Below are 57,671 nucleotides of genomic sequence, written 5' to 3' on the forward strand. Positions count from 1 at the left end.
ACTGAAGGCGCCTGACACAAAACCAGAACGCATTCAGCCAGATTCTTAATGTCTGATGATCAGATTGCCATCAGGTCTTTTTCTTTGGCTGCCAGAGCCGCATCAACTTCAGCGATGAAGCGGTCGGTGATCTTCTGGACGTCATCCTGACCACGACGCTCGTCGTCTTCACTGATTTCTTTTTCTTTTTCCAGCTCTTTCAGGTCAGCCAGCGCATCACGACGAATGTTGCGAATCGCTACGCGGGCGCCTTCAGCTTCCTGCTTGGCCTGACGTGTGTAACCACGACGGGTTTCTTCAGTCAGTGCAGGCAGAGGTACACGAATAACCTCACCGGCAGTGGATGGGTTCAGACCCAGATCAGACTTGAGGATGGCGCGCTCAACATCAGGAACCAGGCTGCGCTCCCAAACACGGATAGCCAGGGTGCGGGCATCTTCAGCAGAGATGTTAGCCACCTGGGACAGAGGAGTGTCTGAACCGTAGTAGCTTACCTGGATGTTCTCCAGCAGGCTTGGGTGTGCACGGCCGGTACGGATTTTGGCAAAAGCGTGCTGCAGGGCATCGATACTCTTACCCATGCGGGTTTCAGCATCAGCTTTGATTTCGTTGATCATCATTCACTCCTGAAATTTCCGGCGGGATTTGCTATTCGCCATCCCACCTCAATCAATCATGTTCTATCCAGCACTCTCACTGAATGCTGCTGCAAAACAACTCTGCGGCTCTCCAGGGAGCATCCGCATCAAGGGGAAACGAGAGTCCCTTCATTCTGGCCCACTACCACATTCAGCAGCGCACCAGGCTTATTCATATTGAAGACCCGGATCGGCATATCATGGTCACGCACCAGACAGATGGCAGTAAGGTCCATAACACCCAGCTTGCGATCCAGCACATCATCGTAGGTCAGCTGGTCAAACTTGACGGCATCCGGATTTTTTACCGGATCACTGTCGTAAATACCATCAACCTTGGTCGCCTTGAGAACCACATCAACATCCACTTCGATACCACGCAGACAGGCGGCAGAATCAGTGGTGAAGAATGGGTTGCCGGTTCCGGCGGAGAAGATTACCACGTCTCCGGTATTCAGGTAACGCATTGCGCGACGACGGTCGTAACGTTCAGCCACACCGCTCATTGGAATTGCAGACATAACCCGGGTATTGATGTTGGAGCGCTCCAGCGCATCACGCATGGCCAGTGCATTCATTACGGTAGCCAGCATACCCATATGGTCACCGGTTACCCGATCCATACCGGCGGCACTCAGCGCAGCGCCACGGAACAGGTTGCCGCCACCGATCACCAGACCGACCTGCACACCAATGCCGACCAGCTGCCCGATCTCCAGAGCCATACGATCCAGAACCTTCGGATCAATACCAAATTCTTCATCCCCCATCAGGGCTTCACCACTGAGCTTAAGAAGGATGCGTTTGTATTTTGGCTGGCGATCTGTTGCGGGCATAGTTAAGTCCTGCAGCTAAATGGAGAGTAAAAACAGGCAGTGGGCTGAATACTGAAACAGTAAAAACCGATCAGAACCAATACCCAGTCAACTGCCTTCTGCACCAGAGTATCTGAAAAAGCACACTCCAGACACAGAACAGGGTGATGATAACCATCATCACCCTGTAAAACAAAACCAGCACGCATCCGCAAGGGATCCGGGCTGGTCTGTCAGTGCTTAGTTGTTGCCAGCAGCAGCGGCAGCAACTTCAGCAGCGAAGTCTACAACTTCTTTCTCGATGCCTTCGCCAACTTCGTAGCGAACCATGCTCACGATGGTAGCGCCACCGTTCTTGGCCAGCTGACCAACAGTCAGCTCAGGGTTCTTAACGAACGCCTGTTCAGTCAGGCTGTTTTCAGCCAGGAACTTCTTGATACGGCCTTCGATCATCTTTTCAACGATGTTTTCTGGCTTGCCAGCCATGTCTGGCTGAGCCTTGATGATCTCTTTTTCTTTCTCAACAACTTCGGCAGGCATGTCAGCAGGGTTGATAACCTGTGGGTTAACAGCTGCTACGTGCATGGCGATATCGCGAGCCAGCTCTTCGTTACCACCTTCCAGAGCAACCAGAACCGCGATGCGGCTGTTACCGTGAACGTAAGAACCAACAACGCCACCTTCCAGCTTGGTTACGCGACGAACGTCAACGTTCTCACCAATCTTCTGAACCAGAGCCTGACGGTCAGTTTCAACAGAAGCCTTCAGAGCTTCGATATCCAGCAGACCTTCAGTGGCAGCTTTCTCGATTACGGAGTCAGCGAACGCGATGAAGCCAGCGTCACGAGCAACGAAGTCAGTTTCAGAGTTAACTTCCAGTACCAGAGCAGCGCCGTCAACAGCCTTGGCTACTACGATACCTTCAGCAGCAGTACGACCAGCCTTCTTGGCCGCTTTGGCCTGACCGGACTTACGCATCTCTTCGATTGCTACATCAATATCACCACCAGCTTCAGCCAGAGCGCGCTTGCACTCCATCATGCCCAGGCCAGTACGATCACGCAGTTCTTTTACCAGAGCAGCGGAAATTGTCGCCATCACAGTATCCTCTTATCTGTCAGTAAACAGGTAGTGCGTCTGGATTATGAGCGCACTACCTGTATAAAGTCCCTTGCACCCAAAGCTGTAAACAACGTAAAGCTTTCGGTGGCTTTTATGGCAGAAAGGGGGCAAAGCCCCCTTTCTTCAGTGATAGTTATTCAGCACGTGCACACAACAAAAGGGCAGACGCTGAACACTTCACAAATCAGGCTTCTTCGCCAGACTCGTCAGCAGCTTCTTCTGCAGCAGCTTCTTCAGCTTCTACGAATTCGCCAGTCTGAGCAGCACGAGCTTCCAGAATGGTGTCAGCAGCGCTGGACAGGTACAGCTGGATAGCGCGGATTGCGTCATCGTTACCTGGGATGATCATGTCAACGCCGTCTGGGTTGCTGTTGGTATCAACGATACCGATAACAGGGATACCCAGTTTGTTGGCTTCCTGGATAGCGATCTTTTCGTGTTCTACGTCGATCACGAACAGTGCGTCAGGCAGACCGCCCATTTCCTTGATACCGCCCAGGGAACGCTCCAGCTTTTCCAGCTGACGGGAACGCATCAGAGCTTCTTTCTTGGTCAGCTTCTCGAAGGTACCGTCTTCACGCTGAACTTCCAGGTCACGCAGACGACGTACAGACTGACGAATAGTCTTGTAGTTGGTCAGCATGCCGCCCAGCCAGCGGTGATCAACGAAAGGCATACCACAACGAGCAGCCTGCTCGCGTACGTGCTTGCCAGCAGCGCGCTTGGTACCAACAAACAGGATCTTGTTCTTGCCTTCAGCCAGCTTCTGGATGAAATCCAGAGCGTTGTTGAACGCAGGAAGAGTGTATTCCAGGTTGATGATATGGATTTTGTTACGAGCGCCAAAGATGTACTTGCCCATCTTTGGGTTCCAGTAACGGGTCTGGTGGCCGAAGTGAACACCAGCCTTCAGCATGTCGCGCATGGTAACGTGTGCCATGACTTTAACTCCTGAGGGGTTATGCCTCCATATACCCCATAAACCCGACCCTCTATGCCTGTTCTCTTTGACAAGAACACAGCATGGGGCACCCCGGGATATGTGCCGGTATATGTGCGATTTATTTAAAAAGTAAATGTACTGCTGCACATGGACCGGTAAAGGTTCATAAGCAGCAGCGCGGCTTTATACCATAAAGATACTTCATCCGCCACATTTTTGCGCTTACGGCATCCACCAGGAAGGGAGGAATTTTTACAAAGAACGACTAATCCTTGCTGTGCTTATGGTGCTCCCGGCTGGGCTTTTTATGGTCATGCTCCTTGGTGTGATGATGTCGATCACCGGATTTATGATCCTCATGATCCGGCACCGGATGTTTATGCCCTTCCGGGTTACCACCATGACGAGTATGGGGATGACTCTTCTCATGCTGCCGGTATTCATTTTGATGCTTGTCATGCTTATGGTGAACCGGAGCCTCCTCGCCATCAGCAATCACATCGTCCGCGAAATCATCATCTTTGGCAGCCATAACTCTACACCTCGAACAACTAAAGCTCCTCCAGTCTAGCAGCCGCCACAGCAAACACCCTGAAACAAAAAAGCCTCCGTACACCCTGTGCACGGAGGCTTTCGATCAAATCATTCAAACACTTAGAGAAAAGGCACAATGATATCCATTTCCGGGAAGACTTGGGCCAGATCATCCGTAGAATTCGCCTCAAACAACAGCTTAACGTTAGGACCGGCATCCATCGTGGCATAAACGGGCACACCCTCCTCACGCAGCTGCCACACCTTCTGCAAGGCAACAACCGATTCCGGCTGCCAGTAAAGCAATGGTGGCCAGGAGGCCAACATAGTGGCGTGCATCGCCATGGCATTTTGCTCTGCCGTCGCCCCCAGCAGGGTGAAATCCCGCTGAACAATGGCATGCTCTAAGCGAGCAATATCGCGCTCCGCCTGCTCCGGCCAGCTACCGTATAGCAGCGCACTATCGACCGTTCTCTGCATACCTTCCCGCGAGCCGGTTTTCTTCTCCTCACCAGTCAGCGTCAGAACCCCTACCCGCAACTCAGGCCAGGATTCCGGCAGGGGCTTGGCGAAGCTGTCCATACCATCCGCGCGTACACCTTTGTGCCAGCGCACAAAACCGTCATAGACCGAACGGCATGCGCTGCCGCTACCCAGTCGCGCCAGCACCGAAAGCTGCTCATCACCAAGACCCAGACCGTAGAGCCCCGACAAAGCCTTGGTCAGCGCGGCAAATCCAGAAGCAGAAGAAGCCAGCCCGGCACCAGTGGCCACATCATTGACCGTATCAACACGCAAACAGCCCGGCACCAACCCACGAAATAGATCGATATGGGCAACAACCTTTTTATAGAAACCCGAATCGCGATTAACCGCAGAGCCATTCAGATAGACTTCATCAGCCTGCGCATCAGAGAGAAATGCGACTCGCGTGGTCGAACCCTTATTCCCCAGCGAAACAGACAGGGAATCATTCACCGGCAGGTTCAGCGCCGCATTACGCTTACCCCAATATTTGCACAGGGCAATATTGACCGGCGCAAAAGCCTCAAAGGAAGCGACCGGCGCCGGGACACAATCCGCCAACAGCCGTGCTGCAACATCATTCCGGGTCAGATTCAACATACACACCACATTTGCTTACAGTCACGGGCAGGCGCTCAAAGCCTTCCAGCTCGGGGATGGCGTTTGAGCCCTCAAACTGCGCAGGATCAAACAAGGCCACCACGCAGTCACCCAGGCCGGAACCGGAAATTTTTACGCCGATAGCTCCCTTCGCGCGCAGATCATAGGTCATATCAGCTAGGGTTTTATCACAAACGCCCAGCGCATCCTGCAGACCATGATAAACATTCATGCAGCGACCCAGACGCTTCAGGTTATTTTCCCGCACAGCACCAGTGGCCTGCTGGGTACACTCATTCATCACCCGATACAGATGATCATACAGCGCCGGGATCATCATTCGCTCTTCCCGCACCCGGGCAACCACTTCTGGAGTCGGGGTTTTATAGCCACAGTAATACAGTGCAATCGGCAGATCCTCGCCGAGAGGTGTGATGGTGCGGGTATCCGGACGATAAAGAACAGTGCCACCATAAATACTCGCCACCAGATCAGTACCGGAACCGCTGCCCTGCACATTTCGCACAACTACAAGACACTCATCCAGCAGCGCCCGCGGCTTCGAGGGCAGACCACACAGATGACGGAAAGCCGCTGCCACAGCCACAGTAAGGGCAGCGGAAGAGCCCAGCCCTACCTTATGAGAAAAGTCGGAAGTGATCGTAATCTCAACACCTGCCATCAACCGGCTGCGCCAGCGATTCAGCAGCTCCAGCACAAAGCGATGGGTAGGATCATCAGGCAATCTGTCGAGGTGAGCATGCAAGTCACCCAACACAGAGCGGATGATCACCTCGCGATCATCACGCAGGGTCACCTCAACCCGAATTCTGGCCTCCATGGCACAGGCAATCGCCGCACCACCATACAGAACCGCATGCTCACCAAACAGCATGGTGCTGCCGGGAGCCGAAACAACAACTTTCTTCACTGTGTTATTCACAATTAAGTAATCGGGGCATTATAACGGAGGACACCCACAGATTCAGATCAGCACTCTGCAGCAAACCTTTTACACCACCACAGAGCCACTGAAACATCCGAAAGATGTCGGAGATTTAGCAGAGCCGAACACCAAGCGGATCGCACTGCAGACGGGTCACAGGAAATCCATATTCCTGGCACAACTCAGTCACCGGCTCATCACTCTGCACCAGCAGAAACCCGGCTTTTTCACCAAAGACAGCACCGGCGCCACTCACCTTACCGACAGCGTTATAGCGTGAACGCAAATCTTCCACGAAACGCTGCACGGTTCCCGGAACCACACCAATATCCACAAGCAATTGATGGTTACGGAACAAATACTCTTTTAGAGCACCGACATCCCGACACAGGAAAGCCTGCTCGAGACCGGTAATAATGCTGTGAAACTCATTCCAGATGGTGCTTTTGCCGAATTTGCGACGCACTTCCGCCACACACTGACCGGTACTCACCTCCGGCTCCCCAGAGTTCACCAAATACCAGTTCAGCTCCGGCAGCTCTTCACGGGTTTCTACCTGGGCATTTTCCATACGCACCAGACCACCGTGAACCGTCACCATCGGATCAATAGTACTGTTGCAGCCATGCTGCAGACGCTCGGTATGACTGGTAAAACGGAACAGCGCCATCTTATCCAGTTCAACACCATAGAAACCCGCCACCGCTGCAAGCACAGCAGCCACAGTTGCTGCAGAAGACCCCATACCGGAACGCATGGGAATATCGGACTTCAGATGAATTTCCAGACCGGAACCCACAGGCAGGTCATGGGCACTGAACAATCCGGCAATCGCGTAGAGATAAAGCTGCCCAGGCTTCGGCAACACTTCAACAATCTGCTTCTGACCCAGCAGATAGGCCTGGTAGCTTTCATCGATAGCCAGCCGAAGCTCTTCCAGCTCAGACAGACTGCACTCAGCCAGGCGCCCGTAATTATCCAGATAAAAGTGGACTGACGGCTCAAGCATGGGCCGCACTTCACAGTGGGCATGAATATTCACCGCCACCGCCAGTGCCGGCGAGCCATACACCACCGAGTGTTCGCCTGAGATGATAATTTTGCCGGGAGCAATTGCTCTCATCGCTTATCCGCCATATCCAAACAACTTGCCGCCCATTGTAAGGGCGGCAAGGTAATGACTAAACCCCGGTTAATGACTTTCTTTCACGTCAAACCGAAAACTGCCCGATTCAGGCAAATGCTCAGTCACCAATCTCCGTATAGATGCGCTTGTGATCATGCACACCCGCCAGTCGATAGTAACCTGCCGCCTCTTCGGCAAAATCATGGCGACCACCATCGGCAGGAACAGAACGACCAAAGTGCACAACATAGGAGGGGTAATCCAGCTCCTGCCGCTGCTCAAGCATATCCACATGGGCCTGCCGACGGGCGTGTTCCCGATAGCCCGGCTGCACAGTGGCCGAGAAGAACTCCCCAACGCAGCCCGAGCCGTAACTGAACAGACCAATATGCTTGCCGGACAGATCCTCAGCATCATTCTCCAGCAGAGACGCGATACCAATATAAAGCGCAGCACTGTAGCTGTTACCGATCTGGCGACTGTAATGCAGACTGGCTCCGATCTGCTGTTCCAGCAGCTCATCGGTCATGGAAACGCCATTGGTCACCGCCAGCTTACGATGAGCCTTTTCGGCCATCTTGCCAAAGGGCAGGTGATAGCAGAAGCGGGAGAACTGATCGAAAGCCAGACCACCGGCCTCTTCATAGTTTTTCCAGCTCTGCCGCAGCGCCTTCAGATAAATGATGGTGGAGTATTTACCATCCACCAGCGCAGTATCCCGATAATTGGGGCGCCAGAAGTCCATCACATCTTCGGAGTAACAGCCGCTCTCCGCATGAATACTCAGCAAACGGGGATTACTTTTCACGATGAAAGCCACCGCGCCGCATCCCTGAGTCGCCTCACCCGGCGTACCAAAGCCGTAACGGGCAATATCCGAGGCAATGACCATCACCTGCGCATCCGGCTTTCTGGCAACAATGCCACAAGCCATCTGCAAAGCGGCAGTTGCGCTGTAACAGGCCTGCTTCAATTCCACCACACGACAGTTAGAGCCCAACTGCAACAGACGGTGCACGTAGACACCTGCCGCCTTGGACTGATCAATACTCGACTCGGTAGCAAACAGAATTGTGCTGATACTGTTACGGTTGTCATCCGTTACCAGAGGTCTGCCGGCATTGGCAGCCAGGGTAACAATATCTTCGTCCTGAGAGGGAACACCCATGCGATCCTGGCCCAGGCCTATCCGGTATTTGTCCGGATCTTCTCCGTTGTGTTCCGCCAGCGTTGCCAGCGGCAGATACATACCGGAGGAGTAAAAACTGATGTCATCAATACCGATGGACATAATACTCTATCAGACCGTTGTCAGATCATTTCATCCAGAATTAGTCTTTCATTGCCGTATAAATGGGCAACATCCGGCACCCCCAGCAGGAACATGGCTGTGACAAACTCACGCCGCAGGGCTTCTATGGTTTCTACCACCCGGTCTACAGACTCCATGGCTGGCTTGAGTAGCGGGGCAGCCATCCCGCACAGACGGGCGCCGAGTATAACAGACTTGGCCATGTCAACACCGTTCCGCAGACCGCCACTGGCAATTATCTGCGTACGGTCCCGATAAGGGGCAGCATTCCTGAGCGCAATCGGTGTCGGGATACCCCAATCCTGGAACAGCATGCCCAGTTCATGGCGATCATCCGAGCGCAAATGCTCTATCCGGCTCCATGACGTTCCGCCCTGACCGGCCACATCTATATACTCGATACCCTGAGACACCAGACCGGCAATATCTTCACTGGAGAAGCCACAACCCACTTCTTTAACAAGCAGTGGACAATCAAGCTCACGACGAATGTCGCCAATCTTGTGCAGCAGACCGGAGAAATTGATATCTCCTTCCGGCTGAACAGCTTCCTGCAGGGCATTCAGATGTAGGTACAACCCATCAGCCCCCACCAGCTCAACCGCTGCCCGGCACTGTTCTATACCGAACCCATAGTTGAGCTGAACAGCACCGATATTGGCCAACAACAGAGCATCCGGAGCGTACTGACGCAGGGCAAAGCTGGCCCGTGCCGTCTCCCGCTCAAACATGACTCGCTGAGATCCCACACCCATAGCCACGCCAGCTTCCTGGGCAGCCAGTGCGAGATTACGGTTAATGGTTCTGACCAGCGCATGATCACCACCGGTCATGGAAGAGATCAGGAGAGGAAAGGAGAGCTTGCGCCCCATAAACTCGACCGACGGATCAACCTCTGAAAGATTGAGCTCCGGCAGCGCACGATGGGTCAAACGAAGGCGATCAAAATAGCGGGCATCACGATCGGTCCCGCTATCCTGTTCAATCATGCGGATATGTTCAACCTTACGGCTGTTGGTCAGTTCACCGACCCCATCCTGCACAGTGTCTGTCATTAATCAGCGCTCGAATTTCACGTGGGCTGCCATCAGCTCACCTGGGTTGGTCTGCGCCGCCAGCAGAGACAGCTCACCACACAGAACCGAAGCCGCACAGATCACCGCCAGACGGCGGGCATTTTCACCCGGCGCACGCTCTTCGCGGCAGCCGATCAGGCGCAGGTTCTCATCGACAAAGTCGAGACCTTCGGAACCACCTTTACCATTACCAACCGTACCCACAATCAAGTTAGGCAAGCTGACGGAGAAGTAGAGATCGCCGTTACGCACTTCTGCGTGCACGATACCCTGGGAACCTTCAACAATATTGGCCGCGTCCTGGCCGGTCGCCAGATAGAACGCCAGCAGCATATTGGCAAAGTGGGCATTGGCACTGCGAATACCACCTGCCAGCATGGTGCCGATCAGGTTCTTTTTGATATTCAGATCCACCACCGCTTCCGGCGTGGTTTTCAGGCGACGCTCGCACAGCTCACGAGGAATCAGCAGCTCACAAACAACGTTTTTGCCACGACCGAGAATACCGTTAACGGCTGTCGCTTTTTTATCAGTACAGAAGTTGGCGGAGATAGAGGTGTATTTCAGTTCCGGATATTCACCCAGAATCCAGTCCTGCAGTTTTTCTGCAGCCAGAGTCACCATATTGTGACCGGAGGCATCGCCGGTGGTGAACTCAAGACGGATATAGAGCATATTGCCGACAATCTGGTTGTGCAGATTGATCAGATTGGCAAAACGGCTGGACTCGCGCACCACCATATTCATTTCATCAATCCGGGATGAAATGCTCTGCCAGGCGGCCAGCGCCTTGCTGGCATCGGCCGCTTCCAGCAGGATGGAACGGGTCATACGCTCATCAATAAGAGTGGCCTTGATGCCACCAGCGAGAGTCGCTACCCGCGCGCCCCGACCAACAGAAGGCCAGAGAGGGGTTTCATAGGTAGCCAGAGGCAGCATCACGCTATCATCGACAACATCGCCGACAATCCGAACCGGCCCCACCAGCCGCATGGGAATCGGAGCCTGGGTAATTTTGTGTTGAGACATATCCCGGAAATCGTCCTGTCAGAATCGCTTTACAACGCCCTGGTTCTGGTTGCCCAGATGGCGCTCGTCACACTCGGGTGCGACATCATACCAGAACTCACAGAAATTCACGTAATAACATGACTGCGAACAGGGGCTTCCCGATTAAACACCGCTGTATTAACCGCTACAACAACCTTACCTGGAGAAATATTTTTCGCGAAGCGTCGCAGCATCCGGGCGTTTTGAGGGATGATAGGCAAGGGCCTGGTACATAACCTCGGCATGGCCATCCGGAATCGCCCGCCCGGTTTTAGCCTGTTTGAGACGAGCGGTTACACAGTCCCGCAATGCGGCCGGATTCTGATAGAGGTGTCCAAAAAAGCCGAAATCCTTACCGATAAATTTTCCCAAATGCAGGGGCTCGCCGGTATAAACATCCAGCAAGATACAACCAAACGAAAATATATCGAACTTACGACTCACAGACCCTGTCGGCCCTCCTCCCATCAGCGTCTGGATAAACCCATACTGAGGTAACCGAGCCGCCCGGTCATGGGATTCCGGCGGCGTAAACCCGGGAGTCCCGCCACTTGATTGAACCGCCAGCTGTAACCAACCCAACTTAACCGCCAGACCAAAATCCGCAATTTTAGCAACGCCACCACTGATAAGAATATTCTCCGGCTTGACATCACAATGGACGATGCGGTTTTGATGCAGGTAAGCCAGCCCCATCAGAATCTGGCGGCAATAATCAGGGAAAGTCACCTCGTTTAGAACTTCACGCCCCAGACAGAAAGAGAGTGGGCACTCCCATTTTGCAGTGATTTCCATTAACGCAAACAGATCCGTGTTCATACACTCCATCACTACACCCTGGCATTTATCCTCCTGATCACAAACTTCAATAACCTGAACAATATTGGGATGAGAGAGCTTCTGAACCATCCTGGCCTGACAGAGTTCATTCTTGCGATTAGCTCTGGAAGCCGAGTCAGTAAATACTTTAAAGACCCGCTCGCTTCGTTTGCAGCGCCGGCCAAAAGAATACTTATGAACCACACCAAATTCGCCCTCACCGACCTGTTTCTTGTAGACCCAGTTGGTCAGACTACTTGGCAATAGGTTTTTGAGGGTTTTACGTCCCTTATAGTGTTTGGTTACTGACATCCCTGAAGTCTCCGAACCGCTGTTCATCGCGTAACTAATGACAACAGAGAGTGATCAGAGTTTACTTTTTGTAGCGCTTTGAAAGGGCGATGCCCCCTGTCGTCATCCCAACAAACTGTCCTGTCAGCAGAGGTAACAGAGAAATCAGGTGTTAACTCCGCCCCCCGTGGTTTGCTAGAATCCACGCAATACCAAGTTTTTGCGGGATCTCAACAGCCTACATGTCTGTCATCATCAAAACTCCGGAACAGATTGAAAAAATGCGTATCGCTGGCCGTCTGGCCGGTGAGGTGCTTACCATGATCACGCCTTATGTTAAGGAAGGCGTCAGCACCGGTGAGCTGGACCGGATCTGTCACGATTATATTGTTAACACCCAGAAGGCCATCCCGGCTCCACTGAACTACGGTGCTGCACCAGGTCGTCCGGGCTTCCCGAAATCTATCTGTACATCCCTGAACGATGTCGTATGCCACGGCATCCCTTCTGAAAAGAAGAAGCTGAAAAAAGGCGACATGCTCAATATTGATATCACCGTCATCAAAGATGGCTACCACGGTGATACCAGCATGATGTTTATTATCGGTGAGCCGCTGGAGTTCGCTCAGCGTCTGGTCGACGTGACCCGTGAGTGCATGTACAAGGGTATCGAACTGGTTCGCCCTGGTGCCCGCCTGGGTGATATTGGTGCGGCCATTGCCGAGCACGCCCACAAAAACCACTACTCCGTCGTTGAAGACTACTGCGGCCACGGTATTGGTGAAGGCTTCCATGAAGAACCACAGGTGATGCATAACGCCATGGCCGGAACCGGTGTTGAGCTGCAGGAAGGCATGATCTTCACTATCGAGCCGATGATTAACGCCGGCCGTAAAGAGACCAAGCTAAAAGGCGATGGCTGGACAGCAATCACCCGTGACCGTCGTCCATCGGCCCAGTGGGAACACACCATTCTGGTGACCAGCGATGGTTATGAGATCCTGACCCTGCGCGAAGGCGAGACTTCTCCGCTTAAGTAATGATTCAAGGCCGACTTTTTAGTCGGCCTTTTTTATACCAGAAGAAAAACAACCATGACTGCTGTTCTCTCCGCCGACCAGAAAAAAAGCCTGTTTGATCGCAGCCAGTTCCGTGCTGAACTGACGGTCACCCCTCAGCCCAGCCAGGCTTATCGTAAGTGCCTGGAACAGGCCAATACCCTGATGAACGCCTGGTTTAACGAAGGCGAAGAGATTCAGAAGCTGGTCACTGGTCGTGCCTGGCTCATTGATCAGGTGCTGATATTGGCCTGGGAACATCTGGCGGGAAAAGACGCAGCGGATATCGCGCTGGTCGCGGTGGGCGGTTATGGTCGCGGGGAACTGCATCCGCAGTCAGATATCGACATTCTTATTCTGCTGAAGAACGAAGATGCCGAACCCCACCGGGACACGATTGAACAGTTCCTGACCTTATTGTGGGATATCAATCTCAAGGTCGGCTCCAGTGTTCGCTCGGTGAAAGAGTGCGCCAAGCAAGGCCGGGATGATCTGACCATTATCACCAATATGATTGAGTCACGCCTGCTGTCTGGTAAATCCGAGCTGTTTGATGCCATGCATGAGGCCATCAGTCCGGCCCGCATGTGGAACAGCTCAGACTACCTGCAGGCCAAATACAATGAGCAGCGTGCCCGCCATCAGAAATTCAACCAGACCATGTACAACCTCGAGCCGAACCTGAAGAGTTCCCCCGGTGGCCTGCGGGATCTGCATATGATTGGCTGGGTCGCACGTCGACACTTTGGTACCAACGATCCGCGGGAACTGGTCAATATCGGTTTTCTGATTGAGCGGGAGTATCAGGTGCTGGTGCGGGCACGGGACTTTCTCTGGCAGGTTCGCTGGGCATTGCACCGTCTGGCCAAACGTCCCGAAGACCGGCTGCTATTCGATCATCAGCGCACTCTGGCCAAAGAGTTTGGCTATGAAGATATTGAAGGTGGTGCACTGGCCGTCGAGCAATTTATGCAGAAGTATTTCCGGGCGGTTATGAGCCTGGGCGTGCTAAACGATCTACTACTGCAACACTTTGATGTCACCATTCTGGATAACGGCACCCAGCACACGCCTGTGATGCTGAATGAGCGTTTTCAGGTGCGTAATGAATATTTGGACGCCATAGACCCCAAGATTTTCTTCAACCACCCTCCGGCCATTATGGAAGCCTTTGTGCTGATGTCCGGTAATCCGTTTATTGAAGGGATGACGGCGGAAACCATTCGCGCCCTGCGCGATGCCCGCCATCTGATTGATGATGACTTCCGCAAGAACCCGGAAGTACACAAGCTGTTTCTTGATCTGATGCGTGCCCCTTACGCGCTGACAGCCAGCCTGCGTCGTATGACCCGTTATGGCATTCTGGGGCGCTACCTGCCGGAGTTTGGTCATATTATCGGCCAGATGCAGCACGACCTGTTCCATAACTACACGGTCGATGCCCACACGTTGCTGCTGATCAAATACCTTCGCCGCTTTAACTACAAGGAAAGCCAGGAACAGTTCCCGGTGGCCTGCAGTGCCAAGAAGCGCCTGCCAAAGCCTGAACTGCTCTATATTGCCGGTCTCTACCATGATATTGGCAAGGGTCGAGGTGGAGACCATTCGGTTTTGGGGGCAGAAGATGCCCAGAAGTTCGCCCTGCTCCACGGCCTGCCGGCTGCCGACCGCTCCTTGATTGAGTGGCTGGTACGACACCATCTGGTGATGTCGGTCACCGCGCAGCGTCAGGATCTTTCCGATCCGGAAACCATTAACAACTTTGCCCGCTTTGTGGGCGACTCTCGTCGTCTGGATTATCTGTATTGTCTGACCGTTGCTGACATCAATGCCACCAACCCGACTCTGTGGAATGGCTGGCGTGCCTCACTGCTTCGGGAACTGTTCCATGAAACCCGCCGGGCCCTGCATCGCGGCCTTGAAAACCCGATCGATAAGGCTGAGCGCATTCATGACACTCAGGAACAGGCACGGGAGATGCTGGAACTGAACCAGGTGGATACTTCGGCGGTTAATACTTTCTGGGATGGCCTCGGAGATGATTACTTCCTGCGCCACAATGCGCCGGAAGTGGCCTGGCAGACCCAGGGCATTCTCGATAATGCCAATCAAACACCGCTGGTGCTGGTACGGGAATCCACCGAGCGTCGCTATGAAGGCGGTACGGCCGTCTTTATCTATACACCAGACGTTCCCAACCTGTTCGCTGCCTGTACCACGGCACTGGGCGAGCTGAACCTGACGATCCACGATGCCCGCATCATCACTTCCACCAGCGGCTTTGCTTTGGATACCTTTATCGTTCTGGATGCTGCCACAGGTGAGCCCCTGGGCGATGACCCGAACCGTATTGAACGCATCCAGAGTCATATCATCCAACGCCTGAATAGCGCAGAGCTGCCTCGACTGGATCCGGCCAACTACCATGTTCCGCGCCAACTGAAGCACTTTACCCGGCCGCCACGTATTGCCATCAGCAATGATCCGGTTAATCGCCGCACCGTTGTTGAGGTTAAGGCCACCGACCGTCCTGGCCTGCTGGCCAACCTGGGACAGGTATTTATGGAGCAGAAGGTGCTGATCCACAATGCCAAAATTTCCACGCTCGGGGAAAAGGTTGAAGACGTGTTCTTTATCACCGACCGGGATAACAATCCGATCAGTGCCTCAGAAAAGGTTCAGCAGCTCCACAAAGCCCTGACCAATCGGCTGAATTCGCTGATAGCGGATTAAGAAGGTTCTGGCACACTCATGGTTCAGGATTCGTTAAAATCGCCACATCCAAGCCGGGCCCCCATGGCTGAGCAGCTGACCTCAGACACCACTGGCTGGACCCGACTCAGCCACCGGTATGATGCTGTACGCCTTCAATATACCGGCGAGCTCAGCGTAGATTATGAGGAACTGTACCGTATTAATGATCATACCTTGCTGCGTATGATCTATTCAGAAGATGCACTGAGCGAGGATTACCGGCCAGCACAACACAAGGCGACCACCCTGTCTGGCTATCTGACCTTTGTGTATAAGCTCGCCGGAAACAATACCCTGCATCTGCCTGACAAGCGGAACATCACTATGAAGCCGGGCACACTGTTTATTGCTTATACCGAGAATCAACAGCAGATTTATGACTCCACGCCGCCTGGCAATGTTTACGGCATGGTCATGCTGATGATTCAACCTCAAGGGCTGGAGAGTCCACCGCTGACACTCCCCCGCGAAGACTGGCCTGAGGCTCTACTGCGCTTGCAGGACAGAATAACAGTCGATCCGAAAGACGCTTTTGAAGTGATGGACTTTAATGAATCAATACACATTTGCCTGCGGGCTCTGGTAGACAGTCCTTACCAGGGCGCGTTGCAGAAGGCTTATCTACAGGCGAAAATTAGTGAATTGATTTGCCTGACTCTCGACAACATGCAACAGAGAGACCGGCAGCAAGAACAGTCCACTCTAACGCCTTACGAGCAACAGCAGCTAACAACCCTCAGGCATCAGTTGCAACACAACCTGGCAACACCGCCAACGCTGACCGAGCTGGCTCGCCAGAGTGGGATGAGTGAAAGCAAGCTCAAGCGTGTGTTCAAAAACACCTATGGCATGACGGTTGGTGAACTCATTCAAAAACTGCGCATGGAACGGGCTTTGAACTTATTGCGCAGCACATCAACACCGATCAGTACCATTGCTGAACAACTGGGCTACGGACACAGCAGTAACTTTATTACCGCCTTCAAACGCCTATTCGGCATGCCACCGAAAACCTACCAGAAACAATTCTCCCGCCTTCTGCCCGATACAGAATAACGTTTGGCAAAACTTTCTGAGCGGATAGCAAAACTTCATCAACACGATCAGTGATAGCTTGTACTTCATCGGGGGAGTCATCTTTTGACGGCTCAGAAAAAACATAATAATGGAACCCTCCTCCCATGAAGAAAAAGCTTTTAGGCATAACCGCAGCTGTATCGGTGGCCGGCGGTGCCCTAACTCTGAATTATTGGGATAGCATCCAGCGAATGTACTTCGTTGGCACCTTGTTTACGGGTGAAGAACAATACCAAAACTTTGCCAGGGTGAAGGAGCTCTTCCCGGTCAGCACGATGGAAGCCCCCGAGCAACCCAAAACCTTCCCGACGGGGAAAAAACTGTCGCTACCAGAGAGCTTTCAATACGACAATCAAACCATCGATACCGCGCAGTTTCTTGAGGAGAGCGATACCGGTGCCCTGCTGATTCTGCAGGATGGCAAGATTCGTTATGAGGATTACTCTCTGAGCGGTGGGAAGAATGTTCAGTGGTTATCCATGTCCGTTGCCAAAAGCGTAACCTCTCTGGCTCTGGGCATTGCTATCGATGAGGGTCATATTAAAAGTATCGAGCAACCGGTGACTGAGTACCTGCCACTTTTGAAAGGTTCTGCATACGACGGTGTTCGCATCAAGGATATTCTGCAGATGTCGTCCGGTGCCGCCTGGAATGAGGACTATAGCAACCCGGACTCAGAAGTCCTGAAGATGGGCAGGCTGATGGCCGCAGGCGGCTCGCTGGATGAGTTTATTGCAGAAATGAAGCCTGACCGCGAACCCGGCACATTTAACCAGTACAACTCGGCCGATACCCAGGTACTTGGTGCCCTGCTGGCCAAGACCACCGGCCAATCACTGAACGACTATGCCGCAAAGAATATCTGGCAACCTCTGGGCATGGAACACCCTGGCTACTGGATTATTGATGATCACGGTCGGGCCATGGCCTTCGGCGGCTTAAACGCCACTGCCCGGGACTATGCAAAGATTGGTGAGCTTTATCGCCACAACGGTAACTGGAATGGCCAACAGATTGTTTCCAGCCAGTGGGTCACCGACTCAACCCGCGCCGATGCCCCTCACCTGCTGCCAGGAGACAACCCGCTATCTGACTACTCGCTCGGTTATGGATACCAGTGGTGGCTGATGGATGGCGATGAAGGGGAATATTCAGCCATCGGCGTTTATAACCAGTTTATTTACGTCAACCCCAGCCGGAACCTGACCATAGTGAAGCTTTCTGCCAACAGTGACTACGGCACGGATGATACCGAAGCCACTGCGAAAGAACTGGCAACCATCGAACTGTTCCGGGCAATCGGTCAAAATCTTACCAAGTAAATCAGCTACCCCTTAGACTTAATGCGCAGGCTTGGAGAGTTCACAGCCTGCGCACTTTCATTAAGCGGCCTTTAAAACCCCTTTCTGCTGATAACGCTTCAGCCCCACCAAACCAATCGCTGCGAAAGTCTGCAGGGCTCCGTACAACAGCAGAGTGAACAGCATCATATCGCCGACCGGATCGGGCTGCCCTTCAACGGCGGGGAACAGCAACACCTTAACCATCAAACCAAGGTTGATATTGCGCACAACCACTTCCATATCAACCGCAATAGCATCACGCTGAGAGAGCCTCAGTACGCCCCAGGACACCAGCCAGCTTGCCAATGCCATCACCAGAATAAACAGAGCCATCAAAGCGACGTTAGTCAAACCAAAGACCTTAATATCCAGACGCCCGGAACTGGCTGCGCCGACAATAATCATCAGCAGGCCGAACATGGAAATCCGCACACACCATTTGGAGAAGACTTCTGCGGTACCCGGGAAGAAACGCAAATAGAGCATACCCAGAGACAGAGGTAACAGCAGGTTCAAAGTAATCTCTTTCATAATCCGTCCGGTCGGCATTATAAAGTCTGCCGGCATATCCGCACTGATCAGCAGCCCCAGGATAAAGGGTGTTGTGACCAGACAGGCCAGCGTGGTGATTGCGGTAATCGCCACCGAGAGAGCCACGTTCCCCTTGGCAAAGTGGGTAAAGATATTGGATGTGGAACCGCCCGGAATAGCCGCGATCATCGCCAAACCAAACGCCACACCACCAACAAGACCAAATGCAGCAATAAAGAAGAAAGTGATCAGCGGAACCAGCACCAGCTGAATCGCCAGACCACTGGTCACCGCTTTGGGCTCCAGAAGAATCTCACGAAAGTCTTTGGGGGTTAGCGTTGCACCCATGCCGATCATGGCGGTTACCAACTGGAAGACAGAGAACCAGTATTCATTCTGGATATAAAAAGCGCCCATACATCACCTTATTATTGTTCTAGGCAGTGAGAATTCTGATGGATGATGATAAATCGCATAATTATCGCCACATCAGAAACAACAAGATCTCAAAGTTTTTATTCTTATGATTACAATGTCTGGGCACTCTCTGAGAAAAAGGAATTTAAGTCAAGCGCACCAGGTTCCAGCTAATCATTCACCAAAACCCGGCACAAGCGTCAGACAATATCAGAACCAGCTGTTCTCCATATCCAGACACGTCTGATCAAAACTCATCAGCACCTGAATATCCCGGTCAACCAAAGGAAGCTCCCAGACAAAGAAGTATTGCGCAGCCTGAATCTTGCCTTGATAAAAGGCCGTCTCTTCCTCACTGATGTCGCCATCCATCATGGCTCTGGCAATATTGGCCTGCTTCAGCCACTGCCAGGCGATCACCGTATGCCCTAACAAGTTCAGGTAGGCATGACTGTTAGCCAGCGACTGCTCCGGGGCCTTCTGAATCTTCCCGCCAATTCCCATTGTGACCTTAACGATACTGCCCATCACATCCCCCAATTTCTTTACCCATTCAGCAAAATCGGAATGAGCACCGGCCATGGTCGAACTGATCTCTTTGTGGAGAAGCTGCAAACCCTGTCCATTATGTTGCCAGAGCTTACGACCCAGCAGATCGAGTGACTGAATGCCATTGGTGCCTTCATGGATAGGATTCAGGCGATTATCCCGCCAGCACTGTTCAACCGGATACTCACGGGTATAACCGGCCCCACCAAAGACCTGTATCGCCAGATCGTTAGCCTTAGGCCCATACTCCGAAGGCCAGGCCTTGAGAATTGGCGTCAGCAGATCAAGCAGCAGATGGGCTTCTTCTTTAACCTTGCCCTCACCGGTGTCACTGTCATCAATCAAACGAGCACCATAAAAGCACAGAGCCAATGCACCTTCCGTATACGCCTTCTGAGCCAAAAGCATACGTTTTACATCGGCATGTTCGATAATGGGAACCGGTTCTGATTCCGGCGAGGGGTTTGTCACCAAACGTCCCTGTGGACGTTCGCGTGCATACTCCAGTGAGTGCTGATAGCCACGGTAACCAATTGCTGCCGCCCCCATACCAACACCCAAACGAGCCTCATTCATCATCTGGAACATATACTTCAGACCATAGTGGGGCTCACCAATCAGATAGCCGACACACTCACCCTTTTCGCCGAAGTTCAGCGCTGTTGATGTCGTACCACGGTAACCCAACTTGTGGAATAAACCGGCCAGCGCGACATCATTTCGCGTGGCTGGATTCCCGTTCTCATCCAGCAAAAACTTAGGGACAAGAAACAGGGATATCCCCTTAACTCCGGCTGGCGCTCCTTCAATTTTCGCCAGCACCAGATGAACAATATTGTCACTCAGCTCATGGTCGCCAGCAGAGATATAAACCTTGTTGCCTTTTATCCGATAGCTGCCGTCTTCTGCTGGAACGGCTTTGGTGCGAATATCGGCAAGGGAAGAACCGGCATGGGGCTCGGTCAGCGCCATGGTTCCAGTAAATCGACCTGTCAGCATATGAGGGAAAAACTGCTGGCGTAGATTCTCTGAAGCAAAATTACGAATCAGACGGGCTGCCGCCATGGTCAGAAAAGGGTATCCGGATGTCGAGGGATTAGCAGCGGTAAACAGACTCATACAGGCAGACATTACGGTTTCCGGCAGCTGCATACCACCGTCGTCGTAATCATCGCGACCGGCCAGAAAGCCCGCTTCAGCAATCGTATCAAAGGCCACCTTCACTTCATCACGCATAGAAACCCGCTCGCCATCGAACTGCGGTTCCTGCTCATCAGCCAGACGGTTATGTTCCACCAGCTTGTCACGGGCTATCTGTTCAGCGATATCAATAACAGAATCAAAGGTTTCCCGGGAATGCTCTGCAAATCGCTCTCTATCACACAGCGACTCCACGTTTTGCATCTCATACAACTGGAAGGCCAGCTCGCGACGGGCTATCAAAATATCGGACATGGGTGACCTGTTTTCTTGTTCTGATTTTGTTTTTTTGTGCGTAAGCCTTTTTTACTATTACTTGAAATCCCTTATCCAACGCAATTGGCAGAAATAAATTTTTACAACAAAGATACCGACAGCGCCTGAATATGATGCCTCAGCCACTGCAATGCCGGGGCCTGCCCATTGCTGCTATGCCAATACAGATAGGAACTCACCTCAGGAACAGGGAATGGTGGTGCCAACACCTGCAGTTCCAGATCAGACGAAAGCTGTTGTGCATAATTTAACGGGAGTGTCAGCAAAAGATCAGAGGCCGCCACCACCAGACAGCCCGCTTTGTAATCCCTCGCTCGCAAAGCAATCGTCCTGCGCATCTCCTGACTGGCCAGAAACTGATCCTCATAGCCCAGCCCTTCCCTTCGGGAGGAGATCAACACATGCTTCTCCCGAAGATAACCTGCCATGCTAACCTCCCCATCGAGACGAGGATGGTTCTTACGTGCAACCACCACCATTGGTGCATGATCCAGCAACGTATAGTGAGTCAGTTCTCCCACAGGCAGCAAAACATCCACAGCCAGATCAATCTGTCCGGCCTGCAGCTCTTTTTCAATCAAACGCCGTTCCAGCTTAACGCTCTGGATAATCACCTCCGGCGCCTGCTGCTGAAGTGAGGCCATCAGTGCTGGCAGCAGGGTAGACTCCATCGCCTCATGCATCGCCAATCGAAAGGTCTGCTGACTGGATGCCGGATCAAAAGACTCCCGCCCTCCCAGGGTTTTATCCAACTCGCTGAGTAACCGACGAAGTTCAGGTAAACGTTCACGGGTGTAGGGTGTTGGCTGCAATCCCCGACCGGCCCGGATAAACAACGGATCACCCAGTTGCTCCCTTAACCGGCCAAGGGCATGACTGACCGCCGGCTGGGTTAAATTCAATTCTTTGGAGGCTTGCGTTAACGAGCCTGAAACCGCAATAGCTTCCAGCACCCGCAGCAGATTCAGATCCAGCCTTGATACATGCATATTATTTATAATTAGAAATCAAAACTATTCATTGGATTCAGATTATTATCTGAAGGAGCATGTCAGGCAATACTGCATAACAAGAAGAGACCAGAACTATGGATTTCTCCCATTCCGCCAAAGCCCGGGACTATCTCCAGCGCACCCAGGCCTTTATGAACGACAAGGTACTGCCAGCTGAGGAGCAGTACTATCAGGCTCTCTCCACATCTGCAGATCATAACGACTGGCAGCAGCCCGCGATTGTTGAGGAGCTGAAGGCTCAGGCTCGCAGTGAAGGCTTATGGAATATGTTTCTTCCCTGCGAGGAATGGGGTGCAGGTCTGACGAACGCAGAATACGCTCCTATCGCCGAAGCCAACGGCTGGAGTCTGATGGCCCCGGAAGTATTTAACTGCAATGCACCGGATACCGGCAACTCGGAAGTTCTTTGGAAATACGGCAGTGAAGAACAGAAAGAGCAGTGGCTGAAGCCATTGCTGGCCGGTGAGATTCGCTCTGCTTTCTGTATGACCGAGCCGGATGTCGCTTCCAGTGATGCCACCAACATGGAAGCCACCTGCATTGTTGAGGGTGATGAAATTGTTCTGAATGGCCGCAAGTGGTGGAGCAGTGGTATCGGCCATCCAAACTGCAAGTTCGCTATCTTTATGGGCATTTCCAATCCTGACGCCGATCGCCATCACCGCCATGCCATGGTGTTGGTGCCTCTGGATACTCCAGGCATCAAGATTGAACGGATGCTGAGCGTGATGGGCGACTATGATGCGCCATTCGGCCATGGTGAAGTGTCGTTTACGGATGTTCGTCTACCATTGTCTGCCTTTATCGGTGGTCCGGGGCGTGGCTTCGAGATTGCCCAGGGGCGTTTGGGCCCTGGCCGTATTCATCACTGTATGCGTCTGATCGGTTCTGCAGAGAAAGCCCTGAAACTGCTGTGCGAACGCGGCATGACTCGCACTGCCTTTGGTAAGCCTCTGGTGAAGCTGAACGGTAACCCGGATGTTATCGCCAATGCCCGTATCGGTATTGAACAGGCCCGCCTGCTAACCTTGAAAGCCGCCTGGCTGATGGATACCAAAGGCATTATGGGTGCCATGAGTGAGGTATCCCAAATCAAGGTTGTGGCTCCTAACGTGGCTCAACAGATTATTGATGCGGCTATTCAGATTCACGGCGGTGGTGGTTTATCCGATGATTTCCCGCTGACCCGCATGCTCGCTATGGCCCGGGTTCTTCGCCTCGCCGATGGTCCGGATGAAGTTCACCGTGGTCTGATCGCCAAGTTTGAGCTGATGAAATATCGCCATCTGGCTCAGAAGAAGGGTTAAGCCATGACGACTAAAAAAACAATAATTGTCACCGGTGGTGCCAGCGGCCTTGGCCGCGCGATCTGCGAGCGCTTTGGTAAAGCCGGCTATGCCGTCTGTGTTGCCGATATCAATCAGCAGCGGGGCGATGAAACCATTGCTGCACTGAGTGATATGGGTGTTGAAGCTTACTACCAGCCCTGCAATGTGCGCAGCTGGGAAGAGGTTGATGCTCTGGTCGAAAGCGCCAAAGAGCGCTGGGGTCATATTGACGTTATCGTCAACAATGCAGGTATCGCCTCCGGTGGACGTATCGAAACCTCTACCCGGGATGAGTGGGATACTGTCGTTGATATTAACCTGATGGGTGTTGTGCGAGGCTGCCGGGCGATTACGCCTCTGTTTAAAGAACAGAAGTCCGGTCATATCGTCAACATTGCCTCCCTGGCCGGCATCGTGAATGCCCCGATGATGTCCAGCTATAACGCAACCAAAACGGCAGTTGTCGGTTTGTCGGAAACCCTGCGTTATGAACTGGCTCCCTTTGGCATCCATACCTCTGTCGTCTGCCCTGCTTTTTTCCAGACCAATCTGGGAGAATCCCTCAAGAGTGGCGACCCACATATGCAACGCGTGGTCGACAAACTGCTGGCCAGCTCCAGCGTGACGGCCGAGGATGTTGCCGAAGATACGTATAAGGCTGTGCAGAACAAAACCTTCTATGTTCTCACCCATAAGGAAGGCCGGATGCTTTGGCGTCTGAAGCGCTATCTTCCTTCCCTTTTCAAGTTCATGATCGACAAGGGATATAAAAAGAATCTGCAGAAGCAGGGAGTGAAGCTATGAGTGCCGAGAATAAGACACTGGTTGATCAACCCGGAGACGTGCGCTCCGGAGAAGAACTGGATCTGGCAGCACTGGACGCCTATATCCAGCAGCAGCTTCCTGAAGCCAAAGGCGAACTTCATGTACGCCAGTTTCCCGGTGGAGCTTCCAATCTGACCTACCTGGTCAGCAAGGGTTCTGATGAGTGGATTTTACGACGCCCTCCGTTTGGCGTGAAAGCGGCCTCAGCTCACGACATGAGCCGTGAGTATCGGGTGATGTCCGCGCTGCAGGATCATTACCCGGTTCCTAAAATGATCGCCTTCTGTGAAGACCAGAATGTGCTCGGCTGTGATTTCTATCTGATGGAACGTCTGAACGGCATTATCCCGCGCACAAACCTGCCCAAGGGCATGACTCTAAGTGAGCAGAAAGGTCTTGAGTTGTGCATGAATGTCCTGAGGAAGTTCAGCGAGCTGCACAATATCGATATCAATCAGGCCGGTCTCACCGAGCTGGGCAAAGGTTCGGGTTATGTTCGCCGCCAGATTGAAGGATGGAGTGGCCGCTTCCGTAAATCCAAAACCGAGAATGTCCCGGATTTTGAAGCCGTGATGTCCTGGCTGGACAGCAAGCAGCCAGATGATGTCGGCACCTGCCTGATCCACAATGATTTCCGCTTTGATAATGTGGTGCTGAATCCGGATAACCCCATGGAAGTCATCGGGGTACTGGACTGGGAGATGTGCACACTGGGCGATCCTCTGATGGATCTGGGCAACAGCCTGGCTTACTGGATTGAAGCGGACGATGAGCCACCGATGCAGATGTTCCGCCGTCAGCCTACCAACCTTCCCGGCATGCTGACCCGCAAGGAAGTGGTTGAGTGGTACTGTCAGGAAAATAATATTGAACTGAAATCCTTTGATTTTTATGAAGTCTATGGCCTGTTCCGGCTGGCAGTGATCATGCAGCAGATCTACTATCGCTTCCATCACGGTCAGACGCAGGATAAGCGCTTTGCTATGTTCCCAATGGCGATTACTTATCTGGAACAGCGCTGCCTGCGCCTGATTAAATCGTCGCAGATATAAACGCTTCCTGCTCAAGCGAAATCAGGACTAAGGTTGAAGAGCATTATTAATGCCAACCAACGACAACAAATAAGGAAGGAGAACAATGGCCACTATCTATCTGCTCCGCCACGGTCAGGCCTCCTTTGGCCAGCATGACTATGACCGTCTTTCCCCGCTGGGAGAACGTCAGGCCCTGATTACCGGAGAGTGGCTGGCCGCATTGGGCAAAACCTTCAAACTGGCGGGATGCGGTACGCTGTTGCGACAGCAGCAGACCCTGACTGGTGTACATTCCGGTATGGGCAATGCTGACAAGGTGCCAGATCTGACGCTTCCCGGGCTCAATGAGCTGGATGTAGATGACCTGGTTCTGACCGCCAATCCGGAATATACCGATCGTAAAGCTCTGGATGCTGCCATTGCCAAAATGCCGAACCCGGCACTGGCCTTTTTTGAAGCTTATCGCACCGCTCTCGCACGCTGGACGTCCGGGGAGCACGACAGCGAATATCAAGAGTCCTGGCCTCAGTTCAAAATCAGAACCCTGGATGCAATACAACAAACGGCCAGCAAACTGGGTGAGCATGATTCAGCAGTACTGGTCAGCTCCGGCGGAGCGATCTCTGCCATTATGCTGCAGCTGTTGAATATTCCGGATGACGAAGTATTCAATCTCAACCAGCAGATACACAACGCATCCATCACGATGATCAAAGTGCGCCGAGGCAAGCTTAGCCTGCACAGCTTTAACAGTTATGCTCACCTGGAAGTGAAAGGTGAACAAAAACTACTGACCCGAATTTAAACCAGATATCACAATAACAAAGAGAAGAATCATGTCTGAGAATACCACCAAAGATCTGTTTGATCTCACCGGAAAAATCGCACTGGTCACTGGCGCCAGCCGGGGCATTGGTGAATCCATTGCCCGCCTGCTGGCCGATCGTGGCGCCCACGTTATTGTCTCCAGCCGCAAATTGGATGGTTGTGAAGCAGTATGCAGCGCCATTCGCGACAATGGCGGTTCAGCAGAAGCCCTGCCCTGCCATGTTGGTGATATGGAACAGATCAGCAATCTGTTTACGACGATTAAAGAAAAACATGGTCGTCTGGATATTCTGGTCAACAATGCCGCAGCCAACCCTTACTTCGGCCATATTCTGGATACTGACCTCGGAGCCTACCAGAAGACCGTTGACGTAAATATCCGTGGTTACTTCTTTATGAGTGCCGAAGCCGGCAAGATTATGCGCAAGCAGGGCGGTGGTGCGATCGTCAATGTGGCTTCGGTCAATGGCGTAGTTCCCGGTCATATGCAGGGCATCTACTCTGTGACCAAAGCTGCGGTTATCTCCATGACCAAAGCCTTTGCCAAGGAGTGTGCTGGTCTGAATATTCGCGTGAATGCTCTTCTGCCCGGCCTGACCGAGACCAAATTTGCCTCTGCGCTCACCGGCAACCCGGCCATTATGAAGCAGGCGCTTACCCATATCCCGATGAACCGCAGCGCGGACCCGGATGAAATGGCCGGTACAGTGCTGTATCTGGTATCCGAGGCCTCCAGCTACACCACCGGAGCCTGTATTAATGTCGATGGCGGTTACCTGACCGTTTAACTGTTTCACCACGCCCACACCGCCGCAGCCGTTGTTATTCAACGGCTGCGGCTTTAGCAACAACACCTTTCCACTATTGTTGCTGACCGGCAACCGTGGCACTGTACGACGATTCCTTAATACCAATGATAACCAGCGTCGTCGTACCAGATGCCTCTCAATGTTTTCCTGTTGCTGCCCCCCGGGCTGCGCTATATGGCCTTGTCGGCCCTGGGCTTTGCCCTGATGACCGCCTGCGTTAAGGCAGTCAGTGTTTACAACATTCCGGTCATGGAGATTGTGGCCGCGCGGGCGCTGGTCTCTCTGGTGCTTAGCTATATTGATGTGCGCCGCAAAAAGATCTCTATCTGGGGTACCCATAAATCCCTGCTGATTGGACGTGGTGTCGCCGGTACCTTGGCCATGATGGCCATTTATTACACAGTCACTGTGATGCCGCTGGCGGAAGCGACAGTTATTCAATATCTGCATCCGGTGTTTACTGCTGTTCTGGCGCTTATCTTCCTCAAAGAGAAGGTTCGCTCCACCACGATTCTTGCCATTGTCATCAGCCTGACAGGTTTGGGCGTGGTGGTTATGCCAACAATTGATCCGGATATTGTCGCCAACTTCTCGCCAATAGCTCTGGGAACCGCGCTGTTTGGTGCCTTTGGCAGTGCTGTCGCCTATGTCATAGTGCGCTGTCTGGCTCAGAAGAATGAGGATGGCTCGGTTATCATCTTCTACTTCCCGCTGGTTGCCCTGCCTATGTCGCTGATTCTTCTCGGTGACGACTTTGTGATGCCCGATCTTTGGCCAGCTTTCCTGCTGCTGATGCTGGGTGTGTTTACCCAGATTGGCCAGATTGGTCTGACCAAAGCAATGAAGTGTGATGATGCAGCTATCGCCACCGCCTACTCCTACGTGCAGGTGATTTTCTCTGCCGCACTGGGTTGGGTGTTCTTTGATGAGATTCCTTTGATCACCACGGTTCTTGGTGGTGCGCTGATTATTATTGGCGCTCTGGTGAATGTTCTCGGTGGCCGAATGGCCCGAAAGTTGGCCAGCGCTGAGGCTCGTTAAGATGGAGATTCGCAACCTTAACGCCTGCCCGGAAGCGCTGCCAGCTCTGGCTGAGTGGCACTACGACGAGTGGGCTCATCTCTACCCGAAGGAAACACTGGCCAGCTTTACTAACGATCTGGCCAGAGGCCTAAGTGAAGAAACCCTGCCAACAACTCTGGTTGTTTATGAGCAAGGTGAAATTATCGGTTCAGCCAGCCTGATTGAAGACGATATGGACAGCCATCCGGAACTAAGTCCTTGGCTGGCCAATGTTTTCATTCGGGAAGATCATCGGGGCCGTGGACTAGGCCAGTTGATTGCCAAAGCAATTATGGACTTTGCCAAAGCAAAGAATATTGATGAAATGTTTCTGTTCACCCCGGACCAGCAAACCTTTTATGAACGGCTGGGCTGGACGCTGCGAAACCGGGAAAGCTATCACGGCGAAGATGTCTCATTGATGAGTTACCAGCCAAGCAATCGTAGGTAATCCAGCACAGGAGCGGGCATCATGAGATACCCGCTCCTTTATAGAACACGTGCTTACAGTACACGCTTCATAGCACTGTACTCACCACCTGTCTTCAAGACGACAGTGACATCCTGTTTGTTGCGGTTACGGAAGAACCAGCCATGGTTCCCTTTAAAGGCTGCCTCCAGCTCACCTTCATCCTGTGGCACGCCACGACCCTTCTCATAGGAAATGGAACGACCGCTACCATCACCGTGGGTATCGTAATTAACCGGCCCGCCAATAGCATTCCAGGTAAAGGTCGCCACTTCACCTTCTTTCATCACCAGCTTAATCTCAGCTCCCTGCCCTGGTGTTAGTGGAATACGGACCTCATCACGCCAGACAACAGCCGGTTCGACAACGGTTATTACTTTAGGTGGCTCTATAACCGCCGGAGCAGAAACAACTTCCGCAACCTGTTCAGGCTTTGCTGGGGCACTGACTTCTTTTTGAACCTGCTGAGTGGCAGCGCGATCTGCCGCAGCCTCTTCCGCCAGCTGCTCTTTGATCTCTCCCATCTCGGTCAGACCAAGAATACGTCCGGCACCGGTTGGATCAATAGCGTATTCGGATGGCAGAATCACTGTGACCAGAACCACAATCGCAACGACTAAGGCGATCACTGTTGAGCGCAGCAGTTGCAGTGAAGACGGGAGTTCATCCCGGGTGGGTTTATCTGCGTTGTACATAATTTTTATCCTTAATCTTTGTTCTTATCGGGCTGCTTTTAGGAAGCGGGTCTTTAATTGACAAACAGACCCGTCAGCTGAAAGCCGATCAACATAAAGCCAGCACTCATCATCGCCACATTGGCGGTATAGGCGTGAGTCCAGAAACCTGGCAAGCGTCGCCAGTAGCCCATCAAAATCAGAATTCCTCCTAATGCCAGCAACTGGCCGATCTCAACACCCACGTTGAAAGCCAGAAGATTCGGCACCAGACCATCAGGGGAGATGTCGTATTCGATAATCTTGGTCGACAAACCAAAACCATGGCAGAAACCAAAGATCAGTGTGGCCCACTTGGTATTCGGCTGAAATCCAAACCAGCGCTGGAAAGCACCCAGATTATCCAAAGCCTTGTAGACGACAGAGAGGCCGATAATGGCATCAATGATGTAACTGTTAATGCCGATATTGAAAAACACACCCAACAACAACGTGGTGGAGTGGCCAATGGCAAACAGGCTTACATAGACAGCTACATGCCTCAGCTTGTACAGAAAGAAAATAACCCCGAACAGAAACAGAATATGGTCATATCCGGTCACCATATGTTTGGCACCCAGATAGGTGAAGGCGATCAGATGAACACCACTGATCTCCTGAATATAACCCTTGTCCCCTTCGGCGACAGCATGGGCAAAGCCTTCAGGGCTGAACAACATCAGCACCGCCATGCAGAGCAGGAAAAATAACGATTTATCGGGCACAGACGTATGTCTGCCCCAGGATATAAACGACATAAAGACTCCGTTTGTAGAATGAACAAGCGGTGGTTTCACCACCGAAAGAATTCACGCAAACAGAGAAATGGGGGGGCGCAACAAGCGATAGTTACGTTTAATGCGAAACGTTACCGACAGCAGAGCAGGGGGAGTATTCACCATGCTCATCAACGCCAGAGATGTGACCGGTAATCGATCGGGGCTTTCGTGGAGATGATTACCAGCATCGTGACCATGGGTCATATCATGGCTGTGACCATAAAGAGCTTCATGGGAAGACTGTTGAGAGGGTTCGAGAACAGAGAAGCCGTGAAAGCTGGTATCGCTGGCAGTCGCGACCACAATCGAGCCTGTCAGACCGCCCATAAGCAGCATCAAAAACAGACAGAAAGCAGAAACCCTTACCAGCATTTGAATCATTTTATTTATTAGTCATTTTTTCATTTGACCGTTTTTATTCGGTCAATGCAACCTGCTCTATCGTCTCACTCTCACCACGCAACACGGCAAGGTGAGTACAAATGACGTCTTCAATCACCGCCATCAGCCACTGCAGGCGCGGGTGATCTTTATCCCTGTGCCGCACCACCATCTCGATATCAAAATCCGAAACCGGTACTGGAGGCTCGCAGAGTGTGAGCTGGTCTTCAAAGAGAGATGCTCGCCCGACCATCTCCGCCATCACACAAATCAGACGCCGGCCGGACAACAAATTTCGTACCGACAGAAAACGACTGGAACCCAATACCACCCGGCGCTGACAACCAAGATCGGCCAACGCCTTATCCACCCGGCTGCGCAGTTCACCACCGGCGGTAATCATCGCTTGAGGCGTGGCAATATAATCTTCCAGCGAAATAGGAAGGGAAAGATTCAGCACTTCATTATCAAACAGGCAGACATGCTTTTCCCGGTAAAGCACTGCACGGGAGAGGCTGTCTCCAAGTGTTTCAAAGGTACCAATAGCAAGATCCACTTCCCCCGACTCCACCGCCTGTTGGCAGTTGCCGTCATCAATCGCCCGAAAGATAACCGGGGCCTGAGGAGCATCGTGAAACAGTCGATCAAGCAGCGCCGGACCGAAGACCATTTCCGAATAATCATTCAGCCCGATAACAATGCGCTCCTTGCTGGCAAGGGGATCAAACAGTCCGGTAGTAATGATTTCATCCCGCACAATAGTCAGAACCAGACGTACTTTATCGGACAGTTCCTCTGCCCGCCGGGTGGGCACCATCTCATGCCCCTGTCGTTCAAACAGAGGATCATTCAATAACTGCCGAAGACGCCCGAGGTTATAACTCATGGCCGACTGGCCAATATGCAACTGTGCCGCCGCACGGGAGACACTGCGGCAGGTCATCAGGGCATCAAATGTGCGCAGCAGGTTCAGATCCACAGAGCGCCAGTTAAATTCCGCCATTTCCAGTCCTGAGTGAAGATATCACTTCACCTGCATCTATCGATTGAATCAATAATAAATAACAAAATATTCGATTTCACCAATACAAAGGCAAATCGTAAACTAGGCGACAGTCTTTTTTCTTTTTGCGAGTGCGCCATGCACGACTTTGTCTGTCCTGAATCTCTTCGCTCTGCTCTTGAACAACTCAAGGCTCTGCCGGTTTCCGGCTTTCAGACTGACAGCCGCGCTGTGCAGCCCGGTCATGTGTTTGTCTGTAAGGAAGGACTGACTCAGGATGGCCACCAGCATATTCACGAAGCCGTCACCAAAGGCGCTATTGCCATTATTGCCCTGCGGCCGGTCAAGGCCTCGGTACCGGTGATTGTTGTTGAGAACTTTGCTGCTACCGTCGAGCTGGTCAGTGCCTGGTACAACACTCCGCAAAAGCGTCTCTACAACATTGGCGTGACTGGCACCAATGGCAAAACCACCGTTGCCTATATTCTGGCCCAGATGCTCAACCAAACGACCAGTGCTGCTTATACCGGAACCCTTGGCTGTCTGTTTGATCGCCAACTATTCCCACTGACCAATACCACCCCCGATCCATTGATTTTGCTGACCATGATGCATGAGATGGTTGAAGCAGGAGTCGAGTGTCAGGTTATGGAAGTCAGCAGCCATGCTCTGGATCAGGGCCGCGTTGCAATGATGCAGTTCGACTGTGTGATCTTTACCAATATCGGCGAAGACCACCTCGATTACCACGGCAGCCGCGAAGAGTATGTGCAGGCCAAGCTGACTCTGCTTGATCGCCTGAAAGATGGCGGCACGGTGATTGTCAATAATGATGACCCGATCACCGATACCATTTTGAAAAGCTGCCCTGCGAGTGCACGTGTTATCAGTTACAGCCACACCGAATGCACCAATGCTGATATAAAAGCCATGAGCAGCCTACCGGGGGCCGCGGGAACAGCCTTTGAACTGCACACGGCAATCGAAGGGAAGGAATCTCTGACTCAACCAGCCTTCACGCCACTGCCATTCTTATACAACCTGGAAAACAGTCTTGCCGCTTTGGCTGGGTTTTATGCCAAAACCGGCAATATCTCCGCAGGCATTCAGGTATTGAAACAACTTGAACCGGTACCCGGACGCTGCGAAACCATCGCCCTTGCTAATGGGGCCACGGTTCTGGTGGATTATGCACACAACCGTGATGGTCTGGAGAGTCTGCTGAACCAGACCCGTGCCCTGCTGCCCACAGGAAAACTAATTCATCTGGTTACCGGCCTGACCGGCGAACGTTTGCAGGATGCCGAGGAGACCGGAGCCCTGTGCAGTGCCATGGCAGATAAAATCTGGTTTACCTGTCACAACCCGCTGGGTCTTGCACATGATGCCGTACCGCTGGCTATGCAGGCCCGTGCCGATAAACAACGCTGCCATATTGTTTTAGATCGTCAGCAGGCTATCCGTGAAGCTATGGCAGAACTCAACGACGGTGATGTTCTGCTGGTGTGTGGCAAGGGTCGGGAGAGCTATCAATATATGCTGGCCGATAAAACCAAACCCGAACCGTATATCGGCGATAACGAAACTGTGCTTTGCGTGGCTGCCGAGCTGTTTCCAGAGCTATCCAATCAGGCCCATCAGGCATCGTTGATAGAAGGCAGACAATAATGAATACCACAACTGTCCCTGCCCTGATCAATAACCGTGATTACCGCAACCTGTTCCTTGCCCAACTGACCAGTCTGGCGGGAACCGGCATCAGCAGTATTGCTCTGGCTCTGCTGGCTTATAACCTGGCCGGTGATGAAGCCGGTAAAGTTCTGGGAACAGCATTGGCTCTGAAAATTCTGGCCTATGTGTTTCTGGCGCCGGTATTCAGCAATATTGCCCAACAGCTGCCGCCACGGCTATGGCTCTCTTTTCTGGATTTTGCCCGGGCCGGGCTGTTGCTGTTTCTACCTTTTGTGACCGAGATCTGGCAGGTTTATCTGCTGATCTTTCTGATCAATGCCTGTTCGGCCGGCTTTACTCCGGTCTATCAGGCGCTACTGCCAAGAGTACTACCAGACAAGGATCAATATACCCGGGCACTGTCTAACAGTCGGTTGGCCTACGATCTTGAACAACTCCTCAGCCCATCTCTGGCGGCAATTTTGCTGACTGTAATGTCGTCCACCAGCCTGTTTGTTGCGGATGCCTTTACCTTTATTATCTCTGCCGCACTGATTCTTTGCTGCTCACCAGCCGTTGTCTCAAAATCCCCCGGCAACGGTCAATCCCGCTTCCACCGGGGCTTAACCACAGGCGTCAGCACTTATTTGAAAACACCAGAGCTGCGTATACTGCTCGCTGGCTATCTCGCAGTAGCCAGCGCAAGCGCCATGGCGATAGTGAACACGGTTGTTTATGTGCAGGAACAGCTGGGCGGTGGTAATGAAGAGACCGCTCTGGCCATGGCGGTGATGGGCTCCGGTTCCATGGCTGTTGCGTTACTGCTACCCAACTGGCTGAAGACCCATACCATTCAACCACTGTTGTTCACCGGCGCAGGCTTGATCACGGCTACCCTGTTACTGGCTACCACATTGCCAGATTGGATCGCCTTTGCTGCACTCTGGTTCACTCTGGGTGCAGGCCTCGCCATGATTCAAACCCCATCCGGCCTGCTTATTACCCGTGCAGCCAATGATGAGAACCGTAACGCCCTGTTTGCCGCCCAGTTTTCCCTGTCTCACGCCTGCTGGTTTATCACTTACCTGCTGGCGGGATGGTGCAGCGCCACTGTCGGTCTGGAAACAACATTCCTGATTATGAGCCTGATTGCACTGACAGGGCTGTTGCTGATGCTCTACCTCTCCAAAGGTAAACGTTCACTGTCGTTCTGAAGCGCGCGGCTTTCATAAATATGCACGCCTTCACCGGAGCCTAAGGCCAGTGTCACCATAGCACTGGCTACTTGGGCTGTGCGAATCGGGCGGTAATTCCCAAAACCGGGAATAAAAGACAGCAGCTTCAACGGCAGCTGAGCCAGATGCTCCCCCAGGCGAAACTCATTACGCTCTCCCACCAGAAGGCTGGGTCGCACAATGATCAGAGAAGGCAACTGCAATGCTTTAAGAGCCTGCTCCATCTCGGCTTTGGTACGCAGATAAAGCCCTTTATTTTTGCCGGAGCCCGCACCAATCGAGCTGATAACGGCAAAGCGTTCAACTTGGGCATCCTTGGCCAGTAGGCCCAGATTCAGCACATAATCAAAATCAACCTTGCGAAACGCTTCCGCTGAGCCTGCCTTCTTGCGCGTGGTTCCCAGACAACAGAAAACATCTGTCGCTTGAGGCTCGGGTAACGTGCCCAGATCAAGATTGTCGAAATCAACAATCCGTTCGTCCAACTTGGGATCAGCAATCCCCGAGGGGCGACGTACCAGACTGATCACCCGCTCATATTCGGGAGCCTGTAACAGCCGATCAAGCACATGACGGCCAACAGCACCAGAGCTGCCCGCTACTATCGCACATCGTCGTTCAGTTCGATTTTCCCGAATACTCATCCGTTACACCCTCATTTCCATAAGCACTTATATCCTAATCCGAAATTTGGCACTACTATTCGCGGCTCTCTATCTTTCCATCATCTCTATCCAGAAAACAGTAGAACCATGATTGCTTCTGCCCTTACTGAAACCTTTCGCCAGGGGTATTCAGTAGCTGACCTGCGGCGCGATATTCTGGCCGGTATTACCGTGGGTATTGTTGCCCTTCCCCTCTCCATGGGACTGGCTATTGCCAGTGGTGTGGCGCCGGAATACGGCCTTTATACGGCAATTGTCGCAGGTATATTGATTGCATTGACCGGCGGCTCTCGCGTCAACATCTCCGGTCCAACCGCGGCTTTTGTCGTTATTCTTTTACCGATTACCACCAAATACGGTCTGGGTGGTCTTGCCGTAGCCACGCTGATGGCCGGAGTGATTCTCATCATTATGGGTCTCTGTCGTCTGGGTAAGCTGGTCGAGTACGTGCCCTACCCGGTGACCATTGGCTTTACCTCGGGTATCGCCGTGGTAATCGCCACTCTGCAGATCAAGGATTTCTTTGGCCTGACCGTGACCGAGATGCCTGAGCATTTTATTGATCGTATCGGTGCTCTGGCATCGGCTATGCCGTCCCTCAATCACTGGGACACGCTGGCAGGCGCCGCAACTCTGGGTGTATTTTTGGTCTGGCGTCAGCTGAAAACCAGCATCCCCCCTCACCTGCCAGCCCTGATTACCGGTGCGGCTGTTGCCTTTCTGGTGAAGCAATTTGCTGATGGTGCCGCTGTTGCAACTATTGGCAGTCAGTTTACCTGGCATGCCGATGGTGTCTCCGGAACCGGTATTCCTCCGTTTGCACCCCAGCTGATTCTGCCCTGGAACCTGCCCGGTGCTGATGGCCAACCGATTGGCCTGAGCTTTTCATTAGTTCAGGAATTGATGACCTCAGCCTTTGCCATCGCCATGCTCGGGGCACTGGAATCCCTGCTGTGCGCGGTTGTGGCCGATGGCATGACCCGTACCCGTCATAACCCGAATGGTGAGTTGATAGGTCAGGGGCTTGGCAACCTGGTGGCACCTTTCTTTGGCGGCATTCCGGCCACAGCCGCTATTGCCCGTACTGCAACCAGCATTCGCAGCGGTGCCAACTCTCCGATTGCCTCACTGACCCACGGCCTGTTTGTCCTGGCTGCCATTCTGCTGTTGGCTCCCTGGCTGGCTCATATCCCTATGGCATCGCTGGCCGCTCTGTTGCTGATGGTGGCGTGGAATATGAGTGAGGCGCACCACTTTGTTCGCATTACCAAGGTGGCTCCGCGGGAAGATGTGGCAGTATTGCTCACCTGCTTTGGTCTGACCGTGATCTTCGATATGGTGGTTGCGGTAACCGTGGGTATGCTGCTGGCCGGCCTGCTGCTGATCAAGCGCATCAGTGCCATGGCTCAAATCAACCCACACTCCGGTGCCGGCCTTGCTACCGATACCGCTCTGCCGGAAGGCGTGGAAGTCTATGAAATTAACGGCCCACTGTTCTTTGGCGCAGCCCAGAAAGCTCTCAGCACTTTGCAGGCCATGGATGAATCTATCCGCGCCATCGTACTGGATATGAGTCGGGTCAATATGCTGGATATGACGGCGATTGTTGCAATGGAGAATATCCTGCTCGATATGCAGAAGAATAATACTTTGATGGTCCTGAATGGCCTGCAACCACGTCTGCTGCTGAAACTGCGCAAGGCCGGTATCCGCAAGGGCGAACATATCGCCTTTGGCCGGGATATGAGTGAGAGCCTGCAGCTCGCTCAGGGTATGGTTCTGGCGGAAGATCATACCGCTGAGTAACGCGGCTTTACCTACAGCAGGCAACTGCCTCATACTGAAAAGACCATCGGCTCCTGATCAGGGCGATGGTCTTTTTCTTTACTGCCAAAGGACAGCCTGTGGCTGATATTCTGCCGTTTAAACGACCATCCCCCAAAGACAAAGCCAAGGGCAAAACCCTGTGCCGCAGCAACCTGCATAAATGGGTGGTTGATAAGGAAAAGGTCTTTGATGTGAAGCAGGGCAAACTAGTCACAACCTACATCTGTTCCCGCTGCGGAAAAACCAAAATCAAGGCTCACTGATTGGGCGACAGGCTTTTGAAGGAACCTGTATCACTCAAATTATGATCTTCGGTTGCCATCTCAACCTCACCGCTATAAAGCTCGCCTTCCAGTGTTTCAACGGCATCCTTAAAAGACAACTCTGAGAGTTGCTCGCTCAGGGCATCAGTTCGGCTGGAGCTCCCGGAAGAGCGGTAATTCCACGTATGATTAATGTCATAGGTGATCGGATCCATACCCTCTGGGATTCTGGGGTAGGGTGGCACCAGCAATGAGCCGAAAGGCGCGTCCTTATTTGGTGTGAGCCTGTTCACAACCGGGGAGGTAAACAGCGGCTGAATATACCCATCCTCCTCACTGGCCTGCATCAGGCTTATTTCGACAGGTCGATTCAGCTCAGCCGCCTTCTTTTTCTTCTTCTTTTTCCGGGGCTGGGATGGTTCCGGGATACCATTCGCTTCAGGCTCCTCAACGCTGGGAACCTTAACCCATTGACTCTCCGGTATCACGCCACCATAACCCGAACTGCGGATAGCGATATAACGGGCATCATGGTGGGATAAAACCTGCCAGTCACCATAGGTCAGACGTACACGCCCTTTTTTCAGGCGGAGAGTCAGCTGTTCAAGACAACCGTCCTTGTTCCGGCCCAGCAAAGCCAGAGGTGTTCTATCAATATCAAGAAGCCACAACAGAAAAACAGCATCTCTGGTCAACCTGTGATCACTCTTCTCCTCCAGACGCGTCGATGGATCCTGCTTCGGAGTCTTTACTTTACCGCCCTCCCCTCGATGAAACAGCAAATCCGGAAGATAACTGGTATATATGCCAGAGTTGCTCCACCCCGATGACAGCCAGTCACCCACCCCTTCAGCGGCTATCTGGCTTTGCAGAATAAAGGCCACCAGCGCCGAAAGCGTATAGTTAAAATCATGGTGAGTTAACTTGAAATCGCTTCCGGACTCTTCCTTCAGGAAGATATAAAGTTCATCCTCGTTTTTCTTTTCCTGCAAATACCGGGTCAGGCGTTGATAAAACGTTGCCGGTTCTGACACCTTCTCTGGAGAGGCTTCTGGATCGGCGGCCTGCTGTTCAGTCACATCAGTTTGCGGCAGTAAAGGCTCCGTGGGATCAGGCCACTCTTCTTCCTTCTCATGCTCTGAAACATTATCCTGCCCGTCCTGCAGCTCAACATCGACTTCGTCAGGTTCCAGTGATGGCAGCGTGACGGTTGAAGGGGTTTCCGGCAGGCTATCCCCGGTCAGGTCGGATTGATGCTCATATTCATCCGGATCTTGCCAGAATCCCCGCACCAGAGAACCATTATCCAGAATCAGATAGACCGTAACATACCCGAATAATTTGTGACTCAGCTCGCTGATCGTGGTTCTGAGAGAAAAGCCATTGCTATGAATCAGAAATGCCTGTTTGTCACGGGCAGACAGCAGCACAGTAGAGCAGTTCTTGCTTTGGGCCTGATTAATCAGATAATCCGCCAGCACAATATCCTGGGCAAACCCCTGCTCCCTCGCACCGGGTATGACCACAGCATCCAACTTTTGCATAAGCTGATCATGCTCCGGCAGATAGCTCTGCAGCTTCCAGAATGGCTTTAACGCGACGGCCTGCTCGCGGAACAGCCAAGGGCCAGACCGATACCAACTGCGCGCAGACCAATGATTACGCCAGCTGGCAATTCGCCGGGCCAGAATAATCTGTTCCGTAGCCTTCTCCCTGGAATCTTTGCCAAAGACTATATCCTCAGCACCGGGTAGCCAGCCTCTTTTCAGCTGTTTGTCCGGCAGAGCACCAATAATCTGCTGCCAAAGCTGTTCAAGCTCGTCGTCATCCAATAAATATTCAGACCAGGCCTGCTGCAGCCTGAGCGCAATATCCAAAACCAGATTCATCTGCTGCAGGTGTCCGGTCTTGTAAAGGGTTTGGTGATGTTGACTAAGAAAACGCGTCAGAACCTGCCTGATCTTCGCACCACCACGGGGTTCATCGCGCTGGGAAGACTTGCCTGTTTTTTTCACTTTGGGCTTTGGTGGTTTCTTCGCTGGTTTCTTCTGGGCACGTGATGGCTTTTCCTCATTGTCTTCTTGCGAAAAATGAACAATTTTCCGTTTTCTCGGTGTGTTTACTTTCTCCGGGGCTGGAGGCTTCTCTCTTGTTTTTATAGCCACTGGTGCGGGGCTGGGTGGCTTGACCGACTTCGGTGTAGGCTCAGGGGTGTACTCGTCCTGTGGGGACTTTGGCGGAGGACGTTTAAGAATCGTGATCGGTCGTGACGGTGAGGAGGTTATCGATCGGGGCACCAGCTCATCCAGCCCTTTCTGCAGACACAACTTGTGCAACTGCTCAAGCCGTTCACTCTTACCACCATCGGTAAACACCCGCTCCGCTTTTTCCAGACAGGTGAGCCGAGGGCGAACCTTGGCATTCTCTTCACGGCTGTCCCGGCCCAGCTCTTCCCAAAGCTGTTCCCAGGTCACCACCGGAAGGGTGAAAGTTCTGTCGTTCTGTAAAGGGCTGTGTATTTTCACCAGCGAATGTTCGCTGTTTTTCCGGACCTGGATATCAATCTTGTAAAACGAGTGAGCCCCTTTCTTTCGGCAGCCCTGCATCATAAACCGGGTCAGAAAACCGGAGCAGGGTTTGTTATCCACAATCTGATGGGGAATGGTGATCAGCATCGAATCCATAGTCATGGGCTGATCGAGATAGGCCTGTAGATCAAGCTCGGAAATACGCTGCTCAAGAAAGGTGGCCAGTTCACCTGCCGTTGCCATATCCGGCACCACCACATCAATATCCCCGTGCCGAGGCAGGCCAGCCTCACTGCGCCAGTGCGCAGGATGCCAATCCCCATACTGGGCAGCAGCACGGGCAAAGAGGCCGTAACTGCCGTGCAGCATTACAGTAGCGTTCGGCTTCATTTCCAGAAACTGTTCGATCGCCCCAAGAATAAAATCATCCAGCACATCCAACAGCTCTTCTCTGGTTTTCCCGTCTTTAAGAACCGGTTGAAGTGTCTGACTATCAAAAGCTTCCGGACAATGTTTGCAGGAGTAAGTTCGAGGCGGAGTACTGACCGGCTCCTGATTAATACCGGGGCCATTGGCACCATAGCTGGGAAACACCGATGGTGGTGGAGCTGAAGGAAGTGTCGCCGGCGGCTTATCAGAGGTCTGCCCGACCACAGTCAACAACAAAACCAGCACCAGCCACCACTGGCGGTACTGCCCTGTTGCAACACTGTGGTCAACATCCTTCAATCCTGTGCCTGCCTTTCTATCATTTGAGCCCGGTCCCGGGCTGAACACTTATTGCAGGCCAACCAATATAGGCCAGTCCGTGCAACTGAGTACGAGAGACATAGGATTGGTAAATATTGCGTAAGCAGTGTTTCCACTCATGGTTCGGTTTGCTAAGTCGCTTTAGAATCGCCGAGCCGTTCGATCTGGCAACGGTTTTCTACGAGAACGACAAATAATGTCCCAAGCCGCTTTAACCCTGAACCTCGGGCAAGACCCGGTGCGGAAGTGCTTTCGCCATTTTTTGATGCCCGCCATTACCGGCATGGTGATCAAATCCCTTTATATCGTTGCGGATATCATGTTTATCGGGCACAGCATGGGTGAGGATGGTCTGGCGGCCATTAACCTGGTGCTGCCTTATTTCTCGTTTATGTTTGCTGTGGCCATGATGGTGGGTGTCGGCGGTGCCGCGCTGATGAGCATTCGCTTTGGTGAAGGCCGTGAAGAAGAAGGCAAAGCGCTGTTCCAGCAGGCGCTGACCTTTATCACCCTGGTTATGGTTACCCTGACCGCCGTCACCATGATCTGGATTGATGAGATTGTGGCCGCTTTTGGAGCGACCGGAAATCTGGCTCCCATGGCCAAGGACTATGTTCTCTCCCTGACCTGGTTTGCTACCCCATACGCTGTGGGTTGGGTGCTCTCTAACTTTATCCGGAACGATGGCAATCCCAAGCTGGTTATGAATGCCATGATCGCCAGTGCCACCCTGAACGTATTCCTGGACTGGCTGTTTATGATGGTGTTCCAGTGGGGCATGTTCGGTGCCGGTCTGGCGACGGGCCTGGCACAGCTGGCTCTGGCCGGTGTTCAGCTGTTGCACTTCCGTAATAAGTCATCCCGTCTGAAGCTGCGCTTTGCCATGCCGGACTTCAACGCCATTAAAGCGATTCTGACCACCGGACTGGCCACGCTGTTTATGGAAGGCTCTGTCGGTATTGTGATCATGGTGTCCAACTGGATTCTGCTCAGCCTTGGCGGCGCGCTCTATCTGTCGGTATACACCGTGGCACTGAACTGTATGTGGTTGCTGGGCCTGCTGGTCTACGGCATCTGTCAGGCCGTACAGCCACTGGTCAGCTTTAACCATGGTGCCAACCTGCACCAGCGTATTCTGGATACTCTGAATCTGGGCATGACCCTGGTAGTGATTGTCTGCGGCAGCTTCTCGGTGATTGCCGTGCTGTTCCCGGGTCAGGTCGTGGCAGCGTTTGTTTCCAACCCGTCTCCAGAGATGGTGGAGCTGGGTCGCTGGGCCATGCGTCTTTACGGACTGGCAGCGATTCCTACCGGTATCAATATCCTGATGATGACTATCTATCAGTCAACGGCCCGTTCTAAGGTGTCCAGCACGATTTCCCTGCTGCGCAGTCTGATCCTGCCTGTAGCCGGTCTGCTGCTTCTGCCGAAACTGGTGGATCCATCCTACGTTTGGGCCAACGTGCTGATTGCCGATCTGCTGATCCTGCAAAGCAGTCTGTTCCTTCTGCGCAAGTACCGCTCTTTGCTGCGTAAGGAGATCCAGTCCCGCTCCGGCTCCGGTGATGACTTCCCGCTGACGCCCGCGTTCTAGGGCGTGTTGAGGTTTTAGGATGCGGCTCAGTGAGACTGGAAGCCGTTCATCGTTAGAAAGGTTTGTGAGAATCGTAGTTGCCCTACATTAAGCAAGCCTGACGCAGCGAGGGACGGCTTCCAGCCTCACCCGAAGGGCTTTCCCGAGAGCTTCCATGGCGTCGTTGCAGCGATTTGAAAGAGAACCACTATTCCTTCATCGCTGCGCCTAGCCCTGAAAACTCTCGGGAAAGCTGAGCGCGATCATAAAACCACAACACGCCCTAATAACCTGCGGCTGATGGACTAACCTTGGCTCTCCCCGAAATCCGGAGACCGGCCAATGTCGCCATCAGCCGCCTGTACCTGCTTCACCATCTCCACGCTCCTGCGTGTTCTGCTGGGCGCCTTGTTATGGTTCATGACGCACCATGCGGCACAGGCCAGCGACGAATCCGACAGCTACTACCAGATTATCGCCAATACCCTCTCCGGCATTGCCAGTGAAGTTACCACAGCCGCCGCTTACCCAGAACTGACTGCCGAGCTTTACCGTTTTAAAAACCAGCTCCAACAGGAGTTGGATCAGTTTGTTCCTCCGATACTCAACCGAACGCCGCAACATATAGCCCTTATCCTTGATGGCAATCGCCGCTGGGCAGATGCTAAAGGGTATAGCGACCGCTCCACTGGCCATCTGTTCTGTGCCTTACGTGTGGCCCAGACTCTGGCCATAGCCAAACAGCTAGGGTTTGAGCAGGTAACCCTGTATATGTTCTCCACCGAGAACTTTAAACGCTCCGAACATGAAGTCGGTGTTTCCATGGCTCTGCTGAAACACAGTCTGCATCAGGCCAAAGAGGAGCTGTTGAAATCCGATGCCCAGGTTCGCCACCTGGGACGCAGAGAGGGTCTGCCTGCAGACGCTTTGGCAGCCATTGATCAACTGGTTGAGGTGTCTTCTGAGAATACTGGCCTAAAAGTGAATATGGCCATCAACTATGGCGGGACGGTAGAAGTGGAAGATGCCATTCGCCGTATTATCTCGGCGGGCATCCAATCCGATGACCAGCCGGTATTGCCTAAATTCCTCTACTCCGGGCAGCTGGACGGCTGGACCAACCCCGATCTGATCATCCGTACCGGCAAAGAAAAACGCTCCAGTAACTTTCTGCCCATGCAAAGCGTCTATTCGGAATGGAGTTTCCGCGATGAGCTCTGGCCAGACTTTACGCCGGAAAAATTCAGCGAAGCCTTGCAGGATTTCAGCCAGAGGAAACGGCGTTATGGCCAGTAGCTTCTGCTTTCGGGCAGTAAACCGTACAGAAATTGGGAGCCTTTGCCATAACCCTGTAAACTGTGTGCAGCACTTTATCCAAAGGACGGTATAGTTATGCGCTACTTTCTTGCGATCATACTGCCACCGCTGGCAGTCTTTCTGTGTGGCAAGCCCATTCAGGGCATTCTTAATATTATCCTGACCATCTGCGGATGGATTCCGGGGGTAATTCACGCCCTGTTTGTGGTGAACTCTCATCTGGCCGACAAGCGTAACCAGGATTTAATCGACGCGATTGAAAAGAGCGAGAAACGGTAATGCCAGCAAAATCCCTGACTTCCGTTGCCTGCCTTTTCTCCCTGCTCCTGCTCTCCGGCTGCTCCAGCACCTATTACAGTGCCATGGAGAAAGTCGGCATTCATAAGCGGGATATCATGGTTGACCGGATTGAGGAAACACAGACGGCACAGGAAGAAGCCCAGCAACAGTTTCAGTCCGCTCTGGATCAGTTTCGCTCCGTAGTCAGCTTCGATGGTGGTGATCTGGAAACTCTGTACGACCAGCTCAATGCCGAATATGAAGACAGCGTTGCTGCCGCTGAAAACGTACGCGGCCGGATCAGCTCCGTAGAAAGTGTCTCCGATGCTCTGTTTGATGAGTGGGAAGAGGAACTGCAGCTGTATTCCAGCCCGTCTCTCCGTCAGGCCAGTGCCCGCAAGTTGCAGGACACTCGTCGTCAGTACGAAAGAATGATGGCCAGCCTGGAAAAGTCAGAAGCGCGCATGCAGCCGGTGTTGAATGCCTTCCAGGATCAGGTGCTCTATCTGAAGCACAATCTCAATGCCCGGGCTATTGCCGCCCTGAAGGGCGAGTTTGGCAATATTCAATCGGATATTGATCGCCTGATTCGGGATATGCAGGCGTCCATCAATGAGTCACGCAAGTTCCTGGCTCAACTGCAGAGCAGTTAAAGACGGTTTTAATACATAATGGTCTGCATTATGTTGCTTTGTGCTTTATCCAGTTGCTCAGTGAGTTGGGTAAAGTCTTCGGCGTTGGCCTGAGACTTTGCCTGATTCTTGATATCGAGGCACAGCGACAGGAACAAACCATTATTTTTGCTCGGGAACCGATTGACCTGTGTGGATTCCTGAGAGAACTGTTCAAGGTGCGCCTTAAAGCTATCAAGGTTTCCTGCCTTTAGCTCTCCCAGCATCACCGTCAGCAAAAGATAAATACGATTCACATCGAGATTAAACACACCGGCCTTTGGGCAATCGGGAAAAGTCCAGTTGTGGGGAAGTCTTTGCAATAACGCTTCCGCATAAGGTGCAAAGATATCCTTGCACTCGAAGAAGTCTTGACCGGCCATCACCTCGGAGGCTTTAAAGGTCGCTTTGACTCTCTGATCATCATAAACACCGTTTGCCAGATCCCTGCAGATCATCAACTTCCGACGCCCCTTACCAAAGCGATCAACCTGCCGCTCTGTTTGTGCCAACAACTTATCCAGCTTTTTAAGCAGAGGCTGACTGGCAGGCCCGGTATTGATCTGCTCTTTCAGCACCTGAACACTGGCACAGGTTGCAAGCTGCCACTCCAGAATTTCACTACGGGTTTTCACTGATGGGTCAAAAAACTGTGGCGCATTCTGCTCAGCTTCCAGCTTGATAACCTTCTGCCACAGCTCAGCCGTGCCTTGAATATCTTTCAGCCACTGCTCCTTTTGTGCATCATCCTGCTCTTCTTCACCAAGCCGCGCGAATAGACGTTTTGCCGCATCCTCAACACCCTGCAGACCGGTTTTCCCCAATCGGCTCAGATCACCATCCACATCCTGCAGCACCAGCTTTAAACAACGAAAAGCGGCATCAAAATCCCTGCCATAATCGAGATACCAGCGCATGGCCCGATAGTGGAAACGCATAACCTGAGACTTCATAGGTTCCAGGCAAGGATCGTAATAGTTCATCCGAATCAGATGCCCCTCACAGAGCTCCGGATTAAACTGAGCAAAAGGATAACTGCATTCGTTTAGAAAACTCTGGTAGGCCTTAACCGCCAAGGGGTAATTACCAAACACGTCAGGATGACAATCAGCAAACAACTGCACGTCTGGTATTTCATCCAGCGGTTCCGAAGCTTCGCGGCTTTTATCCAGCTCTCTATCAAAGCCCCTATCCGACTCTCGCGTGCTAACGGTGTCTGGGCCTCTCGCAGGTTCCGGGCTGCTGATAGTTTCAGAGTCATCCACTGGCTCTGAGCTTTTTATCTGTTCTGAACTGTGACTGGATAACGGCGAATAGCTGCTGGTTTCCTGACTAATCACTGGAGATGCACCGCTACCCGAGCTTTCATTATCAGGCTGGCTTAGAACCACCGCAGATGGGGAGGATAACGGGGCTTTGATTTCAAAAAACTCGCCTTCCCAAACGCTATCCGTAAGTTTTCCATCCGACGGGTTAGGCGCAGGCTCGGGATCCGTCAGCTGCGCAGCTTCCCATTCATTATCTTCATCCGGCAGCTTCACCACCGTGGGCAGCTGCTCATAAAAGCCGGACTTCTCTGATTCGGTTAAACCAAATCGTTCCCATACCTCAAGCAGACGGATAAAGCATTTGTAGCGCTTATTATCCCATTCGTCCTTACCCTGCCTGACCCGCTCCAACAGCTTATCCAGCGAGCAGCGGAACATGCGTCTGATCTCTGGCTGCAGTGGAGCCAGCAGTGCAGAATCCTCCAGGCCTCGCAGCCGTGCCAGTAATCGATTGACCTCCCCTATCGGAAGGGTTTTCTTTTTGGCCAACAGCGCAACCTGTAACGCGATAATAAGCGACGGTGAACGCTGATCCAGCTCTTCGGCATTATCGATAATGGTATGCCACTCTTTCAGCTCGGCAGCGGAGCGTTGTGTCAGCTGCTTCGCTTCCAGCAAGCCCATAACTGTTCGCACAGTGTCGTTAAGTTCCTGCTGGGTATCCGCATCCAGCATGGCAGCGAGCAGCTCACTGGCTCGCTGCCCACCTTTTTCCATCCACACAGCCAGACGCTCATGCAAAAGCAGCCGCTGACGGCTGTAACTGCCTGACTGGACGGCGAGATGGAAGTCGGCCTGCAGATCATCCAGAGCCAGCGATTCATCCGTTTTCAAACGCTCCCGGGCTATACGACATTCGTCTTTTATACCGGCGACTTCTTCCGCCATCCGGTCCGGGAAGGTTTTGCTTTGCAGACACTGTAAAACTTTTGCGGGCTTTGTTGTGAGAAGGCAACGTGCCAGTTTGAGTGCAGAGGCACTGCGGGGGAGATCAATGATCTTCGGTTTGAGCAGATACTCAAATAGTTCCAGCCGGGTAGTATTTCCCAGCACCGGTAACACTGTGCTGGTCATCCCATCCTGATCCATAGTCGTCAGCAGTAATGCCAGCCCGGACTCCTGTATCTGCTCATGGTCAAAGGTTCTCAGCAGATTGGCCAAAAGCTCCAGTTTCTCGCACGGTGAAAGCTTATAAGCCAGAGCAAGAGAAGCCTGCCCCAGCCTTAAAAACAGCTCAGTGGACAGATGGTCTTTTAGCTGGCCAAACAGTTCATTCAGGTGGCTCGCCAAGGTCTTACCCTGCTCTCCGGACAAGAACTCAATCAACAACTGGGTATAAGCAGCCAGATCAGCTTGATGATCTTCAGGACACTCAAGGGCTTTCTTAATTGTTTTGAGCAACAAAGTCGCCCCGTTACTGCCGCAGGCCTCTTTCAGCCAAAGACATTGTGAAGACAATGAACCGTTGTAGTGATGAACCATCTCTTCACACACTTCCCCCAACGTGGCACGGAGTAACCGTCCGTCTTCCCGCCGGGCTTCCAATTCCGCCTGTGCTTTGTCCGTGTCACCCGCCCTGCCCAGGTAATACAGAACCTTGGTATCGTTAAGCACTGTGTAGTCCGGCCCACTGCTGACCCGAGATTTGGGGGGCGATGTTGTCTTGATGGAATTCTGCTCAGCCGTATTATCTGCAGGGGTTACAGTTGGAACCTTCTTGCGTTTGGTTTTTCTTTTACTCTCTTTCACCACCTCGTCATAAGAAGGCAGTGTGGGTTTCTGGGCCAACCGACCTGATGGTTCCTTTTTTTCAGGCAGGGAAACAACTTTAATAACCGGAACCGCTGCCGGAGATAGCTTTCCTCTCAACTCCAGAAACTCTCCAACCCTCTTCTCTTTCAGGAGCGCCAGAACCTCTTCTTTTTTATGGTGCAGAGATAGCAATATGGCCTCCTGCCGGCCCATGTTTTTTTGCAGACCATTGGCCAACATGCCGACCTTGATTGATGAACAGGCGTCCGGGTTATCAACAAGAAATACCAGTACATCAAAATACATCGCAGCTGTTCCCTGGCTCAGCAGAGACCGGGTCTTTTTAAGCAAGGCTTCTTTCTCTTTGCTGTCTTCGATAACCTGATATTCGGTTAACATCGCAACCAGCCGGAAGTGCGGCAAAGAGTTCATCCAGCCGATGGAATCGTTATAGCCCAAGCGTTTCAAATGACTCTCTTGAGGGTTCACTTGCAGCAAAAGATAAATAGACGGCATATGGTACATGCACGATGCCTTATACAGCTGCACCAGTGCATCAGCCATCAGGCCTTTCTTTAACAGGCACTGGGCCAGGATGTAACAGGCCTGCGGATCAACGACACCGTTTTGACTTTCTCCGGCACCACGGATCAGAAACCTCTCAGCCAGTTCCGGCTGGTCTTCCAGCAAAGCATTAACACCCCGGCAGGTCCAGGCCGCAGCAAAACCGGCTCGTGCGGCTTCATCCAGCCAACGCTTGACCTGGCTTGATGGCAGCTCCAGATTAACCTGTCTGTACACCTGAGCCTGAGCAGCCAGCAATCGTATACTGACAGGTAGTGCAGCCAAACTACTAACCACAGGCTGACACTGCGCATGATTACCTCGGGCACAGCCCACCAGAAAGGTGGCCATGCTCAGCATATCCATATCCGGTTCCGATGCACCCTCCAGCCGGGTGCATTTCATCTGCCCTTTGTGGATATTCATTATGACTTCCAGAAACAGCATCTGCTCATCCCGAGGCATAAAGAAGGCATAACGCAGGTAACGGGTGAGCGCATCAACAGGCAACTCACCCTTCATGCGGCAAATCGGAGTCTCTTTCTCAATCATCGGAAACAGATCGAGCTCATTGACTTTGAATACAGGGAGTCTGGACTGCATAACCAGATTGGCCACCGCCAGTGGATCTATTGCCAGCAAATGTTGGCCCCGCCCCTGTGACATAGCATGCAGTAGCGGTTCCAGCGCCCGAAAAGTCCCCATGGCCATAGCACCATTATGACAACGGGTCAGCTCGTCCTGATACTTCGCCTCCATCTTGTTACCGGATGCCAATCCGTGCCCCAGAAGCCGCCCCATCAGCACCCCAAAACCACAACCCTGCCCATACAGTGCCAGCTCCCGGGCCCGATGAACGGTATTGTGGAATGCTGTATCAATATCTCCATCGTCACCAGGGAAGCAGGCACTCTTCAACACCTGGTAGTACATGGTGTCTTCGTGCCAGATTTGAGCCTCTTTATGTTCTGAAACACTGCTGGAAAACCAACAACCGGCACTGTCAAAGCGGTTGGTAAAGTAAGCATACTGGCCGGCCAGAAACATAGCGGGTTCATAACCCCGCATGGCAGCAAAATGCAGGTATTCAGAGGCTTCACTTTGCGATTCCAGCAGATGACAGGCTGTACCCAGCACATGCAGACAGCGTTCAAACGTCCAGGATTTATCGGTAAACGGTAAGGTTAAACGCTCCGGAGAGTCATCCTCCGCCTTGTACAACAGCAGAGGCACCAATGGTCGCAGGGCTTTCAAAGCCTGCTGTGCCTGAGACTTATTTTCAGGGAGGTCAAAGCCCAACCCCGCCAGTGCCTGCCTTGTCATGGCTCCTTGATCAATATGCTCATAAAACGACAGCATCGGCTGCTGCCCCTTGTCTTCGACCTGCTCCCGCAACTGTGCCGCTCGCTTCCCGAGACGGTCGATCTGTGCGGTCAACTCATTGATAAAGGGCTGATTCTCTGCCGTTATCCCGACCTGCCAGTCATCCTCTATAGCTTGATTTTCAAGATCGTTTATAAAGCAGCGGGCGATTCTGCGGGCATGCAGACGACACTGTCCGCTGTACAAAACCTCAAACGCTGAGTTTATACTTCCTTCTTTCACCAGCACATCGGCATAAGCCAGGGTATCCTGGCAGCTGCCTGTCAGCCAGAGTAGTAACTGCTGGTAGCGTTTCTTTAATTTGGGTTCGCGACAATCTGCCAGTTTTGTCCGCAGAGCCTTCTCTACTGCCGGTCTGCCACTATCCTGCTGCAGTTCAAAGCATGTTTTTTCATCCAGCCCTTCGACCATTTGTTCAAAGGCCCGTGCCTTCTCGGCCGGTTCAATCTGAAGCAAATCATTTTCCACCAGTTCAAACAGCCGGTAGCTGTGGCGTGGTGTCATATTCTGCATGGCATGACACCAGGGCAGAGGTTTGGGTCCATCTGTAAGAAATTGGGACTCACCGGCAAGAAACATCAACAGCCCTTCCAGAGAGTTTATGTCCTTGTTGACCTTGCGTAGCTCACTGCCTTTTTTGCCCTGCGCCAGTCCCGAGCGTATAGACGACAGCTGGGCATTATGATGATGCTTAAGCAAACGCTCTGAAAACGGTTTGGAGTCAGGGAGGATATTGCGCAGGGTTAGCTCACACTGATAGGTAATATCCAGATCACGGTATTTCTTATCCGCATCCATCAACAGGGCATAGGCGCTCAGGTGGTCGCCATAACGATTGTCAAACCAGGCAGACGACAGCGTGTTGTAAATGCATGATTCTTCATGGCTGAAACGAGGAGCTGCCAGCCCAAGCCGACCTTCGTTCTCCGTGTCTTTATCCCATAGTCGTGCCAACAATGTACCGGCCGGTGGCCAGTTGCGGTTCGCACTCAGCAGTGCCTGCAGGCGGGCCATCTCCAATCCACCCTCGATCAGTCCATAAGCCATCAGTGCTGCACTCCAGAATAGATACTCCGGATGAGGGGTATGCCACAATGTCCTGATGGCCTTGTCCTGCGCTTCCGTTTCTGTCAGCCCAATGGCATTCATTAACGTGATAGCCAGTTTATTTTTGGCTTTCCTGGCCTTCTGGCAGTTTTCACGAATATTAATGGCTTCTGGCCACTCCGGCTTGCTTTCAGTATCCAGTACAAACTGCTCAATCCACTCATAGCGCTGGCGGGTGGATATCCCCCTTTCAACGGTCGTTCTGAACGCCATTAAACTATCCAGCGCCTCAAGTGGCTGACTCTTCTCTGCACGCACATCCTCATGAGCATTGGGCTGCAGATAAAACAGAAACTTGACCAGATGAGCATCGGGGGAGTTCATCGATGCCGCCTGATCCAGCAGAAACAAGCCGTAATCAACATTATTGGGAAAGCTAAAGACTCCGGTGGCCATACAGCTGCCGACAATCGTCATCAGTGAGGGCTCACCATAATGCAGGGCGTCGAGAGCTTTACTGATCATTACCTGCTGCTCACCAGCTGTCAGTACAAGCTCCTCGTCACCATTCCCCCCACCTAAACGGAGCAGCCAGGCCTTGAGATCGTCGTACAACAACAGGCCCAGACGATTCATGGCACTGGAAACGCCATTATCACAAGCGGTTTTCAGACATTTAATAGCTTCCTGCTCCTCACCTTCGCCAAGGTAGAGCAGTCCCATCCAGTACCAGGCCTCAGACACACCGCCCCTTATCGCGATTTCCATCTTCGACCATGCGTCAGCGTGTTCTCCCCGCAATAGAGCAGACAACCCCTGACCAAACGACACCCAGCCAAGAATGGCTTTTTTCATCTCAGGTTCAGCTGTGAGTGTTTGAGGACACTGGGTAATAGACTCCGCCAACTGGTCACTCAATAGCGCCACGGTGGCCAGAATATTGACATCGGTGTATTCCAGCGCCTGGTGGCAGGACTTAAAAAAGCTGGCGGCATTATCCAGAATCCATCCTGGGGTTGCAGTAGAGGAGATATTTAAGCCGGCATCGACAACCCCATATTGTTTTTGCAGGGCATCAATCCACTCTGTGGAGGGCGGCAGGTCGGGGACAGAGAGTTGCTTGCCCAAATGGGCAGTAACGACGGAGCGTTGTGCCAGGGATAGCCCGGTCTGCTGCGATATGTTGGCAGGCAGATGGCGCATAGCCTCGGATCGACCATTACGGCCGTTACCGTGATGATGCCCGGATGTTTGCCGCGTATGGCCTCTCCCGGTAACTCCCTGCTGCATGAACTGTCCCGCCCCTGGCAATACCTTCTAACAGGCTTGAGACAATTGCGGGAAAAACGGGTGCAGAGGATTTAACCGGCTCGCCAGCAGAACTAACGACGGGATGCCCATTAAAAAAGGCTGCCGGATCACTCCGGCAGCCTTTTTTAGAACTCTTCAGCAATCAGCTGTCGAGCTTGTTCAGATGTACGTCCATCTGTGGGAATGGAATCTCGATACCGTTGGCATCCAGCTCTTCCTTGATCTTTTGCACCAGATCAAAGTACACATTCCAGTAGTCGGCGGTGTTCACCCAGGGGCGTACAACCAGATCCACAGAGGAAGCCCCCAGAGTCAGAACGCCTACGTTCGGGGCCGGGTCTTTCAGCAACCGTGGCTCGTTGGCCAGTACGTTGTACAAAACCTCTTTGGTCTTTTGGAGGTCGGCCTTGTAGGAAACACCAATCACCAGATCAATACGACGGGTCTTGTGACGAGAGTAGTTGGTAATCGGGTTACCAATCACCGAGGAGTTAGGAACGATAACTACCTTGTTGTCTGGTGTCGTCAGAACCGTCTGGAAAATCTGGATGGATTCCACGCTGCCAGCCACACCGGCAATCTCAACATAGTCACCGGAGCGGAAGGGGCGGAAGCCAACAATCAGTACACCGGCGGCGAAGTTGGACAGTGATCCCTGCAGAGCCAGACCGATAGCCAGACCGGCAGCACCAATAACTGCAACCACTGATGCCGTCTGAACACCCAGGCGACTCAGCGCAGCAATCAGTACGATAGCCAGCAACAGATAACGGACAATACCGTGAACGAACTCGATAACCGCCGGGTCCATGCGCTTCTTGTGCAGCCCACGGGAAACGCCCTTGGCAATCCCCTTGGCAATAAGGTTACCGATAAAAAGAATCAGAATTGCTGCAACAATATTGATGCAGTACTGAACGATCAGGTCTGAATGGTTCACTAACCACTCCGATACATTGCTTATATTATCAACTATCGGTTTTTCGATAGTCTTTGTTTGTTCAGTCATATTAACCTCGAGTCACACTGCATGACCAGCCCAATACCAGAATAGGGTCTAACGACATTTTAGTGTCTTCAGACCCTGCATATTATTACCAAGGGATTCGAGTATCTTCGGAATCAGGAATTCTCTGGCGTGGTTTTGACCAGTTTCAACTGACCAATAAATGCTCTTGGTGGATTCTGGCGACACCAGCGGGAGTACAGCATCAGATCAGCATTCACCGCTTCATCCAGACGAACACGGCCGTCTGATTGACCATCCAGGCCGATGCGGGCACGGCCGGTACGGGTGGCTTCCAGATACTGATCAAGACGGGTAAAGCAGCGCAGACCAATTTTCAGCAACCGGTCAGGGATCAGACCAGTGGCGAGGATATCTTTATCAATACCGATTTTCAGAGGACGAGGTGAAGAGACCCGAAAAATCTCCGGCCACAGCAGGCGCAGAATACGCACCGCTTCATGTCCCATGATGTCCTTATCGCTACGCGCGCTCAAATCCTCGATGAGCTGATGGGCTTCCTTGTTCTTCAAACTGTTATCTGTTTCCGGCTGCTGGTTTTGGTTTTCCGGGTGAGGTACTGACTGCATATATCCGCAAGACCTGTCTTAACAATAATGATCCCCGGAGATTTTGACTCCGACACCAGTAAAATACTCTACTCTGCACCGGGTTTGCCACTGTTTCCTGAGAATCCTTGTGGCTTCAGGCGCAGGCGGGGATTAAATCTGGTTTCGGGCAGCGGAATTGTGGGCCGCATCCAGTGATCGAGCCATCCGACCACTTTCATAAGCACCACCATACATCGGGTTCACTTCCTTAACCCGGGACGGATCAACCAGCACCAGTTCTACCCGCCGATTGCGGGCGGCATTACGATTGACAGCATCCTTCGGGCGGGTGTCAGCCATACCCGTCACCTGTCGGATACGACGGTTGGGGAATCCGGTAAAGTCCATAATTTCCCGCACACTGTTGGCCCGGGCAAAAGACAGCGACCAGTTATCAAAATACCCTTTACCGGAATAAGGCGTGGAGTCGGTATGTCCGATAATGGCCATCTCATAACCACTCATCAGCAGCCGTGGCCCCAGTTCCAGCAAGAGATCTTCAAAGAACGGGGTCAGCAAATACTCACCACGGCGGAACATCTGATTCTTATCCGTCTCCATCAGCTCAATCAGCAGACCGCCGGGTATTGGAGTGACCTTGATATTGTCGTGAAGACGGGCCATCTCCAGCAGCTCCAGTTCAAACGGATCACCACCACGGGCATCGAAATGAATGGGATCAGGACGATCCGGCACACTGTTGCCGCCATTAGTGGTATTCACCACCTTGCCCTGACTGATGCTGTCGAACATATGCCGGGAAGAGACTGAGTCGAAAACGCCAGGGTCACTAAAGTAGAGAGACAGGCCTTCCCGCTTCTCCATATCGGCACTGGTCACGATCCACATCACCATGAACAGTGTCATCATCGACATACAGAAGTCGGCAAAAGCGCCCTTCCAGCCGCCCAGCGTGGCTTCTTCCTTTTTACGGGAACGACGGCTCATGCCGTTGCCCTCTGCAGCTTACGTTCCAGTTCAACAAAGCTTGGCTGAAGACGGGAGTAAAGCACACGACGACCGGCGTCTGCAGACACAATCGGATGACGACCACCACAGTTGGAAACCAATGCGGCTTTGACACACTCAAACAACATGATCTCATCCTTGATAGCATGGGAGACCAGGTTAATCAGCGGGGCAAAGAAACCGTAGCAGGACAGCATACCCAGCATGGTACCCACCATGGAGCCGGCAACAGACATGCCCAGTACCGAGATCGGACCATCCATGGAGCTCATCGCAATAATAACCCCCAGTACCGAAGCCACGATACCAAATCCCGGAGCGGCATCGGAGGCACTGTTCAACGCACGGACAGAGCGCATCTGTTCGGATTCAAAGGCATCCAGCTCAGCATCCAGCAGCGCTTCCAGCTCTTTAGCAGAAATCTGACCCAGGTTGGTCATCCGCAGGTTATCGCAGATGTACGTCACTAGACGTGGGTTATCAAGAAAGCCGGACTTGCGGAACAGGTCACTCTTGGCCGGGCTTTCGATATGTTCTTCCAGCGCCTGACGGCCATTGCGACGAATGAGCTGAAACAGATCATGCAGTAAAACCAGCAGGCGTTCGTAATCTTCCCGCTCACGGCGCTTGCCCGCGACTGCCATCTTCAGGTGATGCCAGGTCAGACTCAGGACATCCTTGGGGGTGGAAGCAAAAAAAGCCCCGGCGGCACCACCCAGTACAATAAGGATATAAGCAGGCTGCCACAGCGTAGCCATCACGCCATTGCCCAGGAAAAAGCCGCCAAACACACTGATCAGCGTAAAAACAAAACCGAATAGTTTAAGCATCCCATCGCCCTGGCTTACGCCATGATAGATCCCATTATTGGCCTTGGTAATCGGACAAAAATGGTTGGAATTAAAAACAGGAAGGGTAAATTTCAGGCATAAAAAAAGGCCGATGCATAAGCATCGGCCTTTTAAAGATGGCATCCCGTAGGGGACTCGAACCCCTGTTACTGCCGTGAAAGGGCAGTGTCCTAGGCCACTAGACGAACGGGACACACTAGAACTTTTCGATCTTTCGATCATTTTAAACTGAAGCGGGAAACGAGACTCGCCATTTCTTGAAAAGAGAGACGACCCCAACCTTGGCAAGGTTGTTCACACTTCAGATTTAAATTGGAGCGGGAAACGAGACTCGAACTCGCGACCCCAACCTTGGCAAGGTTGTGCTCTACCAACTGAGCTATTCCCGCAATGCGTTTTCACGCTAAAAATGGTGGAGCCTAGCGGGATCGAACCGCTGACCTCAACACTGCCAGTGTTGCGCTCTCCCAGCTGAGCTAAGGCCCCAAAATATGGCATCCCGTAGGGGACTCGAACCCCTGTTACTGCCGTGAAAGGGCAGTGTCCTAGGCCACTAGACGAACGGGACACACTAGAACTTTTTCACTTTACTTAGTGAGAAACTGGAGCGGTAAACGAGACTCGCCATTTCTTGAAAAGAGAGACGACCCCAACCTTGGCAAGGTTGTTCACACTTCAGATTTAAATTGGAGCGGGAAACGAGACTCGAACTCGCGACCCCAACCTTGGCAAGGTTGTGCTCTACCAACTGAGCTATTCCCGCAAATAAATGGCATCCCGTAGGGGACTCGAACCCCTGTTACTGCCGTGAAAGGGCAGTGTCCTAGGCCACTAGACGAACGGGACACACTAGAACTCTTCGATCTTTCGATCACTTTAACCTGGAGCGGGAAACGAGACTCGAACTCGCGACCCCAACCTTGGCAAGGTTGTGCTCTACCAACTGAGCTATTCCCGCATAAGCACCGCATTTTCATGCAATGCCTTTGAAAATGGCATCCCGTAGGGGACTCGAACCCCTGTTACTGCCGTGAAAGGGCAGTGTCCTAGGCCACTAGACGAACGGGACACACTAGAACTTTTTACACTTTGTGAAAGTGAGAAACTGGAGCGGGAAACGAGACTCGCCACTTCTTTAATGGAGAGGCGACCTCAACCTTGGCAAGGTTGTGCTCTATCAACTGAGCTATTCCCGCATAAACACCGCATTCTCATGCAATGCCTTTGAAAATGGCATCCCGTAGGGGACTCGAACCCCTGTTACTGCCGTGAAAGGGCAGTGTCCTAGGCCACTAGACGAACGGGACACACTAGAACTTTTTACACTTTGTAAAAGTGAGAAACTGGAGCGGGAAACGAGACTCGAACTCGCGACCCCAACCTTGGCAAGGTTGTGCTCTACCAACTGAGCTATTCCCGCATAAACATTACACTCTCATGCAATGCCTTTAAAAAATGGCATCCCGTAGGGGACTCGAACCCCTGTTACTGCCGTGAAAGGGCAGTGTCCTAGGCCACTAGACGAACGGGACACACTAGAACTCTTTACACTTTGTAAAAGTGAAAAACTGGAGCTGGAAACGAGACTCGCATCTTTTATGAAGCGACGTCCCCAACCTTTTCCTTTCAAACTGGAGCGGGAAACGAGACTCGAACTCGCGACCCCAACCTTGGCAAGGTTGTGCTCTACCAACTGAGCTATTCCCGCTTGATCCGCACCGGATCACTCCGGAAGAGGCTGCGCATTTTAGCGAAGGCTCTTTTTTGTACAACTGCGTCTTTCCGCAATCACACTTTAAAGTGGCATCCCGTAGGGGACTCGAACCCCTGTTACTGCCGTGAAAGGGCAGTGTCCTAGGCCACTAGACGAACGGGACGCAAATATCACGGATGAACCAGCAACCGTGAAAAATTGGTGGAGCCTAGCGGGATCGAACCGCTGACCTCAACACTGCCAGTGTTGCGCTCTCCCAGCTGAGCTAAGGCCCCACATTTTCTTCAAGTCTCTCAATCAGAGAACTTGAAGGCCTTCCGAAATCGCTTGAAGCAGTGCCGGAGTGCGGGGCGCATTCTAGGAATCCGCTTATAACGTGTCAAGCGGTAAGACTTTATTTTTTATAGCGATTCTTTTTGAACCACCCATAAAAACGGCAGTCTTACACATATAGATGCCATAGAGAAACACCACGGAAGGATACTCACTATGCAGCAGCAACCCCATGTCAGCGTGCAGACTTCACCTCAGCCGCCTAACTATTTCCAGAACCATTCTATTGTGCAGAATGATCAGCAGCTGGTCGACCTGGGTGCAACGATGTGCATTGGCGCCTCAGTCTTTATGACTGCCATAGGAGCCACGGTCGGTATAGCTGCCCCCATCGCTCTCGGCATGGGCCTGGTATCCGGTGCAGCCATGCTGGGCTACAGCGCCCTGCACTACTACGCCACTCCGGTAAAAGAGCGCAAAGTCTCCCTTTATATACCCAGCTTCTTTAAAGGCCGGACGATCACCAGGATTGCCAGCCCGATTATCTCCTTCTTTACCCCACCCAAGACGGACGATCTGGCCAGCCAGGCGGTTTTCTGGGCATCCCGGGCTACCTGTATTGCTGCCCCTGCCGCCTATATAGCCGTAGCAGCTGGCGCACCAGCACTGGCAGGATTCCTGCTGGTACCGCCCATAGCGACGATAGGTCTGAGTGTCTTCTTCCGCTTTATTACGGAAGGAAGGATTGCCGGACACGTCAATATCCAGCGCAATTAACCCACTCAGCACCTAAAAAAACACCCGGACAGGCCGGGTGTTTTTCATTTCATGCTCGAA

At 52.5% G+C, this 57,671-nt stretch carries 46 protein-coding genes and 15 tRNA genes; 20 read left to right on the forward strand and 41 right to left on the reverse strand.

Features of this window, described 5'->3' with window-relative positions; translation table 11 throughout:
* Nucleotides 1-59: 59 nt before the first annotated feature.
* From frr to EHSB41UT_RS07505, 12 genes are all read right to left on the reverse strand, one after another.
* A complete protein-coding gene (frr, locus tag EHSB41UT_RS07445; protein ID WP_087108377.1) occupies nucleotides 60-617 on the reverse strand; it encodes a ribosome recycling factor in 558 nt (185 codons plus the stop codon).
* A 128-nt stretch (nucleotides 618-745) separates the two neighbouring features.
* Nucleotides 746-1,474, reverse strand: a complete 729-nt coding sequence (gene pyrH / locus EHSB41UT_RS07450; protein WP_087108379.1) for a UMP kinase — start codon at nucleotides 1,472-1,474, stop codon at nucleotides 746-748.
* Nucleotides 1,475-1,693: 219 nt separating this feature from the next.
* Nucleotides 1,694-2,551, reverse strand: coding sequence for a translation elongation factor Ts (gene tsf / locus EHSB41UT_RS07460; RefSeq protein ID WP_087108383.1), 858 nt, complete (start codon nucleotides 2,549-2,551; stop codon nucleotides 1,694-1,696).
* Nucleotides 2,552-2,759: 208 nt separating this feature from the next.
* On the reverse strand, nucleotides 2,760-3,515 hold the full coding sequence (gene rpsB, locus EHSB41UT_RS07465; RefSeq protein ID WP_087108386.1) for a 30S ribosomal protein S2: 756 nt from the start codon (nucleotides 3,513-3,515) through the stop codon (nucleotides 2,760-2,762).
* A gap of 268 nt (nucleotides 3,516-3,783) precedes the next feature.
* Entirely contained in the window at nucleotides 3,784-4,050 is a 267-nt protein-coding gene (locus EHSB41UT_RS07470; RefSeq protein ID WP_087108388.1) for a hypothetical protein, read from the reverse strand.
* Between the two features lie 122 nt (nucleotides 4,051-4,172).
* On the reverse strand, nucleotides 4,173-5,177 hold the full coding sequence (gene mvaD, locus EHSB41UT_RS07475) for a diphosphomevalonate decarboxylase (protein ID WP_087108390.1): 1,005 nt from the start codon (nucleotides 5,175-5,177) through the stop codon (nucleotides 4,173-4,175).
* Nucleotides 5,155-6,120, reverse strand: coding sequence for a mevalonate kinase (gene mvk, locus EHSB41UT_RS07480; protein WP_207626588.1), 966 nt, complete (start codon nucleotides 6,118-6,120; stop codon nucleotides 5,155-5,157). Before mvk ends, mvaD begins: the two co-directional genes overlap by 23 nt.
* A 115-nt stretch (nucleotides 6,121-6,235) precedes the next feature.
* Nucleotides 6,236-7,246, reverse strand: a complete 1,011-nt coding sequence (locus tag EHSB41UT_RS07485; protein ID WP_087108394.1) for a mevalonate kinase family protein — start codon at nucleotides 7,244-7,246, stop codon at nucleotides 6,236-6,238.
* Between the two features lie 121 nt (nucleotides 7,247-7,367).
* Nucleotides 7,368-8,540, reverse strand: coding sequence for a hydroxymethylglutaryl-CoA synthase (locus tag EHSB41UT_RS07490; RefSeq protein ID WP_087108396.1), 1,173 nt, complete (start codon nucleotides 8,538-8,540; stop codon nucleotides 7,368-7,370).
* Between the two features lie 20 nt (nucleotides 8,541-8,560).
* Nucleotides 8,561-9,616: a type 2 isopentenyl-diphosphate Delta-isomerase gene (fni, locus tag EHSB41UT_RS07495; protein WP_207626589.1), complete on the reverse strand. Its 1,056-nt coding sequence runs from the start codon at nucleotides 9,614-9,616 to the stop codon at nucleotides 8,561-8,563.
* Between the two features lie 3 nt (nucleotides 9,617-9,619).
* A complete protein-coding gene (locus EHSB41UT_RS07500; protein ID WP_087108398.1) occupies nucleotides 9,620-10,666 on the reverse strand; it encodes a hydroxymethylglutaryl-CoA reductase in 1,047 nt (348 codons plus the stop codon).
* 177 nt (nucleotides 10,667-10,843) lie between these two features.
* Nucleotides 10,844-11,818 (reverse strand): protein kinase domain-containing protein, encoded by a 975-nt coding sequence (locus EHSB41UT_RS07505; protein ID WP_165767181.1) that lies wholly within the window; start codon nucleotides 11,816-11,818, stop codon nucleotides 10,844-10,846.
* A gap of 221 nt (nucleotides 11,819-12,039) precedes the next feature.
* On the opposite strand from EHSB41UT_RS07505, the gene map reads away from it, so the two are divergent.
* From map to EHSB41UT_RS07525, 4 genes are all read left to right on the forward strand, one after another.
* A complete protein-coding gene (gene map / locus EHSB41UT_RS07510) occupies nucleotides 12,040-12,837 on the forward strand; it encodes a type I methionyl aminopeptidase (RefSeq protein WP_087108402.1) in 798 nt (265 codons plus the stop codon).
* 54 nt (nucleotides 12,838-12,891) lie between these two features.
* Complete coding sequence (glnD, locus tag EHSB41UT_RS07515; RefSeq protein ID WP_087108404.1) at nucleotides 12,892-15,588, forward strand: [protein-PII] uridylyltransferase; 2,697 nt, start codon at nucleotides 12,892-12,894, stop codon at nucleotides 15,586-15,588.
* A gap of 63 nt (nucleotides 15,589-15,651) precedes the next feature.
* The gene (locus tag EHSB41UT_RS07520; RefSeq protein WP_165767182.1) at nucleotides 15,652-16,665 is read left to right on the forward strand and encodes a helix-turn-helix transcriptional regulator; all 1,014 of its coding nucleotides are present in this window, start codon (nucleotides 15,652-15,654) and stop codon (nucleotides 16,663-16,665) included.
* A gap of 125 nt (nucleotides 16,666-16,790) precedes the next feature.
* Nucleotides 16,791-18,008 (forward strand): serine hydrolase domain-containing protein, encoded by a 1,218-nt coding sequence (locus tag EHSB41UT_RS07525; RefSeq protein WP_087108408.1) that lies wholly within the window; start codon nucleotides 16,791-16,793, stop codon nucleotides 18,006-18,008.
* Nucleotides 18,009-18,068: 60 nt separating this feature from the next.
* Here the strand turns inward: EHSB41UT_RS07525 and EHSB41UT_RS07530 are convergent, their stop codons facing one another.
* The 3 genes from EHSB41UT_RS07530 to EHSB41UT_RS07540 all read right to left on the reverse strand — a co-directional run bounded on the left by EHSB41UT_RS07530 (nucleotide 18,069) and on the right by EHSB41UT_RS07540 (nucleotide 21,991).
* On the reverse strand, nucleotides 18,069-18,977 hold the full coding sequence (locus tag EHSB41UT_RS07530) for a bile acid:sodium symporter family protein (RefSeq protein ID WP_087108410.1): 909 nt from the start codon (nucleotides 18,975-18,977) through the stop codon (nucleotides 18,069-18,071).
* Nucleotides 18,978-19,187: 210 nt separating this feature from the next.
* A complete protein-coding gene (locus EHSB41UT_RS07535) occupies nucleotides 19,188-20,981 on the reverse strand; it encodes an acyl-CoA dehydrogenase (RefSeq protein ID WP_087108412.1) in 1,794 nt (597 codons plus the stop codon).
* 101 nt (nucleotides 20,982-21,082) lie between these two features.
* The gene (locus EHSB41UT_RS07540; RefSeq protein WP_087108414.1) at nucleotides 21,083-21,991 is read right to left on the reverse strand and encodes a LysR family transcriptional regulator; all 909 of its coding nucleotides are present in this window, start codon (nucleotides 21,989-21,991) and stop codon (nucleotides 21,083-21,085) included.
* A 98-nt stretch (nucleotides 21,992-22,089) separates the two neighbouring features.
* On the opposite strand from EHSB41UT_RS07540, the gene EHSB41UT_RS07545 reads away from it, so the two are divergent.
* The 7 genes from EHSB41UT_RS07545 to EHSB41UT_RS07575 all read left to right on the forward strand — a co-directional run bounded on the left by EHSB41UT_RS07545 (nucleotide 22,090) and on the right by EHSB41UT_RS07575 (nucleotide 28,352).
* Nucleotides 22,090-23,322, forward strand: coding sequence for an acyl-CoA dehydrogenase family protein (locus tag EHSB41UT_RS07545; protein ID WP_087108415.1), 1,233 nt, complete (start codon nucleotides 22,090-22,092; stop codon nucleotides 23,320-23,322).
* Between the two features lie 3 nt (nucleotides 23,323-23,325).
* Nucleotides 23,326-24,147, forward strand: coding sequence for an SDR family oxidoreductase (locus EHSB41UT_RS07550; RefSeq protein ID WP_087108417.1), 822 nt, complete (start codon nucleotides 23,326-23,328; stop codon nucleotides 24,145-24,147).
* A complete protein-coding gene (locus EHSB41UT_RS07555) occupies nucleotides 24,144-25,220 on the forward strand; it encodes a phosphotransferase family protein (protein ID WP_087108418.1) in 1,077 nt (358 codons plus the stop codon). The genes EHSB41UT_RS07550 and EHSB41UT_RS07555 overlap by 4 nt, the downstream gene beginning before the upstream one ends.
* 85 nt (nucleotides 25,221-25,305) lie before the next feature.
* Nucleotides 25,306-26,007: a histidine phosphatase family protein gene (locus tag EHSB41UT_RS07560; protein ID WP_087108420.1), complete on the forward strand. Its 702-nt coding sequence runs from the start codon at nucleotides 25,306-25,308 to the stop codon at nucleotides 26,005-26,007.
* 31 nt (nucleotides 26,008-26,038) lie between these two features.
* Nucleotides 26,039-26,818, forward strand: a complete 780-nt coding sequence (locus tag EHSB41UT_RS07565) for an SDR family oxidoreductase (RefSeq protein WP_087108422.1) — start codon at nucleotides 26,039-26,041, stop codon at nucleotides 26,816-26,818.
* A 150-nt stretch (nucleotides 26,819-26,968) separates the two neighbouring features.
* Nucleotides 26,969-27,880, forward strand: a complete 912-nt coding sequence (locus EHSB41UT_RS07570) for a DMT family transporter (protein ID WP_087108425.1) — start codon at nucleotides 26,969-26,971, stop codon at nucleotides 27,878-27,880.
* A 1-nt stretch (nucleotide 27,881) separates the two neighbouring features.
* Nucleotides 27,882-28,352 carry a GNAT family N-acetyltransferase gene (locus tag EHSB41UT_RS07575; RefSeq protein ID WP_165767183.1) on the forward strand — a complete coding sequence of 157 codons (471 nt, stop codon included), beginning with the start codon at nucleotides 27,882-27,884 and terminating at the stop codon, nucleotides 28,350-28,352.
* Between the two features lie 53 nt (nucleotides 28,353-28,405).
* Here EHSB41UT_RS07575 and EHSB41UT_RS07580 read toward each other — a convergent pair whose 3' ends face one another.
* The 4 genes from EHSB41UT_RS07580 to EHSB41UT_RS07595 form a co-directional block, all read right to left on the reverse strand.
* Nucleotides 28,406-29,065 (reverse strand): transmembrane anchor protein, encoded by a 660-nt coding sequence (locus EHSB41UT_RS07580; protein ID WP_087108428.1) that lies wholly within the window; start codon nucleotides 29,063-29,065, stop codon nucleotides 28,406-28,408.
* A gap of 53 nt (nucleotides 29,066-29,118) precedes the next feature.
* Nucleotides 29,119-29,775 carry a HupE/UreJ family protein gene (locus EHSB41UT_RS07585; RefSeq protein WP_462938297.1) on the reverse strand — a complete coding sequence of 219 codons (657 nt, stop codon included), beginning with the start codon at nucleotides 29,773-29,775 and terminating at the stop codon, nucleotides 29,119-29,121.
* A gap of 117 nt (nucleotides 29,776-29,892) precedes the next feature.
* Nucleotides 29,893-30,234 (reverse strand): hypothetical protein, encoded by a 342-nt coding sequence (locus EHSB41UT_RS07590; RefSeq protein ID WP_133060432.1) that lies wholly within the window; start codon nucleotides 30,232-30,234, stop codon nucleotides 29,893-29,895.
* A gap of 43 nt (nucleotides 30,235-30,277) precedes the next feature.
* The gene (locus EHSB41UT_RS07595; protein ID WP_087108433.1) at nucleotides 30,278-31,246 is read right to left on the reverse strand and encodes a LysR family transcriptional regulator; all 969 of its coding nucleotides are present in this window, start codon (nucleotides 31,244-31,246) and stop codon (nucleotides 30,278-30,280) included.
* A 138-nt stretch (nucleotides 31,247-31,384) separates the two neighbouring features.
* On the opposite strand from EHSB41UT_RS07595, the gene EHSB41UT_RS07600 reads away from it, so the two are divergent.
* On the forward strand, nucleotides 31,385-32,914 hold the full coding sequence (locus EHSB41UT_RS07600; protein ID WP_087108435.1) for a Mur ligase family protein: 1,530 nt from the start codon (nucleotides 31,385-31,387) through the stop codon (nucleotides 32,912-32,914).
* On the forward strand, nucleotides 32,914-34,131 hold the full coding sequence (locus EHSB41UT_RS07605; RefSeq protein WP_087108437.1) for an MFS transporter: 1,218 nt from the start codon (nucleotides 32,914-32,916) through the stop codon (nucleotides 34,129-34,131). The genes EHSB41UT_RS07600 and EHSB41UT_RS07605 overlap by 1 nt, the downstream gene beginning before the upstream one ends.
* Here EHSB41UT_RS07605 and EHSB41UT_RS07610 read toward each other — a convergent pair.
* Nucleotides 34,095-34,796, reverse strand: a complete 702-nt coding sequence (locus EHSB41UT_RS07610) for an NAD(P)H-binding protein (RefSeq protein WP_087108439.1) — start codon at nucleotides 34,794-34,796, stop codon at nucleotides 34,095-34,097. The genes EHSB41UT_RS07605 and EHSB41UT_RS07610 overlap by 37 nt on opposite strands.
* A 108-nt stretch (nucleotides 34,797-34,904) precedes the next feature.
* On the opposite strand from EHSB41UT_RS07610, the gene dauA reads away from it, so the two are divergent.
* On the forward strand, nucleotides 34,905-36,623 hold the full coding sequence (gene dauA / locus EHSB41UT_RS07615; protein ID WP_087108441.1) for a C4-dicarboxylic acid transporter DauA: 1,719 nt from the start codon (nucleotides 34,905-34,907) through the stop codon (nucleotides 36,621-36,623).
* 98 nt (nucleotides 36,624-36,721) lie between these two features.
* Nucleotides 36,722-36,907 (forward strand): hypothetical protein, encoded by a 186-nt coding sequence (locus EHSB41UT_RS07620; protein WP_087109000.1) that lies wholly within the window; start codon nucleotides 36,722-36,724, stop codon nucleotides 36,905-36,907.
* On the opposite strand, the gene EHSB41UT_RS07625 is transcribed toward EHSB41UT_RS07620, so the two are convergent.
* Nucleotides 36,901-40,164, reverse strand: coding sequence for a hypothetical protein (locus EHSB41UT_RS07625; protein ID WP_087108443.1), 3,264 nt, complete (start codon nucleotides 40,162-40,164; stop codon nucleotides 36,901-36,903). The genes EHSB41UT_RS07620 and EHSB41UT_RS07625 overlap by 7 nt on opposite strands.
* Before the next feature lie 217 nt (nucleotides 40,165-40,381).
* Here EHSB41UT_RS07625 and EHSB41UT_RS07630 point away from each other — a divergent pair, with 217 nt between their 5' ends.
* From EHSB41UT_RS07630 to EHSB41UT_RS07645, 4 genes are all read left to right on the forward strand, one after another.
* Nucleotides 40,382-41,779: an MATE family efflux transporter gene (locus EHSB41UT_RS07630; protein WP_087108445.1), complete on the forward strand. Its 1,398-nt coding sequence runs from the start codon at nucleotides 40,382-40,384 to the stop codon at nucleotides 41,777-41,779.
* Between the two features lie 321 nt (nucleotides 41,780-42,100).
* A complete protein-coding gene (gene uppS, locus EHSB41UT_RS07635; RefSeq protein WP_087108447.1) occupies nucleotides 42,101-43,054 on the forward strand; it encodes a polyprenyl diphosphate synthase in 954 nt (317 codons plus the stop codon).
* 96 nt (nucleotides 43,055-43,150) lie between these two features.
* The gene (locus tag EHSB41UT_RS07640) at nucleotides 43,151-43,354 is read left to right on the forward strand and encodes a YqaE/Pmp3 family membrane protein (protein WP_087108449.1); all 204 of its coding nucleotides are present in this window, start codon (nucleotides 43,151-43,153) and stop codon (nucleotides 43,352-43,354) included.
* Nucleotides 43,354-44,007, forward strand: a complete 654-nt coding sequence (locus tag EHSB41UT_RS07645; protein ID WP_087108451.1) for a DUF2959 domain-containing protein — start codon at nucleotides 43,354-43,356, stop codon at nucleotides 44,005-44,007. Before EHSB41UT_RS07640 ends, EHSB41UT_RS07645 begins: the two co-directional genes overlap by 1 nt.
* 8 nt (nucleotides 44,008-44,015) lie before the next feature.
* On the opposite strand, the gene EHSB41UT_RS07650 is transcribed toward EHSB41UT_RS07645, so the two are convergent.
* The 20 genes from EHSB41UT_RS07650 to EHSB41UT_RS07745 form a co-directional block, all read right to left on the reverse strand.
* Nucleotides 44,016-51,389 carry an SEL1-like repeat protein gene (locus EHSB41UT_RS07650; protein WP_133060433.1) on the reverse strand — a complete coding sequence of 2,458 codons (7,374 nt, stop codon included), beginning with the start codon at nucleotides 51,387-51,389 and terminating at the stop codon, nucleotides 44,016-44,018.
* A 163-nt stretch (nucleotides 51,390-51,552) separates the two neighbouring features.
* A complete protein-coding gene (gene mscS, locus EHSB41UT_RS07655) occupies nucleotides 51,553-52,419 on the reverse strand; it encodes a small-conductance mechanosensitive channel MscS (protein WP_087108455.1) in 867 nt (288 codons plus the stop codon).
* Nucleotides 52,420-52,532: 113 nt separating this feature from the next.
* Nucleotides 52,533-53,006, reverse strand: coding sequence for a ProQ/FINO family protein (locus tag EHSB41UT_RS07660; protein ID WP_087108457.1), 474 nt, complete (start codon nucleotides 53,004-53,006; stop codon nucleotides 52,533-52,535).
* 132 nt (nucleotides 53,007-53,138) lie between these two features.
* On the reverse strand, nucleotides 53,139-53,975 hold the full coding sequence (locus tag EHSB41UT_RS07665) for an OmpA/MotB family protein (protein WP_087108458.1): 837 nt from the start codon (nucleotides 53,973-53,975) through the stop codon (nucleotides 53,139-53,141).
* Nucleotides 53,972-54,826: a motility-associated protein gene (locus tag EHSB41UT_RS07670; protein WP_165767184.1), complete on the reverse strand. Its 855-nt coding sequence runs from the start codon at nucleotides 54,824-54,826 to the stop codon at nucleotides 53,972-53,974. The genes EHSB41UT_RS07665 and EHSB41UT_RS07670 overlap by 4 nt, the downstream gene beginning before the upstream one ends.
* A 138-nt stretch (nucleotides 54,827-54,964) precedes the next feature.
* Nucleotides 54,965-55,040 (reverse strand) — tRNA-Glu (locus EHSB41UT_RS07675).
* A 120-nt stretch (nucleotides 55,041-55,160) separates the two neighbouring features.
* Nucleotides 55,161-55,236, reverse strand: a tRNA-Gly gene (locus tag EHSB41UT_RS07680).
* A 21-nt stretch (nucleotides 55,237-55,257) separates the two neighbouring features.
* Nucleotides 55,258-55,333, reverse strand: a tRNA-Ala gene (locus EHSB41UT_RS07685).
* 6 nt (nucleotides 55,334-55,339) lie between these two features.
* Nucleotides 55,340-55,415 (reverse strand) — tRNA-Glu (locus EHSB41UT_RS07690).
* Nucleotides 55,416-55,534: 119 nt separating this feature from the next.
* Nucleotides 55,535-55,610: transfer RNA gene (locus EHSB41UT_RS07695), tRNA-Gly, on the reverse strand.
* 7 nt (nucleotides 55,611-55,617) lie between these two features.
* Nucleotides 55,618-55,693 (reverse strand) — tRNA-Glu (locus tag EHSB41UT_RS07700).
* A 36-nt stretch (nucleotides 55,694-55,729) separates the two neighbouring features.
* Nucleotides 55,730-55,805, reverse strand: a tRNA-Gly gene (locus tag EHSB41UT_RS07705).
* A gap of 35 nt (nucleotides 55,806-55,840) precedes the next feature.
* Nucleotides 55,841-55,916: transfer RNA gene (locus EHSB41UT_RS07710), tRNA-Glu, on the reverse strand.
* Nucleotides 55,917-55,953: 37 nt separating this feature from the next.
* Nucleotides 55,954-56,043, reverse strand: a tRNA-Gly gene (locus tag EHSB41UT_RS07715).
* A 35-nt stretch (nucleotides 56,044-56,078) separates the two neighbouring features.
* Nucleotides 56,079-56,154 (reverse strand) — tRNA-Glu (locus EHSB41UT_RS07720).
* Between the two features lie 37 nt (nucleotides 56,155-56,191).
* Nucleotides 56,192-56,267, reverse strand: a tRNA-Gly gene (locus EHSB41UT_RS07725).
* Between the two features lie 36 nt (nucleotides 56,268-56,303).
* Nucleotides 56,304-56,379 (reverse strand) — tRNA-Glu (locus tag EHSB41UT_RS07730).
* Nucleotides 56,380-56,479: 100 nt separating this feature from the next.
* Nucleotides 56,480-56,555, reverse strand: a tRNA-Gly gene (locus tag EHSB41UT_RS07735).
* 93 nt (nucleotides 56,556-56,648) lie between these two features.
* A tRNA-Glu gene (locus EHSB41UT_RS07740) sits at nucleotides 56,649-56,724 on the reverse strand.
* 36 nt (nucleotides 56,725-56,760) lie between these two features.
* Nucleotides 56,761-56,836, reverse strand: a tRNA-Ala gene (locus tag EHSB41UT_RS07745).
* A gap of 214 nt (nucleotides 56,837-57,050) precedes the next feature.
* On the opposite strand from EHSB41UT_RS07745, the gene EHSB41UT_RS07750 reads away from it, so the two are divergent.
* Nucleotides 57,051-57,611: a hypothetical protein gene (locus EHSB41UT_RS07750; protein ID WP_087108462.1), complete on the forward strand. Its 561-nt coding sequence runs from the start codon at nucleotides 57,051-57,053 to the stop codon at nucleotides 57,609-57,611.
* Nucleotides 57,612-57,671 lie beyond the last annotated feature (60 nt).

It is taken from the genome of Parendozoicomonas haliclonae (assembly GCF_900174585.1).
Lineage (GTDB): Bacteria > Pseudomonadota > Gammaproteobacteria > Pseudomonadales > Endozoicomonadaceae > Sansalvadorimonas > Sansalvadorimonas haliclonae.

Excerpts from the sequence above, each read along its gene's own strand:
- frr (WP_087108377.1), bottom strand. The coding sequence starts at position 617 with ATGATCAACGAAATCAAAGCTGATGCTGAAACCCGCATGGGTAAGAGT.
- pyrH (WP_087108379.1), bottom strand. The coding sequence starts at position 1,474 with ATGCCCGCAACAGATCGCCAGCCAAAATACAAACGCATCCTTCTTAAG.
- tsf (WP_087108383.1), bottom strand. The coding sequence starts at position 2,551 with ATGGCGACAATTTCCGCTGCTCTGGTAAAAGAACTGCGTGATCGTACT.
- rpsB (WP_087108386.1), bottom strand. The coding sequence starts at position 3,515 with ATGGCACACGTTACCATGCGCGACATGCTGAAGGCTGGTGTTCACTTC.
- EHSB41UT_RS07470 (WP_087108388.1), bottom strand. The coding sequence starts at position 4,050 with ATGGCTGCCAAAGATGATGATTTCGCGGACGATGTGATTGCTGATGGC.
- mvaD (WP_087108390.1), bottom strand. The coding sequence starts at position 5,177 with ATGTTGAATCTGACCCGGAATGATGTTGCAGCACGGCTGTTGGCGGAT.
- EHSB41UT_RS07485 (WP_087108394.1), bottom strand. The coding sequence starts at position 7,246 with ATGAGAGCAATTGCTCCCGGCAAAATTATCATCTCAGGCGAACACTCG.
- EHSB41UT_RS07490 (WP_087108396.1), bottom strand. The coding sequence starts at position 8,540 with ATGTCCATCGGTATTGATGACATCAGTTTTTACTCCTCCGGTATGTAT.
- fni (WP_207626589.1), bottom strand. The coding sequence starts at position 9,616 with ATGACAGACACTGTGCAGGATGGGGTCGGTGAACTGACCAACAGCCGT.
- EHSB41UT_RS07500 (WP_087108398.1), bottom strand. The coding sequence starts at position 10,666 with ATGTCTCAACACAAAATTACCCAGGCTCCGATTCCCATGCGGCTGGTG.
- EHSB41UT_RS07505 (WP_165767181.1), bottom strand. The coding sequence starts at position 11,818 with ATGTCAGTAACCAAACACTATAAGGGACGTAAAACCCTCAAAAACCTA.
- map (WP_087108402.1), top strand. The coding sequence starts at position 12,040 with ATGTCTGTCATCATCAAAACTCCGGAACAGATTGAAAAAATGCGTATC.
- glnD (WP_087108404.1), top strand. The coding sequence starts at position 12,892 with ATGACTGCTGTTCTCTCCGCCGACCAGAAAAAAAGCCTGTTTGATCGC.
- EHSB41UT_RS07520 (WP_165767182.1), top strand. The coding sequence starts at position 15,652 with ATGGCTGAGCAGCTGACCTCAGACACCACTGGCTGGACCCGACTCAGC.
- EHSB41UT_RS07525 (WP_087108408.1), top strand. The coding sequence starts at position 16,791 with ATGAAGAAAAAGCTTTTAGGCATAACCGCAGCTGTATCGGTGGCCGGC.
- EHSB41UT_RS07530 (WP_087108410.1), bottom strand. The coding sequence starts at position 18,977 with ATGGGCGCTTTTTATATCCAGAATGAATACTGGTTCTCTGTCTTCCAG.
- EHSB41UT_RS07535 (WP_087108412.1), bottom strand. The coding sequence starts at position 20,981 with ATGTCCGATATTTTGATAGCCCGTCGCGAGCTGGCCTTCCAGTTGTAT.
- EHSB41UT_RS07540 (WP_087108414.1), bottom strand. The coding sequence starts at position 21,991 with ATGCATGTATCAAGGCTGGATCTGAATCTGCTGCGGGTGCTGGAAGCT.
- EHSB41UT_RS07545 (WP_087108415.1), top strand. The coding sequence starts at position 22,090 with ATGGATTTCTCCCATTCCGCCAAAGCCCGGGACTATCTCCAGCGCACC.
- EHSB41UT_RS07550 (WP_087108417.1), top strand. The coding sequence starts at position 23,326 with ATGACGACTAAAAAAACAATAATTGTCACCGGTGGTGCCAGCGGCCTT.
- EHSB41UT_RS07555 (WP_087108418.1), top strand. The coding sequence starts at position 24,144 with ATGAGTGCCGAGAATAAGACACTGGTTGATCAACCCGGAGACGTGCGC.
- EHSB41UT_RS07560 (WP_087108420.1), top strand. The coding sequence starts at position 25,306 with ATGGCCACTATCTATCTGCTCCGCCACGGTCAGGCCTCCTTTGGCCAG.
- EHSB41UT_RS07565 (WP_087108422.1), top strand. The coding sequence starts at position 26,039 with ATGTCTGAGAATACCACCAAAGATCTGTTTGATCTCACCGGAAAAATC.
- EHSB41UT_RS07570 (WP_087108425.1), top strand. The coding sequence starts at position 26,969 with ATGCCTCTCAATGTTTTCCTGTTGCTGCCCCCCGGGCTGCGCTATATG.
- EHSB41UT_RS07575 (WP_165767183.1), top strand. The coding sequence starts at position 27,882 with ATGGAGATTCGCAACCTTAACGCCTGCCCGGAAGCGCTGCCAGCTCTG.
- EHSB41UT_RS07580 (WP_087108428.1), bottom strand. The coding sequence starts at position 29,065 with ATGTACAACGCAGATAAACCCACCCGGGATGAACTCCCGTCTTCACTG.
- EHSB41UT_RS07585 (WP_462938297.1), bottom strand. The coding sequence starts at position 29,775 with ATGGCGGTGCTGATGTTGTTCAGCCCTGAAGGCTTTGCCCATGCTGTC.
- EHSB41UT_RS07590 (WP_133060432.1), bottom strand. The coding sequence starts at position 30,234 with ATGCTGGTAAGGGTTTCTGCTTTCTGTCTGTTTTTGATGCTGCTTATG.
- EHSB41UT_RS07595 (WP_087108433.1), bottom strand. The coding sequence starts at position 31,246 with ATGGCGGAATTTAACTGGCGCTCTGTGGATCTGAACCTGCTGCGCACA.
- EHSB41UT_RS07600 (WP_087108435.1), top strand. The coding sequence starts at position 31,385 with ATGCACGACTTTGTCTGTCCTGAATCTCTTCGCTCTGCTCTTGAACAA.
- EHSB41UT_RS07605 (WP_087108437.1), top strand. The coding sequence starts at position 32,914 with ATGAATACCACAACTGTCCCTGCCCTGATCAATAACCGTGATTACCGC.
- EHSB41UT_RS07610 (WP_087108439.1), bottom strand. The coding sequence starts at position 34,796 with ATGAGTATTCGGGAAAATCGAACTGAACGACGATGTGCGATAGTAGCG.
- dauA (WP_087108441.1), top strand. The coding sequence starts at position 34,905 with ATGATTGCTTCTGCCCTTACTGAAACCTTTCGCCAGGGGTATTCAGTA.
- EHSB41UT_RS07630 (WP_087108445.1), top strand. The coding sequence starts at position 40,382 with ATGTCCCAAGCCGCTTTAACCCTGAACCTCGGGCAAGACCCGGTGCGG.
- uppS (WP_087108447.1), top strand. The coding sequence starts at position 42,101 with ATGTCGCCATCAGCCGCCTGTACCTGCTTCACCATCTCCACGCTCCTG.
- EHSB41UT_RS07640 (WP_087108449.1), top strand. The coding sequence starts at position 43,151 with ATGCGCTACTTTCTTGCGATCATACTGCCACCGCTGGCAGTCTTTCTG.
- EHSB41UT_RS07645 (WP_087108451.1), top strand. The coding sequence starts at position 43,354 with ATGCCAGCAAAATCCCTGACTTCCGTTGCCTGCCTTTTCTCCCTGCTC.
- EHSB41UT_RS07650 (WP_133060433.1), bottom strand. The coding sequence starts at position 51,389 with ATGCAGCAGGGAGTTACCGGGAGAGGCCATACGCGGCAAACATCCGGG.
- mscS (WP_087108455.1), bottom strand. The coding sequence starts at position 52,419 with ATGACTGAACAAACAAAGACTATCGAAAAACCGATAGTTGATAATATA.
- EHSB41UT_RS07660 (WP_087108457.1), bottom strand. The coding sequence starts at position 53,006 with ATGCAGTCAGTACCTCACCCGGAAAACCAAAACCAGCAGCCGGAAACA.
- EHSB41UT_RS07665 (WP_087108458.1), bottom strand. The coding sequence starts at position 53,975 with ATGAGCCGTCGTTCCCGTAAAAAGGAAGAAGCCACGCTGGGCGGCTGG.
- EHSB41UT_RS07670 (WP_165767184.1), bottom strand. The coding sequence starts at position 54,826 with ATGCTTAAACTATTCGGTTTTGTTTTTACGCTGATCAGTGTGTTTGGC.
- EHSB41UT_RS07750 (WP_087108462.1), top strand. The coding sequence starts at position 57,051 with ATGCAGCAGCAACCCCATGTCAGCGTGCAGACTTCACCTCAGCCGCCT.